The 54,619-nt window shown below is 63.5% G+C and carries 59 protein-coding genes and 1 tRNA gene (2 of these 60 cut by a window edge); 44 read left to right on the top strand and 16 right to left on the bottom strand.

What is annotated here, in order from left to right; translation table 11 throughout:
- From fliH to LLJ08_RS19855, 13 genes are all read left to right on the top strand, one after another.
- A protein-coding gene (gene fliH / locus LLJ08_RS19915) for a flagellar assembly protein FliH (protein WP_101276898.1) crosses the window boundary here: on the top strand, nt 1-650 show its 3' portion. It extends 49 nt beyond the left edge of the window; 650 of the gene's 699 nt are visible here — the last part of the coding sequence; its start codon lies off the left edge, out of view; it ends in the stop codon at nt 648-650.
- A gap of 3 nt (nt 651-653) precedes the next feature.
- Nucleotides 654-1,988 (top strand): flagellar protein export ATPase FliI, encoded by a 1,335-nt coding sequence (fliI, locus tag LLJ08_RS19910; RefSeq protein ID WP_101276896.1) that lies wholly within the window; start codon nt 654-656, stop codon nt 1,986-1,988.
- Nucleotides 1,985-2,410 (top strand): flagellar FliJ family protein, encoded by a 426-nt coding sequence (locus LLJ08_RS19905; RefSeq protein WP_179485196.1) that lies wholly within the window; start codon nt 1,985-1,987, stop codon nt 2,408-2,410. The genes fliI and LLJ08_RS19905 overlap by 4 nt, the downstream gene beginning before the upstream one ends.
- A gap of 132 nt (nt 2,411-2,542) precedes the next feature.
- Entirely contained in the window at nt 2,543-2,818 is a 276-nt protein-coding gene (gene flgM / locus LLJ08_RS19900; protein ID WP_179485195.1) for a flagellar biosynthesis anti-sigma factor FlgM, read from the top strand.
- Entirely contained in the window at nt 2,815-3,255 is a 441-nt protein-coding gene (gene flgN / locus LLJ08_RS19895) for a flagellar protein FlgN (RefSeq protein ID WP_042922233.1), read from the top strand. The genes flgM and flgN overlap by 4 nt, the downstream gene beginning before the upstream one ends.
- Nucleotides 3,256-3,919: 664 nt before the next feature.
- Nucleotides 3,920-5,221 (top strand): flagellar filament capping protein FliD, encoded by a 1,302-nt coding sequence (fliD, locus tag LLJ08_RS19890; RefSeq protein ID WP_228207786.1) that lies wholly within the window; start codon nt 3,920-3,922, stop codon nt 5,219-5,221.
- Complete coding sequence (gene fliS, locus LLJ08_RS19885; RefSeq protein ID WP_228207785.1) at nt 5,221-5,619, top strand: flagellar export chaperone FliS; 399 nt, start codon at nt 5,221-5,223, stop codon at nt 5,617-5,619. The genes fliD and fliS overlap by 1 nt, the downstream gene beginning before the upstream one ends.
- On the top strand, nt 5,603-5,923 hold the full coding sequence (locus LLJ08_RS19880; protein WP_228207784.1) for a hypothetical protein: 321 nt from the start codon (nt 5,603-5,605) through the stop codon (nt 5,921-5,923). Before fliS ends, LLJ08_RS19880 begins: the two co-directional genes overlap by 17 nt.
- Nucleotides 5,920-7,074, top strand: coding sequence for a flagellar hook-length control protein FliK (locus tag LLJ08_RS19875; protein WP_228207783.1), 1,155 nt, complete (start codon nt 5,920-5,922; stop codon nt 7,072-7,074). Before LLJ08_RS19880 ends, LLJ08_RS19875 begins: the two co-directional genes overlap by 4 nt.
- A 36-nt stretch (nt 7,075-7,110) precedes the next feature.
- Nucleotides 7,111-7,560, top strand: a complete 450-nt coding sequence (locus LLJ08_RS19870) for a flagellar basal body-associated FliL family protein (RefSeq protein WP_228207782.1) — start codon at nt 7,111-7,113, stop codon at nt 7,558-7,560.
- A gap of 10 nt (nt 7,561-7,570) precedes the next feature.
- The gene (locus LLJ08_RS19865; protein ID WP_042922222.1) at nt 7,571-8,305 is read left to right on the top strand and encodes a FliA/WhiG family RNA polymerase sigma factor; all 735 of its coding nucleotides are present in this window, start codon (nt 7,571-7,573) and stop codon (nt 8,303-8,305) included.
- Between the two features lie 21 nt (nt 8,306-8,326).
- A complete protein-coding gene (motA, locus tag LLJ08_RS19860; protein WP_042922221.1) occupies nt 8,327-9,199 on the top strand; it encodes a flagellar motor stator protein MotA in 873 nt (290 codons plus the stop codon).
- Complete coding sequence (locus LLJ08_RS19855; RefSeq protein ID WP_228207781.1) at nt 9,196-10,134, top strand: OmpA family protein; 939 nt, start codon at nt 9,196-9,198, stop codon at nt 10,132-10,134. The genes motA and LLJ08_RS19855 overlap by 4 nt, the downstream gene beginning before the upstream one ends.
- Nucleotides 10,135-10,178: 44 nt before the next feature.
- On the opposite strand, the gene LLJ08_RS19850 is transcribed toward LLJ08_RS19855, so the two are convergent.
- From LLJ08_RS19850 to flgA, 4 genes are all read right to left on the bottom strand, one after another.
- On the bottom strand, nt 10,179-10,658 hold the full coding sequence (locus tag LLJ08_RS19850; RefSeq protein WP_228207780.1) for a hypothetical protein: 480 nt from the start codon (nt 10,656-10,658) through the stop codon (nt 10,179-10,181).
- Nucleotides 10,655-11,482, bottom strand: a complete 828-nt coding sequence (locus LLJ08_RS19845) for a winged helix-turn-helix domain-containing protein (protein ID WP_228207779.1) — start codon at nt 11,480-11,482, stop codon at nt 10,655-10,657. Before LLJ08_RS19845 ends, LLJ08_RS19850 begins: the two co-directional genes overlap by 4 nt.
- Nucleotides 11,483-11,852: 370 nt before the next feature.
- On the bottom strand, nt 11,853-12,692 hold the full coding sequence (lafA, locus tag LLJ08_RS19840; RefSeq protein WP_228207778.1) for a lateral flagellin LafA: 840 nt from the start codon (nt 12,690-12,692) through the stop codon (nt 11,853-11,855).
- A 191-nt stretch (nt 12,693-12,883) separates the two neighbouring features.
- On the bottom strand, nt 12,884-13,480 hold the full coding sequence (flgA, locus tag LLJ08_RS19835; protein ID WP_228207777.1) for a flagellar basal body P-ring formation chaperone FlgA: 597 nt from the start codon (nt 13,478-13,480) through the stop codon (nt 12,884-12,886).
- A gap of 304 nt (nt 13,481-13,784) precedes the next feature.
- On the opposite strand from flgA, the gene flgB reads away from it, so the two are divergent.
- The 12 genes from flgB (at nt 13,785) to LLJ08_RS19775 (ending at nt 24,315) form a co-directional block, all read left to right on the top strand.
- Complete coding sequence (gene flgB, locus LLJ08_RS19830; protein ID WP_228207776.1) at nt 13,785-14,150, top strand: flagellar basal body rod protein FlgB; 366 nt, start codon at nt 13,785-13,787, stop codon at nt 14,148-14,150.
- Between the two features lie 3 nt (nt 14,151-14,153).
- A complete protein-coding gene (gene flgC / locus LLJ08_RS19825; RefSeq protein WP_019340573.1) occupies nt 14,154-14,582 on the top strand; it encodes a flagellar basal body rod protein FlgC in 429 nt (142 codons plus the stop codon).
- A complete protein-coding gene (locus LLJ08_RS19820) occupies nt 14,579-15,265 on the top strand; it encodes a flagellar hook capping FlgD N-terminal domain-containing protein (protein WP_228208966.1) in 687 nt (228 codons plus the stop codon). Before flgC ends, LLJ08_RS19820 begins: the two co-directional genes overlap by 4 nt.
- A 50-nt stretch (nt 15,266-15,315) precedes the next feature.
- Nucleotides 15,316-16,503: a flagellar hook protein FlgE gene (flgE, locus tag LLJ08_RS19815; RefSeq protein ID WP_228207775.1), complete on the top strand. Its 1,188-nt coding sequence runs from the start codon at nt 15,316-15,318 to the stop codon at nt 16,501-16,503.
- Between the two features lie 9 nt (nt 16,504-16,512).
- Entirely contained in the window at nt 16,513-17,241 is a 729-nt protein-coding gene (gene flgF, locus LLJ08_RS19810; RefSeq protein WP_019340570.1) for a flagellar basal-body rod protein FlgF, read from the top strand.
- A 14-nt stretch (nt 17,242-17,255) separates the two neighbouring features.
- The gene (gene flgG, locus LLJ08_RS19805; RefSeq protein WP_228207774.1) at nt 17,256-18,041 is read left to right on the top strand and encodes a flagellar basal-body rod protein FlgG; all 786 of its coding nucleotides are present in this window, start codon (nt 17,256-17,258) and stop codon (nt 18,039-18,041) included.
- Between the two features lie 5 nt (nt 18,042-18,046).
- Nucleotides 18,047-18,712, top strand: a complete 666-nt coding sequence (gene flgH, locus LLJ08_RS19800; RefSeq protein ID WP_228207773.1) for a flagellar basal body L-ring protein FlgH — start codon at nt 18,047-18,049, stop codon at nt 18,710-18,712.
- A gap of 27 nt (nt 18,713-18,739) precedes the next feature.
- Nucleotides 18,740-19,837, top strand: a complete 1,098-nt coding sequence (locus LLJ08_RS19795) for a flagellar basal body P-ring protein FlgI (RefSeq protein WP_179485182.1) — start codon at nt 18,740-18,742, stop codon at nt 19,835-19,837.
- A 69-nt stretch (nt 19,838-19,906) separates the two neighbouring features.
- A complete protein-coding gene (locus LLJ08_RS19790; protein ID WP_228207772.1) occupies nt 19,907-20,950 on the top strand; it encodes a lytic transglycosylase domain-containing protein in 1,044 nt (347 codons plus the stop codon).
- Nucleotides 20,947-22,314, top strand: coding sequence for a flagellar hook-associated protein FlgK (flgK, locus tag LLJ08_RS19785; protein WP_228207771.1), 1,368 nt, complete (start codon nt 20,947-20,949; stop codon nt 22,312-22,314). Before LLJ08_RS19790 ends, flgK begins: the two co-directional genes overlap by 4 nt.
- A gap of 37 nt (nt 22,315-22,351) precedes the next feature.
- Nucleotides 22,352-23,266, top strand: coding sequence for a flagellar hook-associated protein FlgL (flgL, locus tag LLJ08_RS19780; RefSeq protein WP_179485179.1), 915 nt, complete (start codon nt 22,352-22,354; stop codon nt 23,264-23,266).
- A gap of 14 nt (nt 23,267-23,280) precedes the next feature.
- Nucleotides 23,281-24,315: a hypothetical protein gene (locus LLJ08_RS19775; RefSeq protein ID WP_228207770.1), complete on the top strand. Its 1,035-nt coding sequence runs from the start codon at nt 23,281-23,283 to the stop codon at nt 24,313-24,315.
- Nucleotides 24,316-24,320: 5 nt separating this feature from the next.
- Here LLJ08_RS19775 and LLJ08_RS19770 read toward each other — a convergent pair whose 3' ends face one another.
- On the bottom strand, nt 24,321-25,505 hold the full coding sequence (locus LLJ08_RS19770) for a lactonase family protein (RefSeq protein ID WP_228208965.1): 1,185 nt from the start codon (nt 25,503-25,505) through the stop codon (nt 24,321-24,323).
- Between the two features lie 129 nt (nt 25,506-25,634).
- Here LLJ08_RS19770 and LLJ08_RS19765 point away from each other — a divergent pair, with 129 nt between their 5' ends.
- A complete protein-coding gene (locus LLJ08_RS19765; protein WP_228207769.1) occupies nt 25,635-26,792 on the top strand; it encodes an acyl-CoA dehydrogenase family protein in 1,158 nt (385 codons plus the stop codon).
- A complete protein-coding gene (locus LLJ08_RS19760; RefSeq protein WP_228207768.1) occupies nt 26,789-29,575 on the top strand; it encodes a response regulator in 2,787 nt (928 codons plus the stop codon). The genes LLJ08_RS19765 and LLJ08_RS19760 overlap by 4 nt, the downstream gene beginning before the upstream one ends.
- Here LLJ08_RS19760 and LLJ08_RS19755 read toward each other — a convergent pair.
- The 3 genes from LLJ08_RS19755 to LLJ08_RS19745 are packed head-to-tail and all read right to left on the bottom strand — an operon-like array spanning nt 29,538 to nt 33,090.
- Nucleotides 29,538-29,759 (bottom strand): hypothetical protein, encoded by a 222-nt coding sequence (locus LLJ08_RS19755; RefSeq protein WP_041015418.1) that lies wholly within the window; start codon nt 29,757-29,759, stop codon nt 29,538-29,540. The two genes, LLJ08_RS19760 and LLJ08_RS19755, sit on opposite strands and share 38 nt — an antisense overlap.
- The gene (locus tag LLJ08_RS19750; RefSeq protein ID WP_041015417.1) at nt 29,756-30,883 is read right to left on the bottom strand and encodes a PepSY-associated TM helix domain-containing protein; all 1,128 of its coding nucleotides are present in this window, start codon (nt 30,881-30,883) and stop codon (nt 29,756-29,758) included. Before LLJ08_RS19750 ends, LLJ08_RS19755 begins: the two co-directional genes overlap by 4 nt.
- Complete coding sequence (locus tag LLJ08_RS19745) at nt 30,883-33,090, bottom strand: TonB-dependent receptor (protein WP_228207767.1); 2,208 nt, start codon at nt 33,088-33,090, stop codon at nt 30,883-30,885. Before LLJ08_RS19745 ends, LLJ08_RS19750 begins: the two co-directional genes overlap by 1 nt.
- 279 nt (nt 33,091-33,369) lie before the next feature.
- Here LLJ08_RS19745 and LLJ08_RS19740 point away from each other — a divergent pair, with 279 nt between their 5' ends.
- The 3 genes from LLJ08_RS19740 to LLJ08_RS19730 all read left to right on the top strand — a co-directional run bounded on the left by LLJ08_RS19740 (nt 33,370) and on the right by LLJ08_RS19730 (nt 35,517).
- A complete protein-coding gene (locus LLJ08_RS19740) occupies nt 33,370-33,828 on the top strand; it encodes a YybH family protein (RefSeq protein ID WP_228207766.1) in 459 nt (152 codons plus the stop codon).
- Between the two features lie 88 nt (nt 33,829-33,916).
- Entirely contained in the window at nt 33,917-34,273 is a 357-nt protein-coding gene (locus LLJ08_RS19735) for a YciI family protein (RefSeq protein ID WP_023444787.1), read from the top strand.
- A 2-nt stretch (nt 34,274-34,275) separates the two neighbouring features.
- The gene (locus LLJ08_RS19730; protein WP_041015413.1) at nt 34,276-35,517 is read left to right on the top strand and encodes an RNA polymerase sigma factor; all 1,242 of its coding nucleotides are present in this window, start codon (nt 34,276-34,278) and stop codon (nt 35,515-35,517) included.
- A 278-nt stretch (nt 35,518-35,795) separates the two neighbouring features.
- On the opposite strand, the gene LLJ08_RS19725 is transcribed toward LLJ08_RS19730, so the two are convergent.
- On the bottom strand, nt 35,796-37,139 hold the full coding sequence (locus tag LLJ08_RS19725) for a sigma-54-dependent transcriptional regulator (protein WP_041015412.1): 1,344 nt from the start codon (nt 37,137-37,139) through the stop codon (nt 35,796-35,798).
- Nucleotides 37,140-37,170: 31 nt separating this feature from the next.
- Entirely contained in the window at nt 37,171-38,934 is a 1,764-nt protein-coding gene (locus tag LLJ08_RS19720; protein WP_228207765.1) for a sensor histidine kinase, read from the bottom strand.
- A 201-nt stretch (nt 38,935-39,135) separates the two neighbouring features.
- Here LLJ08_RS19720 and LLJ08_RS19715 point away from each other — a divergent pair, with 201 nt between their 5' ends.
- The 3 genes from LLJ08_RS19715 to LLJ08_RS19705 all read left to right on the top strand — a co-directional run bounded on the left by LLJ08_RS19715 (nt 39,136) and on the right by LLJ08_RS19705 (nt 42,996).
- Complete coding sequence (locus tag LLJ08_RS19715) at nt 39,136-40,350, top strand: cyclic di-GMP phosphodiesterase (protein WP_228207764.1); 1,215 nt, start codon at nt 39,136-39,138, stop codon at nt 40,348-40,350.
- Nucleotides 40,351-40,642: 292 nt separating this feature from the next.
- Nucleotides 40,643-42,130, top strand: a complete 1,488-nt coding sequence (locus LLJ08_RS19710) for a SulP family inorganic anion transporter (RefSeq protein WP_228207763.1) — start codon at nt 40,643-40,645, stop codon at nt 42,128-42,130.
- A gap of 14 nt (nt 42,131-42,144) precedes the next feature.
- On the top strand, nt 42,145-42,996 hold the full coding sequence (locus tag LLJ08_RS19705) for a universal stress protein (RefSeq protein WP_041015409.1): 852 nt from the start codon (nt 42,145-42,147) through the stop codon (nt 42,994-42,996).
- 39 nt (nt 42,997-43,035) lie between these two features.
- Here LLJ08_RS19705 and cfaB read toward each other — a convergent pair whose 3' ends face one another.
- Complete coding sequence (cfaB, locus tag LLJ08_RS19700) at nt 43,036-44,217, bottom strand: C17 cyclopropane fatty acid synthase CfaB (protein WP_228207762.1); 1,182 nt, start codon at nt 44,215-44,217, stop codon at nt 43,036-43,038.
- 149 nt (nt 44,218-44,366) lie between these two features.
- Between cfaB and LLJ08_RS19695 the strand changes: the two genes are divergently transcribed.
- Nucleotides 44,367-44,741, top strand: a complete 375-nt coding sequence (locus LLJ08_RS19695; RefSeq protein ID WP_228207761.1) for a DsrE family protein — start codon at nt 44,367-44,369, stop codon at nt 44,739-44,741.
- On the top strand, nt 44,738-45,202 hold the full coding sequence (locus LLJ08_RS19690) for a glycine cleavage system protein H (protein WP_228207760.1): 465 nt from the start codon (nt 44,738-44,740) through the stop codon (nt 45,200-45,202). The genes LLJ08_RS19695 and LLJ08_RS19690 overlap by 4 nt, the downstream gene beginning before the upstream one ends.
- 95 nt (nt 45,203-45,297) lie before the next feature.
- Here LLJ08_RS19690 and LLJ08_RS19685 read toward each other — a convergent pair whose 3' ends face one another.
- On the bottom strand, nt 45,298-45,615 hold the full coding sequence (locus LLJ08_RS19685; protein WP_031297438.1) for a hypothetical protein: 318 nt from the start codon (nt 45,613-45,615) through the stop codon (nt 45,298-45,300).
- Nucleotides 45,616-46,109: 494 nt separating this feature from the next.
- On the opposite strand from LLJ08_RS19685, the gene LLJ08_RS19680 reads away from it, so the two are divergent.
- From LLJ08_RS19680 to LLJ08_RS19670, 3 genes are all read left to right on the top strand, one after another.
- Nucleotides 46,110-46,556 carry a DUF695 domain-containing protein gene (locus tag LLJ08_RS19680; RefSeq protein ID WP_228207759.1) on the top strand — a complete coding sequence of 149 codons (447 nt, stop codon included), beginning with the start codon at nt 46,110-46,112 and terminating at the stop codon, nt 46,554-46,556.
- A 192-nt stretch (nt 46,557-46,748) separates the two neighbouring features.
- The gene (locus LLJ08_RS19675; RefSeq protein WP_228207758.1) at nt 46,749-47,228 is read left to right on the top strand and encodes a hypothetical protein; all 480 of its coding nucleotides are present in this window, start codon (nt 46,749-46,751) and stop codon (nt 47,226-47,228) included.
- A 69-nt stretch (nt 47,229-47,297) separates the two neighbouring features.
- Nucleotides 47,298-47,972 (top strand): hypothetical protein, encoded by a 675-nt coding sequence (locus LLJ08_RS19670; RefSeq protein ID WP_228207757.1) that lies wholly within the window; start codon nt 47,298-47,300, stop codon nt 47,970-47,972.
- 117 nt (nt 47,973-48,089) lie between these two features.
- Here LLJ08_RS19670 and LLJ08_RS19665 read toward each other — a convergent pair whose 3' ends face one another.
- On the bottom strand, nt 48,090-48,356 hold the full coding sequence (locus LLJ08_RS19665; RefSeq protein ID WP_228207756.1) for a DNA-binding protein: 267 nt from the start codon (nt 48,354-48,356) through the stop codon (nt 48,090-48,092).
- Between the two features lie 121 nt (nt 48,357-48,477).
- Here LLJ08_RS19665 and LLJ08_RS19660 point away from each other — a divergent pair, with 121 nt between their 5' ends.
- The 6 genes from LLJ08_RS19660 (at nt 48,478) to LLJ08_RS19635 (ending at nt 52,127) form a co-directional block, all read left to right on the top strand.
- A complete protein-coding gene (locus tag LLJ08_RS19660) occupies nt 48,478-48,696 on the top strand; it encodes a DNA-binding protein (RefSeq protein ID WP_179485753.1) in 219 nt (72 codons plus the stop codon).
- The gene (locus tag LLJ08_RS19655) at nt 48,693-48,908 is read left to right on the top strand and encodes a hypothetical protein (protein ID WP_045666264.1); all 216 of its coding nucleotides are present in this window, start codon (nt 48,693-48,695) and stop codon (nt 48,906-48,908) included. The genes LLJ08_RS19660 and LLJ08_RS19655 overlap by 4 nt, the downstream gene beginning before the upstream one ends.
- Nucleotides 48,901-49,290: a hypothetical protein gene (locus LLJ08_RS19650; protein ID WP_228207755.1), complete on the top strand. Its 390-nt coding sequence runs from the start codon at nt 48,901-48,903 to the stop codon at nt 49,288-49,290. Before LLJ08_RS19655 ends, LLJ08_RS19650 begins: the two co-directional genes overlap by 8 nt.
- Nucleotides 49,291-49,398: 108 nt before the next feature.
- Nucleotides 49,399-49,677 (top strand): hypothetical protein, encoded by a 279-nt coding sequence (locus LLJ08_RS19645; RefSeq protein ID WP_228208964.1) that lies wholly within the window; start codon nt 49,399-49,401, stop codon nt 49,675-49,677.
- A 68-nt stretch (nt 49,678-49,745) separates the two neighbouring features.
- On the top strand, nt 49,746-51,026 hold the full coding sequence (locus tag LLJ08_RS19640) for a hypothetical protein (protein ID WP_228207754.1): 1,281 nt from the start codon (nt 49,746-49,748) through the stop codon (nt 51,024-51,026).
- A gap of 72 nt (nt 51,027-51,098) precedes the next feature.
- Nucleotides 51,099-52,127 carry a phage integrase gene (locus tag LLJ08_RS19635; protein ID WP_228207753.1) on the top strand — a complete coding sequence of 343 codons (1,029 nt, stop codon included), beginning with the start codon at nt 51,099-51,101 and terminating at the stop codon, nt 52,125-52,127.
- A gap of 38 nt (nt 52,128-52,165) precedes the next feature.
- Here LLJ08_RS19635 and LLJ08_RS19630 read toward each other — a convergent pair.
- The 3 genes from LLJ08_RS19630 to selA form a co-directional block, all read right to left on the bottom strand.
- Nucleotides 52,166-52,261 (bottom strand) — tRNA-Sec (locus LLJ08_RS19630).
- 39 nt (nt 52,262-52,300) lie between these two features.
- Nucleotides 52,301-54,217 (bottom strand): selenocysteine-specific translation elongation factor, encoded by a 1,917-nt coding sequence (selB, locus tag LLJ08_RS19625; RefSeq protein WP_228207752.1) that lies wholly within the window; start codon nt 54,215-54,217, stop codon nt 52,301-52,303.
- Nucleotides 54,214-54,619, bottom strand: the 3' end of a protein-coding gene (gene selA, locus LLJ08_RS19620; protein ID WP_228207751.1) for an L-seryl-tRNA(Sec) selenium transferase. The gene runs 1,004 nt beyond the window's last position; 406 of the gene's 1,410 nt are visible here — the last part of the coding sequence; its start codon lies off the right edge, out of view; it ends in the stop codon at nt 54,214-54,216. The genes selB and selA overlap by 4 nt, the downstream gene beginning before the upstream one ends.

Raw genomic sequence — 54,619 nt, 5'->3', positions numbered from 1 at the left:
GCTTTCCGCCACGGGTGAAGACCCCGGCACAGGCCGCGGCTGGTTTCGCCGACGATCCGGCGGCCCTGCAGCGCGCGGTGGCCGATGGCTTCCAGGAAGGCATCGACAAGGGCTACCGCGAAGGCCTGGAGCAGGGTCGCGAGGCCGGCCATCGCGAAGGTTTCCAGCGCGGGGTCGAGGATGGCAAGGCGCTGGGCCTGGAAGAGGGGCGCCAGCAGGGCCGCCGCGCTTTCGATGAGGCGGGTCAACCATTGGATCGCCTGATCGAGGCATTCGAAGGCTTTCGTCAGGAGTACGAGCAGGCTCGCCGCGAGGAGCTGCTGGAGCTGGTGCAGAAGGTCGCTCGCCAGGTGATCCGCTGTGAACTGACCCTGCACCCGACCCAGTTGCTGACCCTCGCCGAAGAAGCGCTGAGCGCCATGCCGGGTGATCAGGAAGACGTGCGCATCCACCTCAATCCGGAAGAGTGCGCGCGCATCCGCGAGCTGGCCCCCGAGCGTGCCGCGGCGTGGCGTCTGGTACCCGATGAGAAGCTGCCGCTCGGCGAATGCCGCGTGTTGACTGCTCAGGCCGAAGCCGATATCGGCTGCCAGCAGCGCCTGGACTCGTGCATGGAAACCCTCGCCGAACACATTACGGCGCAGGGCTGACCGATGGCCCTGCGCGACAGCTTTCGCCTCGACGAGGCCCTGCGCTCGCTGGACAACGTGCAGCTGGCCAAGGTCAGTGGGCGGCTGGTGCGTGTCTCCGGGATGCTGCTGGAGAGCCTCGGCTGCCAGCGCATGACCGGCCAGCGCTGCTATGTCGAGCAGGGCGATGGCAGCATGCTGGAAGCGCAGGTGGTGGGCTTCAACCGCGATATCACCTACCTGATGCCGTTCAAGAAGCCGGTCGGTCTGACCGCCGGCTCACGGGTATTCCCGGCGCCGGATGATGCCAAGCTGCATATCGACGAATCCTGGCTGGGGCGTGTGGTAAACGGCCTCGGCGAACCACTGGACGAACTGGGCAAGCTCGGCGGCCGCGACCCGCTGCCGACCGAGCTGCCCTCGGTCAACCCGCTCAAGCGCAAGCCTGTCAGTGAAGCGCTGGATGTCGGCGTGCGCGCGATCAATGCCACCCTGACCCTGGGCAAGGGCCAGCGCGTCGGCCTGTTCGCCGGCTCCGGTGTGGGCAAGAGCGTGCTGCTGGGCATGATCACCCGGCAGACCAAGGCCGATGTGGTGGTGGTCGGGCTGATCGGCGAGCGTGGCCGCGAGGTGCAGGAATTCCTCCTGCATTCGCTGGGCGAGGAGGGCCTGAAGAAGGCCGTGGTGGTGGTCGCACCGGCCAACGAATCGCCGCTGATGCGCCTGAAGGCCACCGAGCTCTGTCACAGCATCGCCGCCTACTTTCGCGACCAGGGGCATGACGTGCTCCTGCTGGTCGACTCGCTGACCCGCTACGCCATGGCCCAGCGCGAAATCGCCCTGGCTCTCGGCGAGCCTCCGGCGACCAAGGGTTACCCGCCGTCGGTATTCGGCATGCTGCCGGAGCTCGTGGAAAGCGCCGGCAATGGCGCCAGCGACAACGGCAGTCTCAGCGCCATCTACACCGTGCTGGCCGAAGGCGACGACCAGCAGGACCCTATCGTCGACTGCGCGCGAGCCATTCTCGACGGTCACATCGTGCTCTCGCGGCGCCTGGCCGAAGCCGGGCATTACCCTGCCATCGACGTCTGTGCCTCGGTCAGCCGCTGCATGAGCCAGGTCGGCCAGCCGGCGCATCTGGGCGCGGCGCGCCAGCTCAAGGAGTGCTACAGCACCTTCGAGAAGATCAAGGAGCTGATCCCGCTCGGCGGCTATACGCCGGGGGCCGACATCAAGACCGATCGTGCGGTGCAGCTGGCGCCGACCATCGAGCGGTTCCTGCGCCAGGAAGTAGGCGAGGCCGCCGAACTGGAAGCCAGCGTCGCCACCTTGCAGAACATCCTCGGGAAACCGCGATGAAACAGCAGATCGAAACCCTTGGCAGGCTGGCCAGCCTGCGCAGCCACCGTGTGCGGCAGATGCTTGGCCGCGTGCAGTACCAGCAGAACCTCTGCCAGCGCTACCGCAACAACATCACCGGGCTGAGCCGTCTGTGCGGATTTTCCGTGCCGATGAGCACGCCGCTACAGCGCGATAATCAGCAGCGCTACAAGGCCACCCTGTACAAGATGGTGGAACTGCAACGCCGCGAACTGGCGGTTGCCGAACAGGCGCTGGAGCGCATACAGCGTGAGCTGCTGCAGGCCATGCGCAGCGAGAAGGTGGTCGAGCACATGATCGATGACAAGATGCAGCAATGGCAGCAGCTGCTTGCGCAGCAGGAACAGAAAATCCAGGACGGCCTGGCGGCGCAGAGTTGGTGGCGCCATCAGATGGCCTGACGTGTTGCGATCGGATGAGGTGCAGGAGCAGCAGTGCGGGAACGCCGCCCATCCGTGCCGTGCAAAATAGATTTAAGGTTTTCACCCAAGCGGTCGCCTCTTTGGCTGTAACCCCCGAGTTGGAACGCAATCATGGAAATCAGCCGGCATTTCAAGCCCGCCCTGACACCGGCCGCCGAGGCCAGCACCACCCGCCAGCCGGCTTCGCGGCCCCTGGCCGATACCGCAGTGCGCCAGTCGGAAAGCCTGCCGCTGGAGCAGATGCATGATGCGCTGCGTGCCATGCCGGACGTCGACCTCGATCGCGTAGCGGCGATCAAGCAGGCCCTGCAGCGCGGCGAGATCTCCACCGATCCCGCCGAACTGGCCGGCAGCATGCTCGCCTACCACCGCGGAAGCGATGCGTGAGCCAGCGCGACAAACTGCTTGCGGTCGTGGCTAGCGACCTCGAGCAGGATTGCGACGACTATCTGGCCCTGCGCGATCTGATGCAGGCGCTCTACGCGTTCCTGCTCGAGCGCGACAGTCCGGAGATCGATCGACTCAATCTGCAGATCACCACCCGCGTCGAGACCATCGGCATGCGTGCCCAGCGGCGGGCCAAGGTGCTCGGCGCCTTTCGCCTGCAATCCGATGCCGAGGGCATGCAGCGTCTGCTGAGCTGCTACCCGGAAGATCAGGCCGAGCGGCTGCGGCACTGCTGGCAGCAGCTCGGTGCGCTGGCCGCTCAGTGCCAGCAGATCAACGAGCGCAACGGCAAGTTGCTCGCCATGCATCATGAAATCCTTGGCCAGCTGCTGGCCGGGAGTCACGATGCGCGGCTCTATCAACCGCAGATGTACTGACGCGCGCGTGACCATCTGAGCGAGTCCGCCGCCAGCCCTCGCCCTGGCCCTTTCGCCAGCGGGGAGATGGGGCGGTCCGAGCGGCCTGCGGTCGTGACGTCTAGGCCGGCAGAAAGGTTCTGCCTGCCGCTTCGCTGCATTGCTGCAAGCCTCCACAGAAGTCCTGACGCCAGCAGGGTGTGATCGCAGGTTCCTGCCCGATCCGCCCTTGCCCCCCAAAACCGGGAGAGGAGGGCGTACCGCGTGCGCGGCGGCCGTGGCGTAGGACTGATCTGATGGAAGTGCCGGCTACTGCCTTAGCCATTGCAGTTCATGCGCAGCGGCGCGCACCCGCACGCTCAAGCGCCCTCTCTGCGGTGAGGGGCTGTCCCGATACGCCGCAACAGCCTTTCCCCTTCGCCAGAACACTCGGCCGGCCCGCAGATGTCGCGCCCCGGCATGACTTACGCGCATTTCTCGATGCGGCTTAAGTATCCCCCCCTTTTTCGTCGCCTTAACCCAAGAGAGTCCGCCATCGAAGGCGGAAACGGTGCTTCCTCGTTTCCTCCCGGTGCTGTCGTGCGGAAGCGCTTCTTCTGCGGCTAGCAGTGCAAAACTCTTGTAAATCAATGGTTTGTGACTTGGCACTCAACTTGCTCTACAGAGCACAGGAAGGGGATCGGTAATGGCGATAGATTCAGATTACGTAAAGCAGATGTCGACGCAGCTGGCGACCTACGAAGTTCAGTCTTCGCTGGACCGGCTCAATCGCAACGAAAGCAACTACAAGACCCAGCGTGACGCGCTGAGCAAGTTGCGCACATCCCTGACCACGTTCAAGTCGGCCATGTCGGGCCTGAAGACCGGCAACGCCACGATGCTGGTCAACAGTGCCACCTTCAGCCAGGACGGCTATGCCAGCGCAACGGTTGGCACCCAGGCCCAGGCAGGCAGCTATCAGTTCTATGTCGAAAAGCTCGCCAGCAAGCAGCAGGTCGCGGTACAGGGGCTGAGCGACGGCAGCCTCAGTGGAACCCTGACCCTCGAGGGGCAGGATTTCACGCTTTCCGATTACGCCACGCTCGACGATGCGGCCAAGGCGATCAATGCCGCGGATCTCGGCGTGCAGGCCACGCTGGTACGCAGCAATGGTGAAGTCAGCCTGGTGATGACCAGCGCCGAGAGTGGAGTAGCCAATGCCTTCGCGGTGTCGCTCGCGGGTACCACGGCCACGACTACCACGCTGTCCACGGCCGCTGACGCACAGATCCGCATGGGTGGGTCGTTAGGCAGCGGCGGCATCGTACTGACCAGTTCGAGCAACACCTTCGACAACGTCATCGATGGCGTCAGCCTCTCGGTGAACAAGGTGCACACCGCCAGTGACTCGGCCTTGACGCTCTCGGTTGGCCAGGATCAGAGCGCCACCAAGGGCAAGGCACAGAGTTTCATCGATGCCTTCAACGCGCTGATGACCAGTTTTGATTCGCTGACTGCCAGCGGCAGCGACAGCAGTGCCCGTGGCGCGTTGGCTGGCGACTCCAGCGTGCGCGCCATCGAGGGGCGATTGAACACGCTGCTGCGTAACGACTTCGGCGGTAAGAGCCTGATCGAGTTCGGTATCAGCGCTGATCGCAGCGGCAAGCTGACCATCGACGCCAAGCGTTTCGAGGCTGCAGTCGCTGCGGACCCGGCAGGTTTCGAAGCATTGTTTACCGGCAAGGACAACCTGCTCGACAGCATCGACAAGACCGTCGCCAGCTACACCAGCAGCACCAACGGCATGCTGAAGAACCGCATGGACACGCTGGACATGAGCCTGCGGCGCATCGACGAGCAGTTCGAGAACCTGCAGCAGCAATACGACACGCACTACAGCCGCTACCTCAAGCAGTTCACTACCATGATGCAGACCATGCAGAGCATGGAACAAACCAACGGATTGTTCGCCATGCAAAACACCTCGCAGGCGACGGGATTGTTCTGATGAGTTCCTATTTTCCCAACGAAAGTTACGACAGCTATCGCTCGGTTGACCTGGAAGCCCGTGCCGCTTCCGCGTCGCCCTACGAGCTGGTGCTGGTGCTGATGGATGGCCTGCTCGACGAGCTGGCCCGGGCGCGCGGGCATATCGAGCACAAGCGTTATCAGCAGAAGGGCGCTTCGCTGGAGAAGTGCATGAACATCCTCAACGGCCTCAATGGCGCACTCGACGAAGAGGGCGGGGGCGAGGTGGTGCAGGGCCTGTCACGCCTCTACGAATACTGCATCTATCGGCTTTCCGACGTCAGCGTGACGCTCTCGCTGGACGGTCTGGACGAGGTGGTGAAGGTACTCGAAACGCTGCGCGAAGGCTGGGAGGGCGTCAGTGCCGCACGCAAGTGACGAGCAGCGCCTGCTGGAACTGCACGTGCGCCTGGCCGCCGCGTTGCACAGCAGCGACTGGCATGCGGTCCGCGAGGTCGATCTGGCGATCCGGCAATGCCTAGAACAGCTGCCGCGCGGGCCTCTGCCCGACGCCGTTGATGCAGCCAGGCAGCAGCTCAAGCGCTTGCATGGGCAGGCGCTGACGGCCTGCGGCGAAGAATGCGAGCGCCTGCGCCTGCTGCTGGTGAACCATCTGGAGTACGCCGAAGGGCGTGCGGCTTATCAGCGTATCGACATGTACCAGGCGGGAGACGGCAGGTGATCCAGTTGATCTCGGGGACAACCGCGGCAGCTGCCGGTGCGGATCCGGTTGCACTGCCGTTGCGTAACGTGCAGCCGGCCTCGGTGAGCGAACATGGGCCGGCACGACCGGTGTTCGGGCCCGCTGGGCTGGCGGTGGGATTCCATCAGCGCATGCTGCTGGCGGCCACTGCGAATGCCGATCCGCAGCCGGTGCTCGCACAGCCGCTCGATCCGCAGGATCTGCCTGTACTGCAGGCCTCAGAGGCCGCGGCGGGCACTGACGAAGTCGCGGAAGAAACCTCCGCAGAGCTGTGGCTGCTGGGCATGCTCGATCAGCAGCAGGTCGTGGTGCAGGCGCGCGAGGCGCAGGCGACTCTTGCCTGGCCGTCGACAGCTGGGCAACAGCCGGCGGCGTCGGGCGGCTTGCTCGAGGAGCCGGCCGAACGGCAGCTGGAGGGCATCGCGACACGCTTGCCGGTGTTGCCTGCCGAGCATTACGCCGAACGTTCCGCTGATCGCGCTGCGGGTACCGCCGCATTGCGCCCGCCGCTCGATGGCTCAGCCGCACTGCCTGCTCAGGCGTCCGCTGCGCTGGCGGTTGGCGCTGAGCTGGGTGCTGTGCCACCTGCCGAACCACTGCTTGCTGCGGTCGACGCAGGCGAAGCTGGTGATCCGTCGGTCGTCGCCGTCGAGCGGCCGGCCAACAGCGTCACGCAGGGGGCGGAGCGGCTGCTCAAGCTTCAGGCGCCAGAGGCCAAGTGGGGCGAGCAGATGCTGCACGCGCTGCGTGAGCACGTTGAGGTGCAACTCCAGCAACGTCAGCAGAGCGCGACCATTCGCCTCGACCCGCCGGAGCTGGGCAGCATGGAAATCCACCTCAGCCACGATGCCGGCCGTCTCACCGTGCAGCTCAGCGCAGCCCATGCAGACGTCGCGCGGTTGCTGCAGCAGACCAGCGACCGGCTGCGCCAGGAGCTGGTGGCGCAGCACTTCGTGCAGGTCAACGTTCAGGTCGGCGCCGATGGCCAGTCCGGTCGTCAGGGCCAGCCGCGACAGCCCGAGAACGGCGAAAACGTGCTCGCCGCGGCCAATCACGCCAGCGGCACTGCGTCGGCACCCGACAGCAGGCGCTCCGCCGGCCGTGCCAGCGATGTGCTGGTCACGGTCTGACTGGCTCAACTTCAACTACAGGATTGTTAACAGGTTATGTCGACACCCCGTCTGGTTCTTCTGATGCTGCTGCTCAACGTCGTCACTGTCGCCGGCGGCGTGGGTGCTGCCTATTGGCTGCTCAAGCCTGGCATGTCCGACGGCGAGGTGGTGGCGGAAGCCATCGAACCGGTGGAGTACCAGTTCTATCCGGTCTCCAAGGTCATCGTCAGCCTGCGCGGCGACGGCCGCGAGCACTACTTCGTACTTGATCTGGCGTTACAGGCGGAGGCGTCGGACGAGCCGAAGAATTTCGAGCAGATTGAGCCGCTGGTGCGCAACTCGGTGGTGAGCTACCTCTCCGGGCTGGCTTTCACCGAGCTGCGCGCGATGCAGATCGGTGAACTGCAGACCCGTCTTGAAGAAACGCTGTTTGCCGATTTCGCCAGCAAGAAGGCCGAAGTGCCGTTTCGGCACGTGCTGGTCAACAAGCTGATCGTTCAATAAAGGCTCCGCCATGAACGCCACCTGTTCTATCGACTGTTACGGCGCCAGCCCGGCTGGCCACGCCCTGTTCGCGCCGGGCGCCGAGCAGCGCTGGTTGATGCAGTACCTGCCGCTGGTCAAACGCATCGTGCGCCAGCTTTCTTTGCAGGCGAACCAGGTGCTCGACCGCGAGGACATGGAACAGATCGGCATGATCGGGTTGCTCGAAGGCCTGCGCCGCTATGGCGAGCCGGACGAGCAGTTCGGGCGTTTCGCTGCGTTGCGCATCCGCGGCGCGATCCTCGATGAGCTGCGCCGCCAGGACTGGCGCCCACGCCAGGTGCGGCAGCAGGCGCACAAGGTACGCGATGCCATACGCGAGCTCACCCGTCAGCTCGGGCATACGCCCAGCGACGAGGAGATCAAGCGCTTCACCGGTCTGGACGAGAAGGACTATCAGGACTTCCTCTGGGCCGACTCGTCGGAGGCCATCGAAAGCCTCGACGAACTGCTGCAGAGCGGCCACGAGCATTTTCCGGATACCTCCGAAATGTTCGAGGAACGTTTGCTCAAGGAGCGGCTGCTGGAGCAGGCATTGAGCCGGCTGGACGAACGTGAGCGATTGGTGCTGACGCTCTATTACCAGCACGAGCTGAGCCTGAAGGAAATCGCGCTGGTGCTGGAGGTCAGCGATGCGCGGGTCTGTCAGCTGAGCAAACAGGCAATCGGCAAGGCCTGCCGTTTTCTAGGGTCAGCGAACCCCTAACCGAGAGAAGTCAGTGACGTCATGCAGAAAGTATTAGGTGCGTTCATCATCATCGGTTGTGTGCTGGGCGGCTACGCCATGGCCAACGGCAACATGCGCATGCTCTGGCAACCGGCGGAGGTCGTGATCATTCTTGGCGCCGCACTTGGCAGCCTGGTGGTTGGCAATCCCAAGGAAGTGCTGATCGAGATGCTGCATCAGATCAAGGGCGTGTTCGCCTATCAGCGCCGCGGCGAGGAGTTTCAGCGCCAGTTGCTGATGCTGCTCTACGAGCTGCTGGAAATGGTCGATGTCGGCGGCCTCAAGGTACTCGACTCGCACATCGAAGAGCCGGAGCAGAGCGACCTGTTCGTGCGCTATCCGCTGATCCTTCAGGAAAAGAACCTGATGGCCTTCATCGCCGACAACTTCCGTCTGATGGCGATGGGCAAGATCACCGCGCACGAACTGGAGGGCTTCCTCGAGCAGGAGCTCGAAGCCATGGAGCACGCCCTGCTGCAGCCGGCGCGTTCGCTGCACAAGATCGGCGAGGCGATGCCGGGTTTCGGCATTCTCGCGGCGATCATGGGGATCATCATCACCATGGGCAGCATTGGCGGCAGCGTCGCTGAAATCGGCGCCCATGTGGCCGCGGCGCTGGTAGGCACCTTCCTCGGCATCTTCTTCTGCTACTGCCTGATGGAGCCGCTCTCCAACGCCATGAGCCAGCGCATCAAGACCGAGCTGTCGGCGCTGGAATGCGTACGCACCACGCTCGTTGCCCATGTCGCCGGCAAGCCTACGCTGCTGGCGGTGGACGCCGGCCGCAAGCTGATCGAACAGGACGTCAAACCCGCTTTCCGCCAGCTGGAAAAATGGGTCACCCAGTATGAGGAAGAAAGGGACGCCGCATGAGAAGCAGGGGCAAGGGCGGCGCTGGCGGCGAGCACGAAATCATCATCAAACGCCGTAGCAAGAAGGGCCACGAGGATGAGCATGGCGGTGCCTGGAAGGTGGCCTTTGCCGACTTCACCCTGGCGATGATGGCGTTGTTCATGGTGCTGTGGATCATCCAGCCGCAGATGGAAATGTCCAATCCGTCCTACGGTGAAATGGAGAGCAATCCGCTGGTCGATGGCGGCGCCGGCATCTTCGATGGCACCAGTACCTCACCGCTGGAGCTGGATGGTATGCCGATCCGGCCGGCACCGAGCGAGCCGGAGCGGCAGCGTGATGAGCGTTCGTCCGATGCCGGTGAAACGCCTGCAGACGGCACCCGCCGCTACGCTTCGTCCGCCGAACTACAGGCGCTTGCGACGCTGATGCAGGAGGTCGCCGGGCAAGTCGACGCGCTGGCGAATCTGGAGGTGGACGTGGTGCCCCAGGGCCTGCGCATCCTGATCAAGGATGACCAGCAGCGTTTCATGTTCCAACGCGGCAGCGCCGTGCTCAATCCGCACTTCGCTCGGTTGCTCGGGGTTCTTGCCGGCGTGCTGAGCAAGGTCGAGAACAAGCTGATCATCAGCGGGCATACCGACGCCACGCCCTACCGGCTGCAGTCGGGGTACAACAACTGGAACCTGTCCGGCGACCGCGCCCTGCGGGCGCGCAATGTGTTGGTGGATGCTGGTCTGCCGGGAGGCTCGGTGCTGCAGGTGACGGCTCAGGCGGATGTTATGCCGCTGCGCCCGGACGCGCCGGAGGACGGTGCCAACCGGCGCGTGGAAATCCTGCTGCTGACCGATTCGGCCGAAGCGCTGTACAAGGAACTGTTCGGCGACAGCTACGGCAAGGTGCGCTTTTCCGAGAGCGGTGCGCAGTACAGCGGCGAGGTCGGTGCGGGAAGCTGATTGATTCGACGCGGCTGGACCGAACGGTCAGTCGGTGCGTCTGCTCAGCGCTGCGCCACCAGATGGTCGGCGCAGTAAACCTGCTGGGTTTCGACTCCGTAGAGGCAGGTTCCTACCTGTTCGAGGGTGATCCGCGCTCCCTTGTGTTTGCCATAGAGCAGATTGAACACCAGTTCGTCGTCGAGCTCGCTGGTGGCTATCAGGCTAGTGATCTCGCCTTCCTCGACGATCAGCCGAGCACGGCCAAGAAGATCTGTTTCCACCCGGCCAGACGCTTCGACGATAGCATTGCTATTTCGCGTCATCGAGTAGAAGCGGCCGTCGCGGAATACCACGCTCTGACTGACTGGCGCCAACTCCCCATTGCTGAGCAGGATTTGGCCTGTGGAGGCATAGCGGCCATCCAGGCTGGCGCTGTAGCTGGTGGTGCCCATGGCGACCAGCGCCCAGAGTGCCATGGCCGTCGGTACCATTACTCGTAGCAAGCGCTTGCTTGCGGCGCCGCTTTCGGAATGCACAGTCATCGCAGACATCCTTGCAGTGTTTCGTTCGAAATGCTGTTCACCTGGCTGCGGTGGACTTTCAGCCAGTTCACCTGGCCGTCCTTGCGCAGACAGCGCAGCTCGTAGAAGCCGGGTGACATATTGACGATCAGCCGACTCGGGTGGCTATTCAGGCCGGCGATGCTTGAAACAAGCAAACGGGTCTCCTGCATCATGCGTTCGAGCATGTGCTGGCTTTTCTCCACGTAGAGCACTTCCAGCTGGCCGATGGAATAGGCGTGGGTCAGCGAGCCCTTGGGCGCATGCATGAAGCGATAGCCCAGGGCGACCACCGCCAGCAGCAGCGCCATGGCGGTACCGAGCACGGTCGGTGCGAACCAGGGCGACGCCTGCAGCGCTGCCGCCGTCGGCTCCGTAATTTCACGTGTTTGCACGGTGCCAGTGCTCGGCGGTGCCGGCTCTGCCTCGCTGGCTTCGAGCAGGTGGTTCGGATTGAACAGGTAACCCCGCCGCGGCAGGGTCTGGATGATCTGGCTGGAACTGTCGGACAGCACCTGGCGTAGGGTATAGATCTGTTGGTTCAGGCTACCCTGGCCGACTACGCGGTTCTCCCAGGCATGGCGTAGCAGCTCCTCGCGCGAAACCACTTCCCCTGGTGTTTGCAGCAGTCGTTCCAATACTCGGCTGCCGGAGAAGCCGAGATCGACCTTTTCCGCGTCGTCACCGGTGATCAGCATGAGCTGGTAGAGCGAATGGTCGAAGCGCGCCACGCGGCCGTCCCGTCCGCACTTCAGAAGCGGACATGCAGTGCCATCGGTGGCCTTGGTGGTCAGAGATGAAATCATGGTGCCCTGAAAAGCGAACAGAAGTTTATGTGATCGGGGACAAGGGTTTGTCGTGAACTGGTTGGCAGTATATTGGCGCCGTTTTTTTGAACTTACAAGGGAACTAATCAGACTTATAGCTGTCATGCGTGATGGCTATATGACATCGCCTTAGTGTTTGCTCGACTTGTTAGTCAGTTCGGAGACCGCGCAGGGTGCGCCTTTGCTGGATTGGTGGAGGGAAGGGGGCGGTTGGTGGCGGTGCCTGACCATTGGTCGGATGGGCGGTCAGCGCTTGTTTAACACGCAAAAAAAACGCCCCGAACCAGTCGGGGCGTTTTTCATTTGTAGCAGAGCAGCGGGTAGGCTAGCGCGGGCCCGCCGACAATCATCAGCCCAGCAGGCCCATGACCATACCTGGCATCTGACCGGCTTGCTTGAGCATGGAGATGCCCGACTGCATGAGCATGGAGTTCTTGCTCATGTTGGCGCTTTCCATGGCGAAATCGGCATCCATGATCCGGCCCTTGGCCATCTCGGTGTTGTCCTTCATGTTCGCCAGGTTATTAATAGTGTGGTTCAGACGATTGATGTTCGCGCCAAAGCCAGCGCGTGCAGCACCTACATCAGCTAGCAAATCGTCCATTGTGCCAATGGCCGTGCTAGCAGTCGCCTGACTGGTAATCGCGCCAGGGGTACCAATAGCCGTAGCGATTGCTCCTAGCTCTGTACTTACGTCGACATCCATTGTCTCTGCGTCAGACGCTCCGATTTGGAAGGTGACTGCGCCAGCACCAAACTTACCAGCAGCATCTAGCAAAGTTGTGCCGGATCCGTAGCTGGTGTTATTGATGATGTTGGTCAACTCTTCGGCGAGGGCTTGGAATTCCCCATCCAGAGCAGTGTATTCGTCAGCGCCATTGGTGCCGTTCGCCCCTTGGGTGGCGAGATCTTTCATTCGAAGGACGATATCGGAAAATTCGCTTAATGCTCCTTCCGCTGTTTGCATCATCGAGATTGCGTCCTGCGCGTTACGTGAAGCAACACCCATGCCACGGCTCTGGGCATTCAGGCGAGTAGCGATCTGCAGGCCGGCGGCATCGTCGGAAGCGGAGTTGATGCGCAGGCCGGTACCTAGACGCTGCTGGTTGGTGGCCAGGGCGTTGTTCGACTTGTTCAGCGCGGTGTTGGTAACCAGTGCGGAGTAGTTGGTGTGAATGGACAGAGCCATGGTGATCATCCTTCGTGCGATTGGGCTGTTAGGAGCTGGCTTGACTGCCTGCTGAAAGGGTAAGGCGACAGCACTCGGCGAAGGATTAAATCCTGGCGTCAAAAAATTTAGAGCTTCTTTGAAGCGCAACAATTGAGGCGACCGCACCTCGCTTCGCATCGCGATCAGCCAGCCACTCCGTCGGAAAATGATCAGAAGGTGCTGGTAACGACCCCCGCTTCCACCACTTTCGCATCGATCACCTTGCCGCTGCGTGTGTTGCGCACGCGGATGACATCTCCGGGCTGGCCATCGGCTAGCGCTTCGCCGGAGGCGGAAGCTTCGATGCCGTCATTATTGGCAATCATCTTTACCGGTTCGCCACGCCGGACGGCCATGGCCTGCTCGAGCAGGGCAGGGGTGATGGTCTGGCCCGCGCGAATACGGCGTTTGGCGGCGAGGCCGACCAGCTCGTCGAGATGGTTGTAGTAGCCGCGCCGGGCCTTGGCGATATTGATGCGCTGCAGTTTCAGATCGTTGCTGGTAAGGGTCTGGCCGCGGTCGATGATGCCTGCAGCGTGTACCACTGGAAGGAACACGTGAGCCTGACCGGTGGCGCTGAGTGTCCAGCCGTCGGCACAGCTGACCCGCAGTTGCTGTCGTTCCATAGCCGAAGGCGCATCGCCGGTGGCCTGGACCAGCAGCGTGCCCGCGCATTCGGCCAGGTTGCTCGCGCTGGCTGGCAGGTTGATGTCGTGGCGCAGCTGCACCCCCTGCCAACCCTGGCGCGCTGCCTGCCCTTCGAGCATACGGCTGAGGTGCGTCTCGATGGCCTGCCTGATTTGAGCAGTGGCATCTGCATGCGCCAGGGGGGCGAAGGACAGCAGTAGGAAGGTGAAGAGGCGACAGGCGGAAGCGGCTTTTCCGCTTTCCGCGATAAGGCTTCGCCGATGCGGAAAAGAAGGCTCGGTTTCAGCCTGAAGCCGCTCTCTTTTATCTATATAAATCAAATGTTTACCTTGTTATGTCGGTCCGGCATGCTTTCTGCAATCACTCCCTTACCAAGCTGCGGGCGTTGTTCAAGCCCGCCCAGGCTGCAAAGGGTATCGGTGAATGAGTATACGGATTGATGACGCCCTGGGCGTCCACGAGCGGGCCCTCGGTTTGCGCATGCAGCGCAGCGAGATTCTGGCGGCGAACCTGGCCAACGAAGACACCCCGGGCTTCCAAGCGCGGGACATCGATTTCAGCAAGGAGATGCAGCGACTAGACAGCAGCATCCCGCCACGCATGACCCTGGGAGGCACTGACCCGCAGCTGCTGTTCCGCGTACCGGGCCAGGCTTCGCAGGACGGCAATACCGTCGAGCTGTCGACCGAGCAGGCGCAGTTCTCGCGCAACTCCATGGATTTCCAGACCAGCCTGACCTTCGTCACGATGAAATTTCGTGGCTTGAAGCAAGCCATCGAGGGCCGTTAAGCCATGTCATTCGATTCCATCTACCGCATCGCCGGCTCGGCGATGAATGCCCAGACCGTGCGCCTCAACACCGTGGCGAGCAACCTGGCCAACACCGACTCGGCAGCCAACAACGCCGCCGACGTCTACCAGGCGCGCAAGCCGATGTTCGCCGCTGTGTACGAGAACAACTCGCTGACCCGCGGCGTCGGCCTGGGCGGCGCCCATGTGCAGGTGCTCGACGTGGTGACCTCTGGTGCTGAGCCCAAGCGCCGCTACGAGCCGGGTAATCCCCTGGCGGACGGCGAAGGCTACGTCTACTACCCCGACATCAACGAGATCGAGGAAATGACCGACATGATGTCGGCCACCCGCAGCTTCGAGACCGGCGTCGAGGTGCTAAATCGCGTGAAAAGCATGCAGCAGAGCCTGCTGCGGCTGGGAGAATCCTGATGGCGGTGAACAATAATTTGCAGGGCAGCGGTCTTGCCGGCACCGCCGCCAACGAGTTGCCCAAGCAGGCGGTGAACGTCAGCGATTCCACGCAGATGGAGAACAACTTCATCAGCCTGATGGTCGCGCAGATCAAGTACCAGGATCCGACCAAGCCGGTCGACAGCACCGAGTTCCTCAATCAGTTCTCGGCGATGTCCCAGGTCAAGAGCATGGAAAACCTGGCGACCCTGGCGCAGAACAATCTGGTGCTGACTGACAACCTGCAGACCCTCACCGCCGCCGGCCTGGTCGGCCAGCAGGTGAGTGTGGCGGTCGAGTCGCTGGATCTCAGTGGGCAGGCCGTCAGTGGTGGCTTCGATCTGAGCCATGCCTCGACCCGTACCGCCGTGCTGCTGACCGACTCCAACGGCACCCAGACCCGCATAGAGCTGGGCGCGCAGTCAGCCGGCAAGGTGCCCTTCGTTATCGATCCGGCCAAGCACGGCCTTCGCGATGGCAAATACAGCGTCAGCATCGAATCGGAAAACGGCGAGTTCCCGCAGGTGGAAGTTGCCGGTCAGGTCTCCAATGTGCGCGTCAGCGCTGAAGGTCCGGTGCTTCAGGTCAATGGCGTCGGTTCGGTGCCTTTCTACAACATCCTTGAATTCGCCCAGGCCGATGCCGGGCTGCTCGGCGGCTGAGCCTCAGGGCTCGCCAGTTTTCTTTTCCTTTTACATATCGAGATCAGCCAATGAGCTTCAACATCGCCCTGACCGGCCTCTCCGCCGTCAACGAACAACTCAACACCATCGGCAACAACATCGCCAACTCCGGCACCGTCGGCTTCAAGTCTTCGCGGACCAACTTCGGCAGCCTCTATGCCGAGAGCCAGGCCATGGGCGTTGAAGTCACCGGCACCAGCCAGAGCATCAGCCAGGGCGGCGCGCTGACGACCACCAACCGCAACCTCGACCTTGCGATCTCCGGCGGCGGCTTCTTCGTCACCCGCGCGAGCAATGGCGACGTGGCCTACACCCGTGCCGGCGTGTTCGGCACGGACAAGGACAGCTACCTGACCAACAGCCTCGGCCAACGCCTGCAAGGTTATCCGGCTGATGCCACCGGCAACCTGCAGACCGGCGTGGTCAGCGACCTGCAGATGAAAGCCGGCGGTCTACCTGCCAAGGCCACCGACGCGCTGAGCTTCGTCGCCAACCTCGACGCCAATCAGGAAGTCCCAGCGGTCGCTTTCGATCCGCTGGTTGCCGACAGCTACAACTCCACCTACACCACCAAGCTGTACGACTCCCAGGGCAAGGAACATACCCTGACGCAGTACTTCGCCAAAACGGCGGACAACAGCTGGAACGCTCACTATTACGTCGACGGTACCGCCATCGCTGGCCCGCAACCGCTGACCTTTGACGGCGCCGGCACGCTGGCCGCGCCCATTGGCAAGGTCCCGCTGAACGCCGCTCTGACCGGCGGCGTCGATCCGCTGGCCATTCAGCTCGACTACAGCGGCACCAGCCAGTACGGCTCCGAGTTCAGTGTCACCAGCAACCGCGCCACCGGCTATTCGGCCGGTGAGCAGACCGGCATGAGCGTTGAGAAGGACGGCAAGGTCTACGCCAGCTACTCCAACGGTGAGCGCCTGCTCCAGGGCCAGGTCGTGCTGGCCAACTTCGTCAACGCTGAAGGCCTGAAGAACATCAGCGGCACCGCCTGGACCGAAACCGCCGCCTCTGGCGCGGCCATGCTAGGTGCTCCGGGCGTCGGCCAGTACGGCAACCTGGCCAGCGGCGCGCTGGAAAGCTCCAACGTGGACCTCACCCAGCAGCTGGTGGGCCTGATGGAAGGCCAGCGCAACTACCAGGCCAACACCCAGGTGATCTCCACCAACAAAGAACTGACCCAGGTCCTGTTCAACGCGCTCTGAGGCTGATCCATGGATCGTTTGGGATACACGGCGATGACCGCTGCCAGCCGCACGATGATGTCGCTGCAGGTGCGCTCCAACAACCTCGCCAACGTCAACACACCGGGCTTTCGTGCCGACCTCGAACGCGCTCAGGCGGTAGCGGTGGAAGGCTACGGCTACGACAGCCGGCATATGGCGGTGGTCGAGAACAACGGCGTGAGCCTGGCTGCCGGGCCGCTGATGGCTACCGGCCGCGAGCTGGATTTCGCGGTCAAGGGCACCGGGCTGATCGTCCTGCAGGATGGCGACGGCGAGGCCTATACCCGCCAGGGCAGCATGCAGATCGATGCCGAAGGACGCCTGACCCTCAACGGTCGCGCTGTCATGGGCGAGGGCGGGCCGATCGAGCTGCCCGAGCATGATCGTGTCGAGATCGGCAACGACGGCACCGTGTCAATCATGGCACCGGGCGACTGGATGATGGCCGAAGTGGACCGCATCCGCCTTGTCGACGTCGCGGCTGCGGACCTTATGAAGAACGAAGCCGGCCTGCTGGTCACCCGCAACGGCGAGCCCGCCGCGCCGAGCGAAGACGTGCGCCTGGCCAGCGGCTTTCTGGAGTCGAGCAACGTCTCGGCCATCGACGAGCTGGCCTCGACCATGAGCCTCAATCGCCTGTTCGAAACCCAGGTAAAGATGATGAAAGCCGCCGAGGACCTTTCCGACGCCGGCAACCGAATGATCCGCGGCAGCTGATCGGGAGATAACGCATGAATTCCGCACTTTGGGTCAGCAAGACCGGCCTGGCTGCACAAGACACCGCCATGGCGACCGTTGCCAACAACCTGGCCAACGTCAACACCAATGGCTTCAAGGCTGATCGCGCCGTCTTCGAAGACCTGTTCTACAGCATCGAAAAGCAGCCGGGCGCGCAGGCGGATGAGATCAACACCGTGCCGTCCGGCATTCAGCTGGGCAGCGGCGTGCGCGTCGCTGGCACCCAGAAGGTGTTCACCGAAGGCAGCATCCAGACCACCGGCCAGCCGATGGATCTGGCGATCGTCGGCCGCGGCTTCTTCCAGGTCGAGTCGCCCAATGGCGACATCCTCTACACCGAGAATGGCCAATTCCAGCTCAACGCCGAAGGCGTGATGGTCAACGCACAGGGCCTGCCGCTGACGCCAGCCATCGAAGTACCGCAAGGCAGCACCGGCTTCACCGTCGGCGCGGACGGCATCGTCACGGTGGTGCTGCCGGGCGACACCCTGCCCTCGGAGCTGGGCCAGATCACCCTGGTCAACTTCACCAACCCAGGTGGCCTGGAAGCGCTGGGCGGCAACCTCTATCGCGAAAGCGTTGCCAGCGGTGAAGCCGTCGAAGGCGTGCCGGGCGAAGAGGGTCTCGGCCAGCTCAAGCAGGGCGTGCTCGAAGGCTCCAACGTGCAGGTGGTCGAGGCCATGGTGGCGATGATCGCCATCCAGCGTGCTTACGAGGCCAACGCCAAGGTGCTCGATGCCGCCAGCGGCATGCAGCAGTTCCTCAACCAGACCGTCTGAGAACGATGATGCGTACGCCCATTCTGCTCGTCGCACTGGCCCTGTTAACCGGCTGCGCCAGCTTCAACGAGATGCTGCCGGAAGAGCCATCGACCGAGTACGAGCCGCTGGAGCTGGACTACAGCCTGCCGCCGACCACCGGTGGCGGTCTGTTTCGCTCCGGTTACAGCGGCTCGCTGATCAGCGACAAGCGCGCGGTACGGGTCGGCGACATCCTCACCGTCGTGCTGGACGAATCCACCCAGTCGAGCAAGAGCGCCGGCACCAGCTTCGGCAAGGAATCGAGCGTAGGCATCGGCGTGCCGACCATTCTCGGCAAGACCTACCCGGACGTTGAAACCTCAGCCTCCGGCGAACGCGAGTTCAAGGGCTCGGCCAAGAGCTCGCAGCAGAACACCCTGCGCGGCTCCATTGCCGTCAGCGTGCATCGCGTGTTGCCCAACGGCACCTTGCAGATCAAGGGCGAAAAGGCCCTGCGCCTGAACCAGGGCGATGAATACATTCGCCTGACCGGGCTGGTGCGCATCGATGACATCAACCGCTACAACCAGGTGTCCTCGCAGAGCGTGGCCAACGCGAAGATTTCTTACGCGGGTCGTGGTGTGCTCAACGACAGCAATTCGGCCGGCTGGCTGACGCGCTTCTTTGCCTCGCCGCTGTTCCCTCTTTAAGTGATGGCCCTTGGAATGACTAGCCCGATGCGATCCCTCAAGCTGTTTCTCGCCGCCGTCGCGCTGTGGCAACTACCGGCTCAGGCCGTGCCGCTGATGGACCTGGTGGATGTCGAGGGCATTCGTGGCAACCAGCTGATCGGCTACGGCCTGGTCGTGGGCCTCGACGGCACCGGCGACAAGAACCAGGTCAAGTTCACCAGCCAATCGGTGACGAACATGATCAAGCAGTTCGGCGTGAATCTGCCGCCGAACGTCGACCCGAAGCTGAAGAACGTCGCTGCGGTGACCATCACCGCCACGGTGCCGCCGTCCTACAGCGCAGGCCAGACCGTTGATGTCACGGTTTCCTCGTTGGGCGACGCCAAGAGCCTGCGCGGCGGCCAGCTGCTGATGACCCCGCTGCAGGGTGTCGACGGCGAAATCTATGCGCTGGCCCAGGGCGCGGTGATCGTCGGCGGCGTCAACGCCGAAGGTGCCAGCGGCTCCAAGGTCGCGATCAATACATCCAACAGCGGCCTCATTCCCAATGGTGCAACGGTCGAGCGGATGATCCCGAGCGACTTCACCGAACGCGCCGAAGTGATGCTCAACGTCCGTCAGCCGAGCTTCCAGACAGTCACCCGTGTCGTCGACGCCGTTGACGCCTACTTTGGCCCGGGCACCGCCACCGCACTCAACGCCACCAAGGTGTCGATCCGCGCGCCGGTTACCAGCACCCAGCGGATGAGCTTCATGGCCATGCTCGAACGTTTGGAAGTGGAAGAAGGACGCAGCCGGCCAAAAGTGGTGTTCAACAGCCGCACCGGTACGGTGGTGGTAGGTCAGGGTGTGCGGGTGAAAGCGGCAGCGGTTGCCCATGGCAGCCTGACCGTCACCATCAGCGAGCGGCCGCAGGTCAGCCAGCCGAATGCCTTTGCGGGTGGCGAAACCGTTGTCACGCCGCAGTCGGACGTCGCCATCGAGCAGGACCGCAAAGCAATGTTCAAGTGGCCGGAAGGCGCGAGCCTGGAAAGCATCATCAACACCATCAACAGTCTCGGCGCCACGCCTGACGACGTGATGAGCATCCTGCAGTCGCTGGAGCGTGCTGGCGCGCTCAACGCTGAACTGATCGTGATGTAACAAGGGCCCGGTAATCGGCCGCTCGGCGGCAGGTCGGACCCGCAGCAGATTCTGAATAGGTTTTGGCGCATGAGCATCGTATCCCTTCCGCAACACCTCGCTTCCATGCGCAACCGCGCCGACGGCCCGACCGCGGCGCGGCGCCAGCAGCTGGAAGTCGTCGCCGAACAGTTCGAGGCGATGTTCCTGCAACAGATCCTCAAGCAGATGCGCAAGGCCGGCGACGTGCTCGGCGCTGGCAACCCCATGCGCAGCCGCGAGCTGGACACCATGCGCGACTTCTATGACGAAGTGCTCGCCGACACCCTGGCCGGCAAGCGTCAGACCGGCATCGCCGACATGCTGGTTCAGCAGCTAAGTGGTGAAGCCGGCAGCGCGCCGACCGCCCTAGTCGGCCACGCTGGCAGCGGTTTGCAGGGTGGTGGCTTGCACGCGCTGCGTGGCACCTGGCAGCGCGGTGTGGATGCGCTGGACAATGCCTGGGAAAGCGGCAAGGCGGGGTTCAAGTCGCTGGTCGAGAGCGTCATCAAGCACGAATCCAGCGGCAATATTGCAGCGGTATCGCCCAAGGGCGCGCGTGGCCTGATGCAGTTGATGCCCGGCACCGCGCGTGACATGGCAGCCGAACTGGGGCTGCCGTTCAGCGAAGCGCGTCTGACCACTGATGCCGAGTACAACAAACGCCTCGGCAGCGCCTACCTGAACAAGATGCTCGACCGTTATGACGGCCACCAGGCCCTGGCGCTGGCAGCCTACAACGCCGGCCCGGGGAAGGTGGACGAATGGCTGAAAAGCCATGGCGACCCACGCAAGGGGGAAATCGGTACCGGCGCCTGGGTGCAGAAGATTCCTTATGCGGAAACGCGCAACTACACGCGCAATATCCTCAACGATCTACAGGCTGCCGCACCGGCGCCCAGGCCGGATCAGGCTGCGCTTCAGCCGGTAACGCCGGTCCAGTCGCAGGCGCCAGCTGCCGCTACAGCGGCATTTAATTCCGGGCTCGATCCCGTCGCCTTTACCGATAAGCAACCACCCGTCGCAGCGCGTAGCCATCTATCCGTGGCGTTCGCACAACCGATCCGGATCGAGCCGAAGGAAGTCCTGTTGTGAGTATTTTGGGTCAAATTGGCTATAGCGGCGTTCGCGCCTCGCAGATCGCCCTCACGGCGACCGGGCAGAACATCGCCAACGTCAACACACCGGGCTTCAGCCGTCTGACGCCGGAGCTGCACTCGCTTGGCGGGCAGACGTCGGTCAGCATCGGGGGCGGCGTCGAGGTCAGCTCCATTCGTCGGCTGTCCAACGATTTCCAGAACCAGCAGCTCTGGCGCGCGACAACGGACAAGCAGTACTTCAGCACCAGCCAGCAGTATCTGACCGCGCTCGAAGGCCTGATCGACAGCGAAGGCTCGAGCGTCAGCGTCGGCCTGGACAACTTCTTCGCCGCCCTCAGCGAAGCCAGCTCTACGCCCGAATCCATTGCCCTGCGCCAGCAGATCATTGGCGAGGCCAAGCAGCTGGCGCAGCGCTTCAATGGGCTGAACAGCAACATCGGTACGCAGCTCAATGCCCTGCAGGGCCAGCGGGTCGCAATGACCAGCGAGATCAACGGGCTGTCCGGCAATATCGCTGAGCTCAATGCCAAGATCCGCGAGATGGAATCGGCCGGGCGCGACACCGCGACCCTGCGCGACACCCGCGAAAACCTGGTCAAGGACCTCAGTCAGTACGCCGGCATCCGCGTGCAGGAAGCGCCGGACGGCACCCTCAGTGTGTCGCTGGCCAATGGACAGCCACTGGTGGCCGGCGCCACCGCCGGACAGTTGAAGATCAGTGAAAACGTTGCCGGTGAGCAGGAGATGACACTGGTCTTCGCCAAGACCACCTTTCCGCTCAACCCACAGGGCCTCGGCGGCGCACTCGGTGGCCTCTACGACATGGAGTATGGCGCGTTGCGCCCGGCTCAGCAGGACCTGCATGACATGGCGGCCGCCGTCGCAACCTTGGTCAACGACACGCTGGCCGGTGGCTTCGACCTCAATGGCAATCCAGGCCAAGCGCTGTTCAGCTACAACGCCGGCAGCACCAGCGGCATGCTGGCGGTGAACGCACTGGGCGCCTCGGATCTGGCGTTCTCGTCGACGGCGGGCGAGGTGGGTAATAACAAGGTCCTGCTGCAGATGCTCGAGCTGAAGTCGGCCGGCGTCGCGGTCGCCGGCAACACCGTACCACTCAACGATGCCTACGCTGGCCTGGTTGGCCGCGTCGCCAGTGCCAGTCGACAGAACCAGGCTGATCTCGGTGCGGCAACCACCGTTGCCGAACAAGCCCAGGCCCAGCGCGACAGCGTCAGCGCGGTCAACCTGGACGAGGAAGCGGTCAACCTGATGGCCTACGAGCAGGCCTACCAGGCCAACATGAAGGTCATCAGCACCTCCAACGATCTGTTCAACGCCGTACTGGCGATGTTCTGAGTCGGCACCTGCCGATTCGACTGAAGAGAAAGACACCATGCGCATCTCCAACGCCCAGATCACCGCCACCATGCACGGCTCGCTGAACGCCAGCTCCGAGAAGCTCGGCAAGTTGATGCAGCAGATGGCCACCGGCGAGCGCATGTTGCTGCCCTCCGATGACCCGATTTCCGCCGTGCGCGTGCTGCGTATCCAGCGCGAAGAAGCCACCCTGACCCAGTACCGCACCAACATCGCCAACGTCTCGGGCAACCTGTCCAAGCAGGAGGCCAACCTCAAAGCCGCGTCCGACACCATGCTCAGCGTGCGCGACTTGCTGCTCTGGGCCGCCAACGGCAGCAACACCAGCGAGGATCTGGCGGCAATCGCCAACGAGCTGGGCAACCTGGAAAAGACCATTCTCAGCTTCGCCAACGTGCGTGACGAAGAAGGGCGCTACCTGTTTTCCGGCACTCTCAGCGACCGTCCGGCGATCACCTTCGATGCCGCTACCCAGACCTACCAGCTGACTGGCAACGATCAGCATCGCCAGGCGGCAGTCGCCAATGGCGTGCTGGTCGAGGAAAACGTCACCGCGGCGCAGGTGTTCGGCGGTGGCGTGGGCATGCTCAACGATCTCAATGCCCTGGTGACGGCGCTCTCTGATCCGGCTCTCGATGCCAACGATCCGGCCGTACACGCGAGCATCACCGCGACCCTGAACAGTCTCGATGCGACCCACGGCGAATTGCTGGGCGCGGTCTCCGAACTGGGCGGACGGCAGAACACGCTGACGCTGCTGTCGAGCAGCAACGAGGACGTTTCGCTGGTGAACCAGAAGATCGAAGGCGAGCTGTCGCAACTCGATTACGCCACCGCCAGCATCGACCTGAACAACTATCAGCTGTCCTTGCAGGCGACGCAGAAGACCTATTTGAAGATCAACGGGCTGTCGCTGTTCGGCATGCTCTGACCGAGGTAGCGTGAATGAAGATTGGTAAGCAGCTCCCCGCTGTTTCCGCAATCGGTCCGCAGGAACGCCGCCAGGCCTTGTTGCCGGATGCGGTGAGCCCGCCGCGTGCGCCTGTGCCCGGCGACACCGCACATGCCGAGGCCGTCAACAAGAAGAGCACCAGCTTCAGCCTGCAGCTCAACCAGCAGCTGTCCTCGATGCAGTCGGCTGAAAGCTACCTGAACGACCTGCAGGGCCGCCTTTCGCAGCTCAAGCTCGCCTTGAGTCGGGAGATCAGTTCGCCAACCCCGAACAGCGGGCCGGACGCGATCCGTCATGCCATGCAGGAAGTCGAGCAACTGCTGCGTGAGCGCGGCCAGCGCTCGGTCAACTCCCTGGATGCCACGTTGAAGCTGCGGCTCAGCGAGCCGGTGCGCAGTCGCTTCAGCCTGCAGGGGCTGGATTCGCTGGAAGCGATCCGCCAGTCTGGCCGCGAAACCCTGCTGTTCAGTGGCGGTCGCCAGCTGGCTGAGCCGGTGGCCGTGGTGCTGGACGATGACATGAGCGACGAGCAGATTCTGCGTCGCTTCAACAGCAGCCTCGGCCAGGCCGGAATCCGGGCCGAACTGGATGACAGCGGCCGGCTCAGGTTTTCCGCACGGGAGAGCGACTGGCTGCAGCTCAAGGATCAGCTGGCGGTGCAGGGCGAGGACAAGCTCTTCGGCAAAGGCAGGTTCCAGCGTGTGCAGAGCCATGAAGAGCAGCTGCTACGCCTTCCCGACGACCCGGCGCTCGACTCGCTGCGCGAACTGCGGCGCATGCTCGATACCGTGGTTGCGGGGCTGGAAAAGGTCGGCGCGCTGCGCGAGCAGCTCGGCCAGCGCCAACGCGAGATTCGTGAATTTCTGGCGCAACAGGCCGATGTCGACGAGCAGCAGTGGGCGAAGGACTTTTCGCATTCGGTGTTCAATCTGATGCAGCGCAGCCCGTCCAGCTACGCCGCCGTCACCCAGACCGTTGTGGCCCAGGCCAATCTCAGCCGGTTCGCTGTGGTCAGCCTGTTGTCCTGACTCGCTCAGTTAGGGGTGAAAAACTTGATGTCCGACGGGCGCTCGACCGGCAGGGTCTGCAGCGTCTCGCCGAGCGTTCCGCTGTCCGGATCGCGCCCGATCACCACCACGTCATCGCTCAGCTGATTGGCGATCAGCAGGAAACGCCCGTCTGGAGCGATGGCAAATTCTCGTGGTTCGCGGCCTTCAGTGGGGCGGCGCTGGATTTCCCGCAGGGCGCCGTCGCTGTCGATGGCGAAGACGATGATGTGGTTGTAGTCGCCGCGGTCGCTGACATAGAGGAAACGGCCATCGGCCGAGGTGTGGATCGCCCCCGGTGAATGACGCACCTCGCTAGCGGCATCCTTCAGGTCCAGCAGTTGCCGGCGGATCAGGGTGCCGTCCGTGTAGTCGAAGCTCGCCACTTGGGCGCTCAGCTCGAGGGCGAGATAGGCGTGCTTGCCATTGGGGTGGAAGACCAGATGGCGCGGGCCGCTGCCCGCTGGCAGCTCGATGCTGGAGGGTTCGTCGGGTTGCAGGGGACGTTCGGCATTGCGCGGGTCGTAGCGGTAGACGAATACATGATCGGCGCCCAGATCGCTGACCAGCAGGCGCTTGTCGTCCGGGCTCGGTACGGCGGAGTGCACATGCGCCGCCTGCTGCCTCTCGGGGTGCACGCCGCTCGACTGATGCGCGAGAAGCTGCGTGACCGGCAGTGGCCGGCCATCCTCGGCCAGCGGCATCACCGCCAGGCTGCCGCCCGGGTTCGGTCGCGCCCCGTAATTGCTGATGAACAGGTAGCGCCCGTCATGGCTGAGGCTGGCATGGGTCGGTTCGTCGCCCAGGCTGATGTTCTGCCCGATCAGCTGGTGCTCGCCGCTGCTGTCGAGTTGCCAAGCGCTGACACGACCGACCGGGTCGGCGTGCGTTGGGCTGTTCTCGTTGGTGGCATAGAGGCGCCCGCGCTGCTCGTCCAGCACCAGCCAGGAGGGATTGTGGCTGGCGAGGGTCTGCAGCGGTTGCGGGTCGATCCGACCTTTCGCCGGATCGAAGCGCAGGCGCAGAACGCCCGGGCTGTCGCTGTCGTGCGTGTAGCTGCCGATCAGGATGTGCATGTCGTCGGTCTCGGCTCGCGCGCCGGCAGACAGCGTCGCGCCGATCAGCAGAGCGAGAGCGAGGCGAAGCAGTACGGGGCGTTTGCGCGCGGTCATTGATGTCATGCCACTATGACCACCGTGGGCGCCCAACGCTCCCTAAGACGTTGTTCGAACAATACCCGACTGTCAGGGTCTGATATGCACCTGGGCGGACGCCAGCCACCCGCGAATTCAGGAAGATTCATGGACCACTTGCTACCCGTTCAGCTCGTCGAATTGCAAAACGTCGCCGCCGATCTGGCTGAAACCGTCATTGCGCCGCTGGCGGCCGAGGTTGATGCCGACTGCCGCTGGCCCGCCCATTCGCTGCGAGCACTTGGCGACGCCGGGCTGCTCGGGCTGCAGGTGCCGAGCGAACTGGGCGGCCTGGGGCAGGGGCTGCTGGGCTTGTGCGTGATTACCGAAACCATTGCCCGCGCCTGCCCGTCGTCGGCGCTGTGCTACGGCATGCATTGCGTGGCGACCGCGGTGATCGCGGCCAAGGCCACCGAGCATCAGCGCGAACACTACCTGCGGGAGATCGCCGCGGGACAGCACATCACCACGCTGGCGCTCTCCGAGCGGGGCACCGGCGCGCATTTCTACCTGCCGGAAACCCGCCTGGATGCCGACGGCGAAGATTTCCTGGTCGACGGTACCAAGCAGTTCGTTACCAACGGAGACCATGCTGACTCCTACGTCGTGTCCACCGTCGCGGCGGGCGCCGAGGCGGGGGATTTCAGCTGCCTGATCGTCGACCAGGGCAGTGCCGGCATGAACTGGCTCGAGCCCTGGGCCGGCTTCGGCATGCGCGGCAATTCCTCGCGGCCGCTGCAGCTCGATCGCGTCCGGGTACCGGCGCGCAACCTGCTCGGCGAGCCGGGCGATCAGGTCTGGTACGTGTTCGAGGTGGTCGCGCCGTTCTTCCTCATGGCCATGGCCGGCACCTATCTGGGCGTTGCCCAGGCGGCGCTGGACGAGGCGAGCCTGCATCTGCGCTCGCGGCATTACAGCCATTCCGGCGAGTCGCTGCGGGATGTGGAAAGCCTGCAGATCCGCTATGGCGAACTCTGGACCGAGCTGGTCAAGACCCGCGCGCTGGTGCGCGAAGCCGCACGCCGGGGCGATGGCGCCCACCCCGAGGCGTTGTCATTCATCCTGGCGTGCAAGGCTGATGCGGCGGAGACCGCAGTGCACTTGGCCAACGAGGCGATGACTCTTTGCGGCGGCGCGGCCTATCGCGAGAACAGTCGTGTCGCCCGTCTGCTGCGTGACGCGCGGGCTGCGCACGTGATGACCCCCACCACCGGCCTGCTCAAGCTCTGGACCGGTCGCAGCCTGCTGGGGCTGCCGCTGCTATGAGCGAGCTGCTGCTCGATCAGATCGCGCTGCTGGAGGCAGGCGATGCCGCGTTGCGCGAGCAGATCGACAGCTGGGCGACAGCCCACGGTCTGCAGGTGCGCAGCCTTGATCCAGGCGCGTTGCTGCCCGATGAGAACGAGCCGGCGCTAGTGCTGCTGGCGCCCGGTCTGCAACGCCCGGTGGCGCAGGCCCGGCAGCTGCGCAGTCGCTGGAAGGCCACCCAGTTGCTGTTCCTCAGCGATGAGGCGGGCGTCGACTCGCTGCACCGCGAGCTGGGCCCGGCGCCGTTGCTCGGGCCTCACTGGTCGATCGTCACCCTCGGCGCCAGCGCGCTGGCGCAGCTTGATCAGGCCTTGGCCAGCGTGCGGCGGCGGGCGCGCCTGCGCACCACGTTGGCGCAGGCCAACGCGATGGTCGACGGCGGGCAGTTGAGCAAGCGTTCGTCACCCACGGCAGAGCTCTATCTGCATCATTTCATCGACGCGGCACGCGACGCCATCGTCGGTCTCGACCGCGCCGGGGCGGTGCTCTACTGGAGCGCCGGTGCTGCCGAGCTGTTCGGCCTGGGCCGTGGCGAGGTGCTACGCCGTGCGGCGAGCGGGCTGCCGTTCTGGAGCGACGAGCTGGGCCAGGCCCTGGCGCAGGTCCAGGATTGCGACACGACGCTGACCCTGCAGCATGAAGACGCGGCTAACGGGCGAACGCTGGAGATCGTCGTCGCCGCCGTGTGTTCTGCGGATGGCGCAGTGGTGGGCGCGGCACTGACCTTGCGCGATGTCTCGGCGCTGGTCGCGGAGCGTCGCGCCAACGAGCTGCATGGTCGTCAGCTCAGCGAGGAGCGCGCCCACCTGCAACGGCTTTTCGACCAGGCGCCGGGCTTCATCGCCATCACCGAAGGGCCGCAGCACGAGCTGAAGATCGCCAATCGCGCCTTCCACCAGCTGGTCGGCGCCCGCGAGCTGCTCGGGCGTCCGGCGCTCAAGGCGTTTCCGCAACTGGAAAGCCGCGCGCTCTCTGACTTGCTACAGCAGGTCTATGTCACCGGGCGGCCCTATATCGGCCGCGACATCGCCGTGCGCGTGCGCCCGCAGGCCGGCGGCAAGGCCGAGCGTCACTATGTGAATTTCATTTTCCAGCCGGTGTTCAGCGAGGACGAGCAGGTCAGCGGCATCTTCTGCCAGGGCCATGATGTCACCGCCCAGGTGCTGGCGCAGCAGGCGCTGCAGCGCTCCAGCGAGCAGCTGCAGGAGCTGGTCGAGGAGCGCACCCGCGAGCTGGAACTCAGCCGACAGGCGCTGTATCAGTCGCAGAAGCTCGAGGCCATCGGCAAGCTCACCGGCGGCGTGGCACACGACTTCAACAACGTGCTGCAGGTGATCGCCGGCAATCTGCAGTTGCTGCAGCCGCTGGTGGAGGCCAACCGTGGCGCGGCGAAGCGGGTCGATGCGGCCAGCTCCGCCGTCGAGCGCGGTGCCAAGCTGGCGCGGCAACTGCTGGCCTTCGCCCGTCGGCAGCCGCTGCGCCCGCAGCCGACCAACCTTAGCCGGCTTTTGCGCGACCTCGATGAGCTGCTGCGCCAGGCGTTGGGCGAGCGCATCGAAATCGAAACCGTGGTGGCGGGCGGGCTGTGGACGACGATGGTCGACCCGAACCAGCTCGAACAGGTGGTGCTGAACCTGGCGATCAATGCCCGCGATGCCATGCCTGATGGGGGCAAGCTCACCCTGGAGCTGGGCAACGCCATGCTCGACGAGCACTACACCGGTACCCAGATCGACGTCGCGCCAGGGCAATACGTGTTGCTGGCGGTGTCGGACACAGGCGTTGGCATGCCCGCCAACATTATCGAACAGGCCTTCGAACCGTTCTTCACCACCAAGCCCGAAGGCCACGGCACCGGGCTGGGGCTGAGCATGGCCTACGGCTTCGCCAAGCAGAGCGGCGGGCATATCCGCCTGTACAGCGAACCGGGTGCCGGCACGAGCGTGAAGCTCTACCTGCCGCGCACCGAGCAACCCGAGGTACAGGCGCAGCCATCCACCGTCGGGCCGGTGGTGGGCGGCAGCGAAACCATCCTGGTGGTCGAGGACGATCTGCCGGTGCAGGCCACGGTGATCGAGTTGCTCACCGGCCTCGGCTATTCGGTGCTGCGCGCCAACGATGCGCAGAGCGCCCTGAGCATCCTGCAGAGCGGCCTTTCCATCGACCTGCTGTTCACCGATGTGGTCATGCCGGGGCCGCTCAGCAGCACCGAACTGGCGCGCCAGGCTCGCGTGTTGCTGCCGGATATCGCCGTGCTGTTCACCTCCGGCTACACGCGCAATGCCATCGTGCATGGCGGGCGCCTCGATCCTGGCGTGGAGTTGCTGAGCAAGCCCTATCGGCAGGAAGACCTGGCGCGCAAGGTGCGCCAGTTGCTGGGCACGCAGCACAGCGACGACAAACCCGTCGAGCAGCAGTGGGTGATGGTGGTGGAGGACCAGCCGCAACTGCTGGTGCTGGCCTGCGAGATGGTCGAGGAGCTGGGCTACCGCGCCTGCGGCTATCCGAATGCTGAAGCGGCCGCGCAGGGGCTGCACGAACAGCGCTTCGATCACCTGTTGCTGGACGTCAATCTGCCGGGCCGATCAGGCCCCGACTTCGCTGCCGAGGCCTTGCGAACCCAGCCATGGTTGCGGCTGGTATTCGTCTCCGGTGAAGGGCGTATCGAAAGCAACCTGCCGGCGCGCTCGCTGCCCAAGCCGTTCAGCTTCGACCAGCTCGCCGAGATCCTGCAGGGGTAAGGTCGCCGCCGCGTGCCAGGGGGCGGGCGCCGCTGCGTGACAAGCCATGCAGGCCGATGGCGACGGGCGCCGCCAGGGCCAGCCAGCTCAGCCAGTCGCCCGCGCCTTCGGAGACCAGCCCGGCGATCAGCCCGAAAGTGGACATCACGCCGATAAGCACCGGCCACAGCCAGATGCGCATCATGAGCGTACCTCCGTCGTGCCGCGCTTGATCCACAGGTACAGGCCGCTGCCCAGCACGACGATAGTGAGGATATCCAGCAGCCCCCAGAGGAACTTGAGCGGCAGGCCGCCGTAGTCACCGAAGTGCAACGGTTCCGAGAGCTGCAGCACGGTGACATACCAGGGCCGGGCGCCGGCTTCGAGCACCTCGCCATTGGCCGGATCGACCAGCAGGGCCTGGGTCAGGCGGGAAGTCAGCGGCGTGTCGCCGCGCAGGATCACCGCGACGTGCTCCGGCGTGGCGCGCAGTGTGCCGGGGTAGGCAATCATCGACACCGCCATGTCCGGCGCTGCAGCCAGCACGCGATCGACCGCAGTCTGCAAGGAGCCATCAGCGGCAGGCGCATCACTGGCATCGGTGGCCAGCAGTACCCGCGTTTCACCGGCTTGCAGTGCGGCGACCTGTTCGGCCTGCCAGGCCTGGAAGATCAGGTCCGCCCAGGTATTGATCACCCCGGTAAAACCCACCGCCAGCGCCCACACCAGGGTGACGATGCCGAGCAGGTTGTGCATATCCAGCCAGCGGGTGCGTGCAGTGCGTTCCTGACGCACCTCGCCGAAGCGCAGCTTGCGCATGAAGGGCGCGTAAAGCACCACGCCGGAGACGATCGCCACCATCAGCAGCAGGCCCATGAAGCCGAGAAACAGCTTGCCGGCGAGCCCCGCGTAGAGGTCCACGTGCAGGCGGTACATCACGCTCATGAAGCCTTCGTCGAAGTTCGGCGCGCCGAGTACCTCGGCGGTGCGGGCATCGGAGAGGATCAGCGTCGATTCGCTTTCATCAGTGTCGACGCGGGTATCCAGCTTGACGTACCAGACGTCCGGCGCGTCTTCCTCGGCGAAAAAGTACAACGGCACGAGGCCCGGATAGGCCTTCACAGCTTCGGCCGCAACCCGGTCGACCGCAGCGCGCGGCGTGCCCTCGGGCATCGCCGGCGCCTCGATCTCGTTGCCGGTGAGGTGATCGATCTCGTGGGAGAAGATCAGCGGCAGGCCGGTCAGGCACAGCATCAGGATGAACAGCGTAGAGACGAGACTGGACCACTTGTGGACCCAGCCCCACCGCCGCAGGGTGACTGCCTGCATCAGAAGTCGACCGTAGCGCTGACCGAGAGCGTGCGCGGGGCGCCGAGGACGAGGTAGTTAGAGCCCGGATAGCCGCCAGCGGAGGCCCAGTAATCTCTGCCCGTGGCGTTGTCCAGACGGGCTCGCAGAGTCACATCGCGGTCGTCGATGGTCATGCGATAACGGGCGCCGAGATCAAAGCGGGTCCAGGATGGTAAGCGGAGGTCATTGCCGGCGCTGGCGTACTGCTTGCCGGTATGTATCACCAAGCTGGTAAGCGTCAGCCCCTGCACACCGGGCACGTCCCATTCGCCGCCGAGGTTGGCCTGCACCTTGGGAACGCCGATGGCATCGTTGCCATCGTTTGCGCCGTTCAGCGTCTTCCTCTGTTCGGCATCCAGCAGCGTTAGTCCCCCCAGCAAGCGCGTCCCGTAAACGGGTTCGCCGAAAACCGACAGCTCTATACCGCGATTGCGTTGCTCGCCGCCCTCGCGAAACACCTGATTTTCAACAATGCCGAAGGGTCGCTCGGTACTGAAAACCGCAATACTGCCGCCCAGATTGCCGCCATCATATTTAAGACCGATTTCTGTCTGTTTTGCGACATATGGCGCCAGCGAGGTTCCGGCATTGAGTACGGGCAGATTATTGGCCGTCGCCGTTGCGGTATCGCCCTTGGTCAGCCCCTCAATGTAGTTGGCATAAACCGATAGGTCGTTGTTCAGCTGGTAAACGATGCCGGCCACCGGAGTGGTTTCATAGGCGTCGTAACGATCGATGCGATCGCCTGTAACGGGCGCGTAGCTCCTGGTTTCGATGCCTTGCCGGCGGGCGCCCAGCGTGACCTGCAGGCGATCATCGAGAAAGCCCAGTGTGTCGGCTATCGCCAGACTCTGCGTGCTGACCTGTTCAGTGCGTTTTGGATCAGAAAGATCCCCTCCGGGGAAGGTCACCGTCGTTGGTAGCGGCGCAGCGAACGGGTCGTGGATATTGCCGATCACAGGACCGAAGAAGGTGAAGGCATTCTTCTCCTCGAAGTCGTGCATTGCGGCCGAGGTCACGATCTCATGTGAGACCGTTCCGGTTTGCACACGGAAACGCATGCCGATCTCACCTGTGTAAACGCGGTCTTTGCGGTGATTGTCGAACCGCGACGCCGTAGTTGAGCCGTCGGAGGTAGCCCTAGGGTTGGAGAGCCGATTCTGTTCTTCTCCGTCACGTATGCCAGCGGCCGCCCAGCCGGTGATCGAGTCGGCGAAATCATATTCGGCACGGAAGGTGCCGAAGGTCTGCTTCTCTTTCGAATAGGTCCAGGGCTGTGCAAAGTTGTCGTCGGCATCCGGAGCGCTGGGAATTCCACCATTTGGCGTCACGCTCGGCCTAGGATTGTCGAGGAAGTGGTACTGATGGCCGATGTCTGCCGACAAGCGCAGACGGTCACCTTGGTAGTCCAAGCCCAAGGCGAACATGTCCAGCGTCTGGTCCTCGTCCTCAACGCCTGTTTCGCCGGCGCGCTTGGCGGCGTTGAGGCGAACGCCAAACTGGTTCTGCTCACCAAAGCGGCGACCCAGGTCAGCGGCAACCGTGCCCTGACCGCCGGAACTGGCGCCAAATGTCATGCGAGTCAGGGGCTCGTTCGGTGCACGCTTGGGCAGCAGGTTGATAGCGCCGCCAAGACCCGTACCACCCGGTGCGGCGCCATTGAGAAAGGCGCTTGCACCACGGAATACCTCCGCGCGCTCGATGAACTCCGCGGCCACATACTGGCGCGGCAGCAGACCGTAGAGTCCGTTATAGGAAATATCATCGGAATACAGCGGGAAGCCGCGCACGACATACAGCTCCTGCATGTTGCCGAAGCCACGCGCCACGCGCACCGAAGGATCGTTCTGCACGATGTCCGACACGCTACGCGCCTGCTGGTCCTGAATCAGCTGCGAGGTATAGGACGTCGAGGTGAACGGGGTTTCCATGTAGTCGCGATTGCCCAGAATCCCTACTCGCCCACCACGGGCAACCTGTTCGCCGGCATAGGGTTGGGTCAGGCCATCGGCCGAGGCGTCGGCGCTGGCGGTGATTTCCACCGATTGCAGTTCGACCGGCTCGGCGGCAGTGCCTTGAGATTGATCTTCGAGTTGCTCCTGAGCCATGAGCGGCGAGCCAGCGAAGCTGGCGGCAAGGCAAACGGGCAGCAGTGCGGTTTTACGCGGGAAGCGAAGAGTGGGCATGGCGGACCTGACCGGACGTTGAGCTGTGAGGGTGGCGGATGACGGCGCGATGGGCAGTTGAGAGCCTGTGCCATCTGAGAGCCACTATCATATTTCAATGCTAACAATTCGCAACCGTATTCCGCTCGATGGAGCCGCGGCATGCTCACGCGCCGCTGGCGCAGGGCGTCTGGCATGCGGGCCGCGCCTGCGTAGAAAAAACTGATTGGGTCTGTCGATTCTGGAAGTCGCCGGACGACTAGTTGGTGAACCCCGTTCACCCGATCAGAGGAGAAGGACATGAATAGCCAGAACAGCGAGGTCGAGAGCGCCATTCGCCAGCTGCACGAAACGTTCGAACAGGCCACCAAGGCCAAAGATCTCGACCGGATCATGGCGCAGTACGCCGACGACGTAGTCGCCTTCGATGCGGTCGGCGCACTGCAATTCAAGGGCGTTGAGGAATACCGGGCGCACTGGCAGCGCTGCTTCGAGTTCTGCCAGGGCGAAGGTTTCTTCGAGACCCATGAACTGCATGTGGATGTCGGCGGCGAGCTGGCCTGCAGCCGCATGCTTACCCATTGTGGCGGACCCAATGCCGAAGGCGAGATGCAAACGGCCTGGATGCGCGGCACGCGGGTCTGGGCGCGGCGCAACGGTGAGTGGAAGGTGATCCACGAGCACTTTTCGATGCCCTTCGACATGCAGACCGGCCAGGTATGCATGGATCAGACACCGTCGCAGCAACAGACCGGTTGAGGCAGGCCCGCGGTCTTCGTCGCGCGATCGGGCGAGGTCGTTCAATGGCTGCTAGCTTTGCTCAGTTGCCGGCAGACGGAGCCCCGCCATGAACTACCTGTGCCTGATCTATTACGACGAACAGCGTGTGGATGCGATGACCGACGAACAGTGGCATGCGCTGGTCGCGCGTTGCGTGAGTTGCGGCGAGGAGCTGCGCGCCAGCGGCCACATGCTCGCCGGCGAACCGCTGCAGTCGGTGCGCACTGCGCGCACGGTGCGCGTGCGTGATGGCGTCACCTCGGTGGTCGACGGCCCCTTCGCCGAAACCCGCGAGCAGCTGGCGGGCTTCTACCTGATCGAGGCGGCGGACCAGCAGGAGGCCGAGGCCATCGCGGCGAAGATCCCGCCGGCCAGCCTTGGCTGCGTTGAGGTCCGGCCGTTGCGCCAGCTGCCGCAGCGCTGAGCATGCCGCTGACCGGACATTTCACGGCGGCGCGGGTCGAGGCGGTCTATCGCAGCGAGTCGCGGCGCGTGTTGGCCACGCTGATCCGTCTGCTGGGCGACTTCGATCGCGCCGAAGAGGCCTTGCATGACGCCTTTGCCGCGGCCCTGCAGCAGTGGCCGCGCGATGGGATTCCGGACAATCCGCGTGCCTGGCTGGTTTCCGCCGGCCGCTTCAAGGCCATCGATGCCCTGCGCCGCCGGGCGCGCTTCGATGCCTCGTTGCGGCTGCTGGCCGAACAGCTGGAAGACGCGGCGCAGGCGGTGGAGGTCGATGAGATGGAAGACGACCGTCTGCGGCTGATCTTCACCTGCTGCCACCCGGCCCTGCCGGCCGATGGCCGCGTGGCGCTGACCCTGCGTGAAGTCTGCGACCTGACCACCGAGGAGATCGCCCGCGCGTTTCTTGCGCCGCCGGCCACCATTGCCCAGCGCATCGTGCGCGCCAAGGCGAAGATCCGTGACGCCCGGTTGCCGTATCGGGTGCCCGAGCGCGACGAGCTGCCGGCGCGGCTGGAGAGCGTGCTGCGGGTGGTCTATCTGGTGTTCAACGAGGGCTACACCGCATCGGCCGGCGCCGAGCTGACCCGCGCCGACCTCTGTGCCGAGGCGATTCGCCTGGGCCGACTGCTCCTCGAGCTGCTGCCCAACGCCGAGGTGATGGGGCTGCTGGCGCTGATGCTGCTGCACGATGCCCGCCGGGCTGCGCGTACCGATGCTACCGGTGAGCTGGTGCGGCTGGATGAGCAGGACCGCAGCCTGTGGAGCCGCCAGCAGATCGCCGAAGGATCGCAGCTGGTGCAGCTGGCGTTGACCAGTCGCGCGTTCGGCCCCTATTCGTTGCAGGCCGCCATCGTCGCGGTGCATGCCGAGGCGCCGAGCGCCGCGCAGACCGATTGGCCGCAGATCGTCCGGCTCTACGATGTGCTGCTGCAGTTGAGCCCGTCGCCGGTGGTGGAACTGAACCGCGCGGTGGCCGTGGCCATGCGCGACGGGCCCGAGGCCGGCCTGCTGTTGGTGGATGAACTCCTCGGGCGCGGCGATCTGCAGGACTATCACCTCAGCCACGCCACCCGCGCCGATCTGTTGCGCCGGCTGGCGCGTATCGACGAGGCTCGCGAGGCCTATCGCAGCGCGCTGCGCCTGGTGCAGCTGGAGCCCGAACGGCGTTTCCTGCAGCGGCAGCTGGATGAGTTGGGCGACTGACCGTACCCAGAAACCTTTTGTGGGAGCGGTCTCGACCGCGAAAGGCGACCGGTGCGCTGATCCCATGCTCTAGCCCGCCGGGCGGCGGCACAAAGCTTCGCGGCCAAGGTTGCCCTAGGGTTTGTTTGGGGTGCGAGCTGGATGCTGATGTTCAATGCCGCTAAGCCTTGAATGGCCTGGCGACAAAGCCTGCGGGTCAGCTGCGGTGCGGCGTTCGAGGCGCTCGTTGCACGTTGCGCGGGGACCTCTGCCGGAAGTTCTGCAGCTCGGCCAACTGCTCAGCTATCCGTGCTGCCCGCCGGCAAATAGTCGCTGCGGCTCAGGCCGTGGCGCTGCATCTTCTCGTTGAGGGTACGCCGTGGCAGCTGCAGCTGGGTCATGACCTCGGTGATGTTGCCTTTGCACTGCTGCAGGGCGTTGTGCAGGCATTGCGCCTCGAAGGCTTCCATCTGCTCGGCCAGCGACTGGCCGCCGCTGCTCGCCGGGGCCGGCGCGCTGAGGCCGAGGGCGTGGCGTTCGGCGGCGTTGATCAGCTCGCGCACGTTGCCCGGCCAGTCATGGGCGAGCAGTTGCGTCAGCTCGCCGGGTGTCACCGGCGGGGCGGCGCGGCCGTGGCGCTGGGCGGCCTGGCTGGCGAAGTGTTCGAACAGCAGCGGAATGTCCTCGCGACGCTCGCGCAATGGCGGAATGTGCAGCTCGGCGACGTTCAGCCGGTACAGCAGGTCCTCGCGGAAGCGGCCGCCGCGCACCTCTTCCAGCAGGTCCGGCTTGGCCGCGCTGATCACCCGCAGGTCGACCTCGATGCTGCGGTTCGAACCCAGGCGTTCCAGGGTCTTTTCCTGCAGCACGCGCAGCAGCTTGACCTGCTGGGCCAGCGGCATGCTTTCAATCTCGTCGAGGAACAACGTGCCGCCGGCGGCGTGTTCGATGCGGCCGATGCGCTTGCCCTGGGCGCCGGTGAAGGCGCCACTCTCATGACCGAACAGCTCGCTCTCGAAGATGGTTTCCGGGATCGCCGCGCAGTTCAGCGCCACGAACGGCCCGCCGGCGCGCGGGCTGAAGTCATGCAGGCAGCGCGCGACCTGTTCCTTGCCGCTGCCGGTCTCGCCACGGATCAGCACGTTGACGTCGGTACCGGCCAGCTCCAGCACCTGCCGGCGCAGGTTCACCATCGCACGTGATACGCCGAGCAGCTGCGATTCGATACGCCCCTTGCGGGCGAACTGCTCGCGCAGCTGGCGGTTCTCGCAGACCAGCCGACGCTTGTCCATGGCACGGCGCACGCTGTCGAGCAGGCGTTCCGGGGTGAAGGGTTTTTCGATGAAGTCGTAGGCGCCCTGACGCAGCGCCTGCACCGCCATGGGCACGTCGCCGTGCCCGGTGACCATGATCACGGGCAGGTCGGCGTCCAGCGCCACCAGCTGTTCGAGCAGGCCGAGGCCGTCGAGATCGGGCATGCGCACGTCGCTGATTAGCACCCCGGGAAAGTCGCGATCCAGCGCCGTCAGCGCCTCGCGCGCGCGGGAGAAGGTGCGCACCTGGAAGCCGGACAGCTCCAGCCACTGCTGCACGGCCTGGCGGATCGCCGCCTCGTCGTCGATGAAGATTACCTGCCCGCTCATTGCCTGCTCCTCGCGGTCGCGTCGCGGCAGTTTACTCGGCGGCGCGCGCTTCGGCAGCCGGCAGCGTCAGAGTGAACACCGCGCCGTGCTCGTCGTTGCTGACTTCCAGCGTGCCGCCCATCTCACGGACGATGCCGTAGGATACCGCGAGCCCAAGGCCGAGGCCCTGGCCGACCGGTTTGGTGGTGAAGAAGGGCTCGAATACCTGATCCAGATGTTCGCTGGCAATACCGCCGCCGTTGTCGCCCACGCTGAGCTGCCAGCGGTCACTGTAGAGCTGACAGAGGATGCGCAGGCGTCGCTGCGGGCGCTCGGCCATGGCATCCAGCGCGTTGTGCAGCAGATTGATCAGCACCTGCTCGAGCCGGATGGCGTCGCCGCTGACCGCGGCCTCGGCCGGTATCTGGCGGAACACCTCGACCTGCTCGCTGCGAATGCGCGGCGAGAGCAGCTGCAGGGCCTGCTCCAGCACCTCGGCCAGGCTCAGACGCTGGCGCAGCCCGGCCGGGCTCTTGCGAGCGAAGGTCTTCAGGTGGCCGGTCAGCGCCGCCATGCGTTCGAGCAGGCCTTCGACATGCCCGAGGCCTTCGCGCACCTCGCCGTCGCGGCCGCTGTCGAGCAGCAGGCGCAGGCTGGCGAGCTGCATGCGCAATGCGGTCAGCGGCTGGTTGATCTCGTGGGCGAGGGCGGCGGACATCTGCCCGAGAGCGGCCATGCGTGCCGCATGCACCAGTTCGTCCTGGGCGGTGTGCAGCTCACGGGTGCGCTCGTGCACCAGGCGCTCCAGCTCGCTGCGGCTGCGCTGTTCGACGCGGCGGGTCTTGCCGCGTTGCGCAAGGTAGAGCAGCAGAAAGGCCAGCGTCATCCACACGCCAGCCGCGGCCAGGCGATAGCTGCGCACGCTGGCGACCACCATCTGTGGGTCGTGCAGCAGGTGCAGGGTCCAGTCGTCTTCCGGCAGCGCCAGGCGTTGCCAGAGGTATTCGCGGCGGCCGTCCGGGCCATCCACCAGGCGACGTTCGCTGCCTTCGGCGAGTTGCTGCACGCGGCTGCTCGGCAATGGCTGCAGCGTCTGTTCGGCGTAGCGCCGGGCATCGATCAGGCGGCTGCGCACCTCGTCGCTGAGCGGGCGCAGATAGCGGAAGCGCCAGGCCGGGCGGTTGGTGAGGATGACGATATCGAGCGAGTCGGCGATCAGCAGGATGCCCGGCTGGCCGACCCAGTCGCGCTGCATCTCTTCCAGCTCGAGCTTGACCACCAGCACGCCGAGCACCTCGCCGTCGGCATTCTTCACCGAGCTGGAGAGGAAGTAGCCGGGAATGCCGGTGGTGACGCCGACGGCGAAGTAGCGCCCGCTGTCGTTGCTCACCGCATCGCGGAAATATGGGCGGAAGGCGTAGTTGTTGCCGACGAAGCTGCTCCAGTCGCGCCAGTTGCTGGCGGCGATGGTCTCGCCGTCGCGGTCGAGCAGGTACAGCACCGAGGAGCCGGCTGCGTGGTTCTGCTGTTCCAGGCGCTGGTTGAGCTGGCGGCGCAGCGCGCGGTTGCCCGGTTCGGCGAGCAGCGCCTGGATATCGCTGTCCAGCGCCAGCAGCGCTGGCACCGAGCGGAAGCGTTCGACCTGGGTGTGGATCGCCTGGGCATAGAGTTCCAGCTGCCCCTGCGCTTCCTGGGCACGCTCGGCCCAGGCGCGCTGCTCGGCCAGGCGCCCGGCCCAGTGCATGCTCACCAGCAGGCCGATAAGGATCAGCGCAACGATCAGGGTTACCCGCAGGCGGTTGGACAGTGCTGGCATGACGACGCTCGCGACAGGACGCGACGATGGTAAGCGATAGTCGGCAGCGGTGGCGCATCGCCGAGCCTTGGCATAGCACCAAAGTCTTGATCTGCCCCAATAGAGGCATAATGCCATCATCGATATACTGCGGGGAGTTACTTTCAGCTTCAGCAGGGATCGCTAGTACGGAACGGCCAGCCGCTCCAGTCGAGGTCCGCCTTGCTCAGAAAAATCCTTGTCAGCCAACTCCGCTTCGGCATGTACGTCCATGCACTGGACGGCAGCTGGTTCGATCATTCCTTCTGGCGCAGCAAATTTCTGCTGACCGACCCCGCCGACCTGCAGGCGCTGCGCAGTAGCGGCGTCAAGGCGCTGTGGATCGATACCGGCAAGGGCGTCGATGTCGAAACGGCAACGCCGCCGGCTGCCGAGGCCCCACAGGCTGTCTCCGACGCCATGCCGATTGCGCCTCGACCGACCACAGCACCGGCCCAGCAATGCAGCGTCCGGGAAGAAATGCAGCGCGCCGCGCAGTTGCTCAAGCGTTCCAAGCAGCAGGTGACCTCGCTGTTCAACGAGGCGCGCCTGGGCAAGGCCGTCGACCCGCAGCAGTGCCTGCCACTGGTCGAGCAGATTTCCGCATCCCTGGCGCGCAACGGCTCGGCATTGCTCAGTCTGGCGCGGCTGAAGACCAAGGACGAGTACACCTACATGCATTCGGTGGCGGTCTGCGCGCTGATGGTCGCGCTGGGCCGGCAGCTGGGCCTGAGCGAACAGGAAGTCCAGGAAGCCGGCTTTGCCGGGCTGCTGCACGACATCGGCAAGATGGCCATGCCGCTGGATGTGCTGAACAAGCCGGGCAAGCTCAGCGACGACGAATACGCCGTCATGCGCAGCCACCCCGAGCGTGGTCACGCGATCCTGCTCGGCGCGGGAACGGCCATCTCCGACGCAGTGCTGGACGTCTGCCTGCATCATCACGAGAAGATGGACGGCACCGGCTATCCGCACCGGCTGGCCGGCGAGCAGATCAGCCGGCTGGCGCGCATGGGCGCGATCTGCGACGTGTATGACGCCATCACCTCGGATCGCCCGTATAAAACCGCCTGGGATGCCTCGGGCTCGCTGGCGCGCATGGCGCAGTGGCAGGGGCACTTCGATACCCAGATCCTGCATGCCTTCGTGCGCACGGTGGGCATCTACCCGTTGGGCTCTTTGGTACGGCTGCAGTCCGGGCGGCTCGGCGTGGTCATCGAACACAACGCGCAGCAGCTGACGGCGCCGCGCCTGAAACTGTTCTATTCCACCCGCGCCCGCGCGACGATCGTGCCGGTGGAGCTGGACCTCTCCAGCCCGCAATGCAGCGACCGCATCGTCGGCCGCGAAGACCCCGCGGCCTGGGGCTTCAGCAATCTGGATGCGCTCTGGACCTAGATTGGCGGTCGTAAACGGGGGGCGATGCGACTAGAATGTCGCCCCCCGAATGCGATTCGCCCGGCGAGTCGCTCAGAGAAGAGCTCGTAATGCCCATGACCTGGCTGCCTAGTCCGCCATAGCGCTGCGCCCCCTCGCGTCACTTTGCGACTGCCTGTCATGGGGTGGTCGTGCGCTGCTGTCCGTGCGTTTCGTCGACTGACAGCCGAATCAATCACACCAAAAAACTCGCCTTGTATCGCTGCCGGCCGCCCGTGGTCTGCATGGTGGTGCTTTTGCTCTGGATAGTCCGATGCTGCAAACGATCAAACAAAACTGGTTCTCCAACGTCCGTGGCGATGTGCTGTCCGGCCTCGTCGTCGCGCTGGCGCTGATTCCCGAAGCCATCGCCTTCTCCATCATCGCCGGGGTCGATCCGCGGGTCGGCCTCTACGCCTCCTTCTGTATCGCCGTGGTGATCGCCTTCGTCGGCGGCCGCCCGGGTATGATCTCTGCCGCCACCGGCGCCATGGCGCTGCTGATGGTGACGCTGGTGCGCGAGCACGGCCTGCAGTACCTGCTGGCGGCGACGCTGCTCTGCGGCCTGTTGCAGATCGGCGCCGGCTACCTGCGCCTGGGTTCGCTGATGCGCTTCGTCTCGCGTTCGGTGGTCACCGGCTTCGTCAACGCGCTGGCGATCCTGATCTTCATGGCCCAGCTGCCGGAGCTGACGGACGTCACCTGGCACGTCTACGCCATGACCGCCGCGGGCCTCGGCATCATCTACCTGTTCCCCTATGTGCCGAAGCTCGGCAAGGTCATCCCGTCGCCACTGGTGTGCATTCTCAGCCTGACCGCCGTGGCCATGTACCTGGGCCTGGATATCCGCACCGTCGCCGACATGGGTGACCTGCCCGACACCCTGCCGGTCTTCCTCTGGCCGGAAGTGCCGCTGACCTTCGAAACCCTGGCGATCATCTTCCCGTATTCCGCCGCGCTGGCCGTGGTTGGCCTGCTGGAGTCGCTGATGACCGCGACCATCGTCGACGACCTCACCGACACCGGCAGCGACAAGAACCGCGAATGCAAAGGGCAGGGCGTTTCCAACATCGTCTCCGGCCTGTTCGGCGGCATGGCCGGCTGCGCGATGATCGGCCAGTCGGTGATCAACGTGAAATCCGGCGGCCGCACGCGCCTGTCGACGCTGATCGCCGGCGTGGTGCTGTTGCTGATGGTGGTGTTCTTGAGTGACTGGGTCGGGCAGATCCCCATGGCCGCGCTGGTGGCGGTGATGATCATGGTGTCGATCGGCACCTTCAGCTGGGATTCGCTGCGCAACCTCAAGCGCTACCCGCTTTCCACCAACATCGTCATGGTCGTCACCGTGGTGGTGGTGGTCTTCACCCACAACCTGGCCTACGGTGTTCTGGCGGGTGTGCTGCTGGCGGCGATGTTCTTCGCCAACAAGGTCGGCCACTACCTGCACATCGGTTCGGAGCTGGATGCCGCCTGCAATCAGCGCACCTACAGGGTGGTCGGGCAGGTATTCTTCAGCTCGTCGGACAAATTCACCGGAGCGTTCGATTTCAAGGAAGCGCTTGGCAAGGCCACCATCGACCTGTCCCGCGCACATTTCTGGGACATCACCGCCGTGGCGGCGCTGGACAAGGTGGTCATCAAGTTCCGCCGCGAAGGCACCGAGGTCGAGGTGCTGGGTCTGAACGAAGCCAGCGCGACCATCGTTGACCGCTTCGGTGTGCATGACAAACCCGAGGCCATCGACAAGCTCATGAGCCACTGACCAGGAGAACGACAATGACCCACGTAATGGCTTGTATCGACGGATCACCGCAGGCGGCGGCGGTTTGTGACTGTTCGGCCTGGGCCAGCAAGCGCCTGGATGCGCCCCTGACGCTGCTGCATGTGCTCGACCGCCAGCAGTATCCGGTGTCGGGCGACCTGAGCGGTATCATCGGCCTCGGCAGCCGCGAATTCCTTCTGCAGGAGCTGGCCACGCTGGACGAGAAACGCGCCAAGCTGGCGCTGGAGGAGGGCCGCATGATGCTCGATTCGGCACGTCAGCGGGCGATCTCCGCCGGCGTCGCCCAGCCCGAGTGCCGGCAGCGCCACGGTGATCTGGTCGAGTCCCTGCGTGATCTGCAGGACGAAACGCGCCTGCTGGTCATTGGCCGTCAGGGCGAGGACAGCGGCGATGCCATCCAGCACATCGGCAGCCAGCTGGAAAACGTCATCCGCACCATGCAGCGGCCGATCCTGGTCGCGCCCGGCGACTTCAGCGCACCGCAAAGCGTGATGCTCGCCTTCGACGGTAGCGCCACCAGCCGCAAGGGCGTGGAAATGCTCGCCGGCAGCCCGCTGTTCAAGGGCATGCCGATTCATCTGGTAATGGTCGCGGCTGACACCGCCGACAATCAGGCCCAGCTGGAAAATGCCCGCGGCGTGCTGACCACCGCCGGTTTCAACGTGGAAATCGCCATCCGCGCCGGTGAAGTCGAGCCGACCCTGCATGCCTATCAGGCCGAGCACGGTATCGACCTGCTGGTGATGGGCGCCTACGGCCACTCGCGCATTCGCCAGTTTTTCGTCGGCAGCACCACCACCAACATGATCCGCACCACATCCACGCCGCTGCTGTTGCTGCGCTGATCGCCATCCGCTGCGCGCCCGTCTCGGGCGCGGCAGCCGTCAGCTATAAAGGTCCGCCCGGCTCCAGGGCAGCTCGTGTGAGCCATCCGCCAGCGGCTTGCTGGCGAGGATCTGGTGCAGGTTGATCCAGTTGTGGCGGAAGCCGTAGGCGCAACCGGCCAGATAGAGGCGCCAGATGCGCAACGCGCGTTCGGGAACCATCCGTTTTGCCTGCTCCAGCTGCGCTTCCAGCCGCTCACTCCAGAATTCCAGCGTACGCGCGTAGTGCAGGCGCAGGCTTTCCACGTCGACGATTTCCAGCCCGGCATCGCTGATGCAGCTGCTGATGTTCACCAGATGCGGCAGCTCGCCGTGGGGGAATACGTAGCGGTTGATGAACTCGCCGGCGCCATGCCCGACCGGGCGGCCGTCGATGTGCCGGGCGGTGATGCCGTGGTTCATCACCAGCCCGCCGGGGCGCACGGCGTCGAACAGCCGCTGGCAGTACAGCGGCAGGTTGGCGTGGCCGACATGCTCGAACATGCCGACGCTGACCACCTTGTCGAAGCGGCCATCCTGCGGCAGATCGCGGTAGTCCATCAGCTCCAGAGTGATCTGCTTTGCTAGGCCTTCCGCGGCCACCCGTTCGCGAGCCAGTTCGAGCTGCTCGCGGCTCAAGGTGATGCCGAACACCTTCGCGCCGAACTCGCGTGCGGCATAGCGAGCCAGGCCGCCCCAGCCGCAGCCGACATCCAGCAGGCGCTCGCCAGGCTTGAGCCGCAATTTGCGGCATAGGTGGCGCAGCTTGGCCTGCTGCGCCTGTTCCAGGTCCTCGCTGCCGGTTTCGAAATAGGCGCAGGAATAGACCATGTCCCTGTCCAGCCAGAGCCGATAGAAATCGTTGGACAGGTCGTAGTGATAGGAAATGGCTTCGGCGTCGGTCGCCTTGTCATGCGCCTCGCGCGAAGGCAGCGGAAAATCGTCCTGGCCCAGCGCCCTTGTGATCACATCGCCGATCCGAATGACCTCACCCACTGGCCCAAGCAGGTCGATCTGCCCCTCGACGTAGGCCGCGCCGAGCACGTCCAGGCTCGGCTGCCTCAGCCGGGTAACAAGGCTGGGATCCTTGATCACCAGCGTGACGCAGGGAGTAGGGCCGATCTCGATCTCGTTGCCATCCCATAGCTGCAGCTTCAACGGCAGGGCGAGTTCTTTAAGGGCCGGTAGCAAGGTTGCCAACATGCTCGATCTCCTTTTCAGTGCACGAAGAAAATCCTAGACCATCAAACGGCAACCGGTAGGCTATGGTGATGATAGTTTCGCGCTATGGTTCGAACGGCGGCGAACGTGCATTTGACGGCTTAACTCGCCGGGCTACCGCATGAGGGCTTATGAAACACAACGATTCACAACGCGTACTGATTCTGGTCGCCAGCGGCCCCAGTACCCCGGCGCGCTGCGCCGCGCCTTTTCATATCGCCACGCTGCTGGCCTGCATGGATGCCGAGGTAACCCTCTACCTCACCGGTGAAGGCACGCAGTTGGCGCGCCGCGAGGTGGCCGAATCGCTGCGCGCGGTGGAAGGTGGCGAGCCGCTGTTGCACTTCATCCGCAACGCCAAGCAGGCTGGCGCGCGCTTGCTGATGTGTCGCCAGCCCGGGGTTCAGCTCGACCCCGCCACGCTGATCGCCGAGCTGGATGAAATCTCCAGCGGCGGCGAACTGGCGCAGATGATCCTCGAATACGAACGGGTGCTGACCCTATGAATGTGCACGGCCTGGAATTCCCCGATTCGCTGCGCTACGCCCCGGAGCACAGCCTGTGGCTGCGCGAGGAGGCCGACGGCAGCCTGACCATCGGCCTGACCGCATACGGCTGCGCGCTGTACGGCCAGATCTTCGCTTTCACCCCCAAGCGCGTCGGCGCACGTATCGAGCGCGACCGCAGCTTCGGTGTAGTGGAATTTGCCAAGGCCGCCTCGTCGGCGCGCAGCCCGGTGAGCGGTGAACTGCTGACGGCGAACGAAGCACTGCTACAGCGTCCGGCGCTGATCAATCAGGATTGTTATGGGGAGGGCTGGATGGTCCGCCTGCAACCCGCGGACTGGGTCACCGTGCGCGACCAATTCCCACTGGGCGAAGCCGCCGAAGCCTCCATCGCCGAACGCATGCGGCTTGACAACTTCGACCCCGCCAACGCCCATGTGCAGGCGTTGCAATGGAAATAGCGGGCGCTTGAGGTGGGTTAGGAGCGGAGGCTTTCAGCCCGCCGCCCCGACGCTATGCCAGGGCGCAATTCTGGCAATTGACGCGGGATAGGCGCTCAGGGCTTGTCCGGTGTCGACAGGTCGAGCACCTTCACACAGCTCGCCTTGATCGCGTGGTCCAGCTGGCGGATGCAGATATCGATCGCCATATTGCGCGTGCGCTTGTTCGTCCACTCCAGCTCGGCCAGCGTCTCGATCAGATCCTGATGGCCGCTCTCGTTGACCAGCATGCCGTGCTGCACTGTCAGCGTCCGGCCCTGAAAGCTCAGCTGCACCGGGTCACGCCCGACGAGGGATGCACCTTCAGCCAGCAGGCAATCGATATGGTCACGCAGCGCGTGTAATGCACGGCGCTCATCTGGCGGGTTTCCCACGACACCTCTCCTATCCCTGGAAAGAAAAACCGCGATTGTGACGCGCTTCGCGCTAGAGCGCGATGGCTTTTTGATATTGCGAAGTGAGGCGGGCTGTCGCAGGGCGGTGGCGATGGGTAGAGGGTGTAGATGGCGGAAGGCAGTGAGAGTCGAACCCGTTTTTTGGGCCTGCAGTGACTGGCAGTCTTCGGCTTTGTTAGGCCTGCGGCATGTGCGTGGCAGCTTTGTTCCGCTCTCGACCGCATTGATTTCGACACTTTATCGACACGTTGAGAGTGCAAAGGGTGCTCAAGGTCGCACGCAGTGCAACCTGTGGATTTGGAAAGATTTCAGGCTTCTCGAAGCTCGTGTATAAAGATTTTTTCTTTCCTGAGAAAGCCGGACTAGGGCCTCGGAAGAGAAGCGCGCGAGATTTTATACACCATGGCCGTTCGAAGTCTCATACACGAATTAGTGTCTAATTATAGTTAAGCACCAGGCGGAATGGCGCTCGAATGGAAAACTGGAATTTCTACCAGGCTCATATTAATGAGCAAATTGCTTCCATATATTTGGATTTCTCTTTCGCCGACAAGGCACCAGACCCCTGTCGACCCAAGCTGGCTTGGTACTGGATAAAGATGAATCATCCTCGAACAGATGGGCTTAGCAGTGATGAGGATTTCGACAGATTGAACGCGCATGAGGATGACTTAGTCATCTACTTGTCTGGCTCTCGAACAGAATATGTGGGTCGAATTACCACCCAAGGCAGACGAGAATTTTATTTCTACATACCGGAGGAAACCTCCGTTAAGGATTTTTTCAGAGGGTTCATTGGAGAGGAGCCCAAGTTTCTGTACCAAGTCGGGGAGAAAGCAGATCCTAATTGGAACCACTATTTCGATGTGCTTTATCCAGGTCCAAATGGGTTAGTACAAATCGAGAGGCGAAATGCCTAACAAGCGCAACCACAGCGATGGCTTTTCCGCTGCGGCTTCGTCTTCACTACAAAGTCACCCCTGCTGCCGTCGTTAGAGCTACGGAAGGAATACTGCGTGAACGTCAAAGCTTCAGATATCGCTCCTGCTATCCGAACACGTGAAGGCTTAAGCCCGCCTCATGAACAAACGTTAGGCCTCAAGGAGTACTAATTGAGTATCATCTATTTAGTAAAGAAGAATGACGAGTTAATCTCGCACTGTAATTGCGAGGAGTCATTAGTTGGCGCTCCCGGACAACTCGATTGTCCGTGGTGCGGCTGCGGCTGGCTGTTTTCATGCACAAAATGTCGAAAGGCCTTTACCTTTGCTACAGGTGTTGAACTTGAAAAAACGTGGGATGAAATTGCCAAAGAAGATCTTTTCGGTTATAGCAAAAAAGAGCCTAGCGAAGAAGAGATCACCGAATGGATCGATTTAATGAAGGAAATGATGGAGCACATTGAGCCCGGTCGAAATTACATTTATCTTGACGGCCATTTTATTCCTGTTGACCAAGGTCGATTTGAAGCAGAAGGTTGGCATGCGAAGCACGATTTTCCGGAGCCTCCCCAGGTAACCGCGATTGCTGACCTCCAGATTATTGATGCTGTTTTGGCAAATAGAGAATACTGGGATGGGGCAAAAATTTAACAAGTATTGCTATTTGGACAGTTTGTTCCGCTGCACTGTGTTAAGCACTAAGAGCAAAGGCTTTAAAAAATGGATTGGACATACAACACAATCTGGACTGATCAGCTTCCGCCCAGTGAGCTCTGGATTGCTGATCTTAGCGTGAGCCCCTCTGCTAAGGGCTCTCTGGGTGGCGGCAGCTACCTTTTTGTTAGAGGCTTCAAGTCAGTTCTTAATAGTCTGGAAGATTTTCCCGTCAAAGGAAGCGTTAAGTATCTTCAACTCACTATGGCCAACATCACTTCACTTAAGGGCTTATCCTCTCTGGGAAAGGTGAAGAGGCTGGAGCTTGATTACTGTCTCAAGCTTCAAAGCGATGGTGGTATTTCTGAAGTCGCCGATTCTTTGGAGTGGCTGAATATCACCCAGGCAAAGAAGTTTCCGTTAGGCCAAGAGGTTATGGGGCTCTCTCAGCTTAAGGTGCTATGCTTGAATAACTGCGCCCCCTTGCAAGACCTAGAGTTTCTTAACTGCTTCCCAAACCTCTTAGATTTCAGGTTTGTAGAAACAAAAGTTATTAGTGGCGATCTGTCTCCACTGCTTAGACACCCAAAGTTATGCTCCGTAGGCTTCCTTGATAAACGTCACTACAATATGCGCTCTAGTGAGGTTGAGGAGAAACTGCGGGAGCGTCGTAACTCATCAATTACGATTGCTCACAACGGTCCTTATGAAACCTTCAAGTATAAAGCTCTTAGCGCTTAACAAGTTTTCAAGCCGACGCCGTTTCGCGGTGCGGTTTATTCAGGCGTTAGTGCTGCTACTTCAACCTGGCTCCCTGCGCTCGGGCATACCATCGCCTAGCTACTTTCCGTGTGATTGCTATCCCGCGCTGGGTTGGCTCAAGTTTCGGTTGGCCTCGTCATAGGTCGGGCTGGTCTGGCCGATCTCCGGGGCAATCTGTCCGCTGGCTAGCCATAGGGCGTATTGGGGGTAGATCTTCACCAGTACGTCTATCTCGTCTGCGCTTACGCGTACCGCGCCTTTGCTGACGTTCCGCCAGCGCTCGTAATCACCACCTTGTTCGCTCGCCCGCTTGGGGCCGATCAGCTTGAGCAACGCGCGTGCTCTATCGGATGCGCTGTGCATGCAGAAAATTTTCCTGAGTAGCTATTGCTCCATCATGCAAGATGGGTAACAATCGCTCCATGGGTAGTTGTTACCCATTTATTGATTGGTTATCAAAGCCGAACATAGTGGAGTAAAGCGGATGGATACGGAAGGTTTTGACCCGCAAAAGCTGCATGGCGCCCCGCCCCTGATGCCGTGGCCGAAGTTCGCCGAGTGGATCGGCATGGGCGATGAACCCATCGTGGTGCGCACCTGGTTGGACCGTGGCTATCTGCCTTCGAAGAAGGTAGGCAAGCGCACGATGGTCAACGTCGCCCTGCTACAGCAGCAGCTCCTCGAACAGGAGTGGACGCTATGAGCAAGGCAGACGACAGCCTCGACCTGTGCAGCCTCAAGACCTTCGCCGAAATGAGTGGGGTGTCCGTCGAAGAGGCCGCCGACTGGGCCGCCACCGGCACCATTCCGACTATGCGCCTTGCGGACTTCCGCATGGTCAACCTGGCGCGCCTGCGGGCCGACCTGAAGAAAGGCAAAAAGGAGTTTAAGGAAGGAGACTACAGCCATGCGTAAGCCCGGCATCACCCTGAATACAGAAGCCGCCATGGCCTACATCGGTGAATCCGTGTTGATGGAGCTGTACATGGACGAAGACGAACCGCCTTACTGGTGCTGCGTGCACGTCGTTGGCGTGGTGCTGGAGAAGGAAGGGGTCTGGGATTATCCCTACTTCATGACCATGAGCTTCACCAGTGACGGGCGCACGCCGAGCGAAATCCCGTTCATGGACATTTTCACCATCAGGGTGATGCGGCACCGCGACCGGCATGGTTCCGGCAACGTACTGGACCGTATTGCCCTCCCTAATGCCGGGAGGTCAGGGGCCGCGCTCCCGGCTCGTCGGGACAGCTTCACCGTCCCGTCGAACGGAAGCACGGGCGCAGCGCACCCTTGACCCTGCACGAATATGAAAAGCCTATCGCTGGGAGTGTGGGGTAGCTTCTCCACCCCACGCTCCCGAGCCCTCGGCGGCAAGAGCGGGATGACAAGGGCGGCGCCCTTGGTGTTATTCGTCCTCGCGCGCCGCGCCGATCTCAAACCTCCCCACCTGTTCGCGCTGGCCAGCCTCGCGCTCTACCTCGCCTGGGTCAGCACACCGCCGCCTGACCGCCCCCTGATGACCTTCATCCAGGAACAGACCTGTCCTGATGATCCGACCACGTCTTTCACCGACCCGGTGACCCGTATCGATAGCCCTTGCTGCGCGCTGGCCGAGCACTCTCACACGTGCCGAGGGACGAGGCGCGTGAGCGTGCGCAGCCAGCGCGCGCCTCCGCGCTGACGTCCCTGTAGCACGTCAGATAAATACAGATTAACTACCGCATTAGTCAGCATTAGGAAGTGAACCAAATGAGCAAACCAAAGGATTTTCTCCGCCTAGACATGCTTGCCCGTGAAGATCGCAACGGGCGTCTGTTCGTCGATCCAGGCACGGCGGCATTCGTGGATCTGTCCAAGGTCCGTTTACTCCGCTGCGGCGTCGATACGGTCCGCCAGCTGTACCGCGGGCTGATCCGCCCCGAGATCATGGCGCTGTTCGAGAAGCCGGGCGCGATGGTCGAGTTCGCCGGAGAGATCTGGCACGCCGGGCGTGTGGGCCGGGACTCGGGCTACCAGTACAAGCTCCAGAACGCTGACCTTGGGTTCATCCTGCTCATCAAGAACTTCAACGCCAAGCTGGAACAGATCGGCCCGCACCTGAAAATCGAAGTGTCACCGCACGCCATCGACGCGCTGTCGCCGGAACGGCTCCAGGAACGCATGGATTACTACGCTGCCGCCGTGATGACACACCGGGAGCGCAATCAGTGTGCCGTGCACCTCGCGTTGGATCTGCAAGGCTGGACGCCTCCAGCCGACCTGACGGCCCGCATGCACTGCCGTGCACGTGCCAACCGCGATATCTCGGGCATCAAGGAGATCCAGTGGACCATGGAAGCGGCGACCTACGGCAAGGGTCAATCCTTCCTGTTCGGCTCAGCCGGTGGCGTACAGCTCGGGATCTATAACAAGACGCTGCAAGCCCGCGCCCATGACAAGCTCGACTACTGGGAAAGTGTCTGGCGTCGCCGGGATTCGTTCGATGCAAAGGACCCGGAGAACTACAACCCAGCCCAGGACGTGTGGCGCGTCGAGCTGCGTTATCACCATTCCGTCATCCAGCAGTTCGCCAGCGGCTCGACCGACGTGAAGACCGGCCAAGCCATCGATACGGACTCTTTTGCCGCTTTCTCGGCCCATCTGGAAGGCCTGTGGCGTTACGGCATGAGTCAATTCAAGCTGCTCGCCCGGCCCGGCTACTTCGAACCCATCTGGACGCTGCTGCGTGAAGACGCACGGGTCGATCTGCCGGTCGATTCCCTGGTCGATGAGACGGAGTACAAGCGGTACTACAAGACCTCTCGAGGCTTCTCAGGCAAGAACGTGGAGCTGTTTCTGGGAAACTTCGTAAGCCTGCTGGCAAGGGAGCGAGTGGGCGCTAAGAAGGCATTCGAGACCCTAAAGCAATGGGATTGCTGGCCGGTCATCCGCGACCACTACGCCGCCAAGGACATGACCGAGCGGGATCTGTACAAGCACATCAAGAACCTGCTCGAGGAGCGGCATGTGAGGTGGGGCAGGGCGATCTGATGTTTGTTTGTCAGACACACAAACAAGCCAAACAGGCTGCCGTAGCTGCTCCCGGCCAAGGCGGTGATGGCCATGGCGATTGAGCAACTGCCGGATGGCCGCTGGAAAGTCGATGTAGAGCCGGTGAAGGGCAAGCGCTTCCGCAAGACGGTGAAGACCAAGGCCGAGGCGTTGCGATTCGAGGCGACCTGTCGTGCCAAGGTGATCGACAAGCCAGACTGGACGCCCAAGCCCAGGGACCGGCGCAAACTGCTTGAGCTGATCGGACGCTGGCGACTGCTGCACGGACATGGCCTGAGCGACATTCACCGCACTGAGCTGGTACTGAACCGCATGGCCCGCGAAATGGGCAACCCGGTCGCCAGCCAACTGAACGGTGCGATATATACGGCCTACCGTGCTGCACGACTCGCCTCCGGCATCAGCGGCAAAACGGTGAACATCCAGTTCGGCTACCTGTGCTCGGTGTTCAACGTGCTGCGCCAGCTGGGCGAGATCGACTATGAAAACCCACTGGCCTCGGTAAAGCCGCTCAAGCTCCAGGAACGCGAACTGACGTACCTGAGTGATGCCCATATCGACCGGCTGTTTCGCGCCATCCAGGAACACTGCCGCACGCCTCACACGTACATGGTCGCCACCGTGTGCCTCGCTACGGGCTGCCGCTGGGGAGAAGCACAAGCGCTACGACCGGAACGGGTGAGGGATGGTCACGTGCTGTTCGTGAACACCAAGGGCAAGCGCCGACGCTCCGTGCCGATCGATCAGGCATTGCATGACCGCATTCACCAGCACTTCCAGGAACACGGCCTGTTCACCAACTGCCGCGACAGCTTCGACTACGCGGTGAAAATGTCTGGCCTGAAGCTACCAGTCGGCCAGAAGACGCACGTCCTGCGACACACGTTCGCCTCTCACTTCATGATGAACGGCGGCAACATCCTCACCCTGCAAAAAGTCCTCGGCCACGCCTCGCTGAACATGACGATGCGCTACGCACACCTCGCGCCGGATTATCTGAAGGATGTGATCAAGCTCGGCCCGATTCGGGGTTTTCGACACTTCTTCGACACCCAAGCCGATGCCGCTCCGGTGGAGTAGCTGGAGGCCTCGTAGTTCGGGGCTTTCAGAGCGGGAATTGGCGGAAGGCAGTGAGAGTCGAACTCACCCGGGAGCGGCTGCCGCCCCCAACCGGGTTTGAAGCCCGGCCGCACCACCGGGTGCGATTGCCTTCCTTATCTGGTTTTGATGTGAGAAAGGAAGCGGCGACCAGCCTACCCCAGGCCTGACTGGACCGCCAAGGCGCTGTCCTGGCGGATTTTGCGTTCGTTGCCGAAGCGGCGGGTGAGGCCGATGCGGTCGAAGTGTTCGAGCAGCTGGATGCTGCGTTTGCGGCCGAGCTGGATGCGGTCGCGGAAGGCGGCGGCGCGGATCACGCCGCTTTGTGCTTCCAATTGCAGTACATGCCCCGCGAGTTGGCGAATGGTGAACTCGGGGTAGAACAAATCTTTCACCACCTGTTGCAACAGGCCGAGGCGGGCGAGCTTGCGCAGCAGGTTGCGCATCTGCGTTTCGTCGACGCCGAGGTCGCGGGCCAGGTCGCGAACCCAGGGCGGGTCGAACTGGCCGGCTTCGAGCAGCGGCCACAGGCGTTCCTTCAAACCTTCTTCCGTATCGCTCAGGCGCACCCGGTGATCGGGGCGGTGCAGCCAGGGGCCGCTGGTTTCGATGCTGCCGGCGGCCAGTGCCTGCTCCAGCAGGGCGATGAACACCGGCCGTTCCAGTTGCGGCAGCGCATAGCGGCGCAGGCGGTCGCGGTCGGGGCCGAGTTCGTCGGGTTGTTCTTCGTGGAAGCGTTGCAGGGCGCCGAGCAGGGTGACTTCGAGTTCGCTCCAGCGGGCCCTATCGAACAATCGTGGGCCCAGTCGTGTGCTTATCTCCAATACGCCGTGCGGCAGCTGCCAGCCTTCGCGCGGGCGGTTGAACTGGCGTTCCAGGTTTTGCGGGTCGATGCCGTTGGTGGCGCTGGCGAGCAGCGGCGGCAATGCCTGCTCGAGGCTCGGCTGGGCGAGGGCGCGAAGTTGCTCCAGCCGTGCGGCGCGGCGGCGATTGCGCGGTGGTGCGTACGGGTCGAGCACGCGGCCGCCGCCGAGGGTGCGCTGGGCGGACTGATCGCGCAGGACGATGCGGTCGCCATGCACGGCGTGGCTCGGTGCATTCAGCAGTAATTGGGCAAAGGCGCGTTCGCCCGGTGCCAGGCTCGCATCTTCGAGCAGGGCGACGCGCGCGGTGACGTCCTGGGCGCCGAGGTGCACGTGTACCGGCGTCCAGTGCTTGAGTTCGTGGGCCTCGCCGGGCAGCAACTGGAAGTCGATATCGATGCGTTGCGTCGGTGCATGCAGCAAGGGGTGCAGCAGCCAGTCGCCGCGATGAATCTGCTCGACGGCCAAACGCTCGCCGGCAAGATTCAGCGCCACCCGCTGGCCGGCATGGGCATCGCTGGCTTCACGGTTCTGCGCGTGCAGACCGCGGACGCGCACGCGTTTGCCGGTGGGGCCGAGCAGCAGTTCATCGCCGATTCGCACGCGCCCAGCAAAGGCGGTACCGGTGACCACCACACCGGCGCCAGTGACGCTAAAGGCGCGGTCGATGGCCAGGCGGAAGTGGCCGCTGTCGCCGCGTGCGGCGGTGCGCGCGGCTTCATTGATCAGCGCGGTGCGCAGGGCGTCGATGCCATCGCCGCGGATGCTGGAAACCGGAAAGATCGGTGCGCCGGCCAGTGGCCCGGTGGCCAGTAGGTCTTCGATCTGCTGCTCGACGTCGGCAATGCGCACCGGCTCGACGCGGTCGATCTTGGTCAGCGCTACCAGCGCGCGACGGATGCCGAGCAGCTCGACGATGGCCAGGTGTTCGCGGGTCTGCGGCATCACGCCGTCGTCAGCGGCGACCACCAGCAGCACGCAGTCGATGCCGCTGGCGCCGGCCAGCATGTTGTGTACGAAACGCTCGTGGCCCGGCACGTCGATAAAGCCGGTGAGGCTGCCTTCACCGAGGTCGGCGTAGACGTAGCCGAGGTCGATGGTGATGCCGCGTTCGCGCTCTTCGCGGCGGCGGTCGCCCTGTTGCCCGGTGAGGGCTTGCAGTAGCGCGGTCTTGCCATGGTCGATATGGCCGGCGGTACCGACGATCAACGGGCCAGCTCCTCTTGCAGGTGCATCAGCTGCTGGAGGAAGGCCGGCTCGTCGTCGAGCTGGCGCAGGTCGAGCCAGAGGGCGTCGTCGTCGATGCGCCCGAGCACAGGAATCGGCAGGCAGCGCAGGGCTTCTTCCAGCTGGCGCAGGCTGCGGCCGCGCAGGCGCTTGGGCTGCTGTGGGCGGATGCACAGCGCTGCGCTGGGTAGGCGTGCCACCGGCTGCGCGCCGCTGCCGATCATGCCCAGGGCATCGGTTACTGCGACTTGCCAGGTTTCGCCGAGCACGGCGGTCAGCGCCGGGGCGATGCGTTCAGCCTGGGTACGAATCTCGGCCTGCGGGCGGCTGAGCAGGCGCAGGCTGGTGAGGCGTTCGGCCAGGCGGTCGGGATCGCGATAGAGG

This window comes from Stutzerimonas chloritidismutans (assembly GCF_020783375.1).
Taxonomy (GTDB): domain Bacteria; phylum Pseudomonadota; class Gammaproteobacteria; order Pseudomonadales; family Pseudomonadaceae; genus Stutzerimonas; species Stutzerimonas kunmingensis.
The sequence above is the reverse complement of the archived record's forward strand: the minus strand, read 5'-3'. Positions and strand labels throughout refer to the sequence as shown.

Excerpts from the sequence above, each read along its gene's own strand:
- fliI (WP_101276896.1), top strand. The coding sequence starts at position 654 with ATGGCCCTGCGCGACAGCTTTCGCCTCGACGAGGCCCTGCGCTCGCTG.
- LLJ08_RS19905 (WP_179485196.1), top strand. The coding sequence starts at position 1,985 with ATGAAACAGCAGATCGAAACCCTTGGCAGGCTGGCCAGCCTGCGCAGC.
- flgM (WP_179485195.1), top strand. The coding sequence starts at position 2,543 with ATGGAAATCAGCCGGCATTTCAAGCCCGCCCTGACACCGGCCGCCGAG.
- fliD (WP_228207786.1), top strand. The coding sequence starts at position 3,920 with ATGGCGATAGATTCAGATTACGTAAAGCAGATGTCGACGCAGCTGGCG.
- fliS (WP_228207785.1), top strand. The coding sequence starts at position 5,221 with ATGAGTTCCTATTTTCCCAACGAAAGTTACGACAGCTATCGCTCGGTT.
- LLJ08_RS19870 (WP_228207782.1), top strand. The coding sequence starts at position 7,111 with ATGTCGACACCCCGTCTGGTTCTTCTGATGCTGCTGCTCAACGTCGTC.
- LLJ08_RS19865 (WP_042922222.1), top strand. The coding sequence starts at position 7,571 with ATGAACGCCACCTGTTCTATCGACTGTTACGGCGCCAGCCCGGCTGGC.
- motA (WP_042922221.1), top strand. The coding sequence starts at position 8,327 with ATGCAGAAAGTATTAGGTGCGTTCATCATCATCGGTTGTGTGCTGGGC.
- LLJ08_RS19855 (WP_228207781.1), top strand. The coding sequence starts at position 9,196 with ATGAGAAGCAGGGGCAAGGGCGGCGCTGGCGGCGAGCACGAAATCATC.
- LLJ08_RS19850 (WP_228207780.1), bottom strand. The coding sequence starts at position 10,658 with ATGACTGTGCATTCCGAAAGCGGCGCCGCAAGCAAGCGCTTGCTACGA.
- LLJ08_RS19845 (WP_228207779.1), bottom strand. The coding sequence starts at position 11,482 with ATGATTTCATCTCTGACCACCAAGGCCACCGATGGCACTGCATGTCCG.
- lafA (WP_228207778.1), bottom strand. The coding sequence starts at position 12,692 with ATGGCTCTGTCCATTCACACCAACTACTCCGCACTGGTTACCAACACC.
- flgA (WP_228207777.1), bottom strand. The coding sequence starts at position 13,480 with ATGCTCGAAGGGCAGGCAGCGCGCCAGGGTTGGCAGGGGGTGCAGCTG.
- flgB (WP_228207776.1), top strand. The coding sequence starts at position 13,785 with ATGAGTATACGGATTGATGACGCCCTGGGCGTCCACGAGCGGGCCCTC.
- flgC (WP_019340573.1), top strand. The coding sequence starts at position 14,154 with ATGTCATTCGATTCCATCTACCGCATCGCCGGCTCGGCGATGAATGCC.
- flgE (WP_228207775.1), top strand. The coding sequence starts at position 15,316 with ATGAGCTTCAACATCGCCCTGACCGGCCTCTCCGCCGTCAACGAACAA.
- flgF (WP_019340570.1), top strand. The coding sequence starts at position 16,513 with ATGGATCGTTTGGGATACACGGCGATGACCGCTGCCAGCCGCACGATG.
- flgG (WP_228207774.1), top strand. The coding sequence starts at position 17,256 with ATGAATTCCGCACTTTGGGTCAGCAAGACCGGCCTGGCTGCACAAGAC.
- flgH (WP_228207773.1), top strand. The coding sequence starts at position 18,047 with ATGATGCGTACGCCCATTCTGCTCGTCGCACTGGCCCTGTTAACCGGC.
- LLJ08_RS19795 (WP_179485182.1), top strand. The coding sequence starts at position 18,740 with ATGCGATCCCTCAAGCTGTTTCTCGCCGCCGTCGCGCTGTGGCAACTA.
- LLJ08_RS19790 (WP_228207772.1), top strand. The coding sequence starts at position 19,907 with ATGAGCATCGTATCCCTTCCGCAACACCTCGCTTCCATGCGCAACCGC.
- flgL (WP_179485179.1), top strand. The coding sequence starts at position 22,352 with ATGCGCATCTCCAACGCCCAGATCACCGCCACCATGCACGGCTCGCTG.
- LLJ08_RS19775 (WP_228207770.1), top strand. The coding sequence starts at position 23,281 with ATGAAGATTGGTAAGCAGCTCCCCGCTGTTTCCGCAATCGGTCCGCAG.
- LLJ08_RS19770 (WP_228208965.1), bottom strand. The coding sequence starts at position 25,505 with ATGACCGCGCGCAAACGCCCCGTACTGCTTCGCCTCGCTCTCGCTCTG.
- LLJ08_RS19765 (WP_228207769.1), top strand. The coding sequence starts at position 25,635 with ATGGACCACTTGCTACCCGTTCAGCTCGTCGAATTGCAAAACGTCGCC.
- LLJ08_RS19760 (WP_228207768.1), top strand. The coding sequence starts at position 26,789 with ATGAGCGAGCTGCTGCTCGATCAGATCGCGCTGCTGGAGGCAGGCGAT.
- LLJ08_RS19755 (WP_041015418.1), bottom strand. The coding sequence starts at position 29,759 with ATGATGCGCATCTGGCTGTGGCCGGTGCTTATCGGCGTGATGTCCACT.
- LLJ08_RS19750 (WP_041015417.1), bottom strand. The coding sequence starts at position 30,883 with ATGCAGGCAGTCACCCTGCGGCGGTGGGGCTGGGTCCACAAGTGGTCC.
- LLJ08_RS19745 (WP_228207767.1), bottom strand. The coding sequence starts at position 33,090 with ATGCCCACTCTTCGCTTCCCGCGTAAAACCGCACTGCTGCCCGTTTGC.
- LLJ08_RS19740 (WP_228207766.1), top strand. The coding sequence starts at position 33,370 with ATGAATAGCCAGAACAGCGAGGTCGAGAGCGCCATTCGCCAGCTGCAC.
- LLJ08_RS19735 (WP_023444787.1), top strand. The coding sequence starts at position 33,917 with ATGAACTACCTGTGCCTGATCTATTACGACGAACAGCGTGTGGATGCG.
- LLJ08_RS19730 (WP_041015413.1), top strand. The coding sequence starts at position 34,276 with ATGCCGCTGACCGGACATTTCACGGCGGCGCGGGTCGAGGCGGTCTAT.
- LLJ08_RS19725 (WP_041015412.1), bottom strand. The coding sequence starts at position 37,139 with ATGAGCGGGCAGGTAATCTTCATCGACGACGAGGCGGCGATCCGCCAG.
- LLJ08_RS19720 (WP_228207765.1), bottom strand. The coding sequence starts at position 38,934 with ATGCCAGCACTGTCCAACCGCCTGCGGGTAACCCTGATCGTTGCGCTG.
- LLJ08_RS19710 (WP_228207763.1), top strand. The coding sequence starts at position 40,643 with ATGCTGCAAACGATCAAACAAAACTGGTTCTCCAACGTCCGTGGCGAT.
- LLJ08_RS19705 (WP_041015409.1), top strand. The coding sequence starts at position 42,145 with ATGACCCACGTAATGGCTTGTATCGACGGATCACCGCAGGCGGCGGCG.
- cfaB (WP_228207762.1), bottom strand. The coding sequence starts at position 44,217 with ATGTTGGCAACCTTGCTACCGGCCCTTAAAGAACTCGCCCTGCCGTTG.
- LLJ08_RS19695 (WP_228207761.1), top strand. The coding sequence starts at position 44,367 with ATGAAACACAACGATTCACAACGCGTACTGATTCTGGTCGCCAGCGGC.
- LLJ08_RS19690 (WP_228207760.1), top strand. The coding sequence starts at position 44,738 with ATGAATGTGCACGGCCTGGAATTCCCCGATTCGCTGCGCTACGCCCCG.
- LLJ08_RS19680 (WP_228207759.1), top strand. The coding sequence starts at position 46,110 with ATGGAAAACTGGAATTTCTACCAGGCTCATATTAATGAGCAAATTGCT.
- LLJ08_RS19670 (WP_228207757.1), top strand. The coding sequence starts at position 47,298 with ATGGATTGGACATACAACACAATCTGGACTGATCAGCTTCCGCCCAGT.
- LLJ08_RS19665 (WP_228207756.1), bottom strand. The coding sequence starts at position 48,356 with ATGCACAGCGCATCCGATAGAGCACGCGCGTTGCTCAAGCTGATCGGC.
- LLJ08_RS19660 (WP_179485753.1), top strand. The coding sequence starts at position 48,478 with ATGGATACGGAAGGTTTTGACCCGCAAAAGCTGCATGGCGCCCCGCCC.
- LLJ08_RS19655 (WP_045666264.1), top strand. The coding sequence starts at position 48,693 with ATGAGCAAGGCAGACGACAGCCTCGACCTGTGCAGCCTCAAGACCTTC.
- LLJ08_RS19650 (WP_228207755.1), top strand. The coding sequence starts at position 48,901 with ATGCGTAAGCCCGGCATCACCCTGAATACAGAAGCCGCCATGGCCTAC.
- LLJ08_RS19640 (WP_228207754.1), top strand. The coding sequence starts at position 49,746 with ATGAGCAAACCAAAGGATTTTCTCCGCCTAGACATGCTTGCCCGTGAA.
- LLJ08_RS19635 (WP_228207753.1), top strand. The coding sequence starts at position 51,099 with ATGGCGATTGAGCAACTGCCGGATGGCCGCTGGAAAGTCGATGTAGAG.